Raw genomic sequence first — 57,671 nt, forward strand, 5'->3', positions numbered from 1 at the left:
TGCTGGTATATCGCGTCTATGCTGATAGACAGGAATACCAGCGCCCTGACGCTCCCACCCTCGAATACCGGAACGCTCACGTAGAGGGCCCTCCCCCCGGGGGTGACGGCCGCCCGCGTTTCGGTCTGGCCCTGGAGCGACAGCCCTACCTGTTCATGCTCCATGCGCTGGCCGAGCATCTCTCCATACCCGTCGGCGATCACGGTCCAGCCGGTGTCGATGAACAGCACCCTCGCGTGGAGGTCGTTTGAGAGGCGGGCTGCGAGCTCCCCCAGTTCCCTGGGGCCACCGTTCAGGGAAAGCGCCTCCCGCAACGAATCCGCAGCCAGGTTGGCCGCCAGTATCCCGGCGGCCCGCTTCTCCTCCATGGCCGCCCGTCCCAGGTCCCATAGCGACAGGGTCGCCATCAGGATGCTCACGAGCACTACGGTGACGGATATGCTCAGGAAAAACCGCCATTTGAGGCTATTGAACAAGAATGGTCACACCCTGGGAGAGTAGTAGCCGACGGCCCACTGTGTCAACACGTACTTCGGATTGGCGGGATCGTCTTCGATCTTCTTTCGCAAACGGCCGACGCACACGTCAACGGTCCGTTCATCATAGTAGTCGTCGCCCCAGACGAAGCGCAGGATATCGGAGCGCGCAAACACACGGCCCGGGTTCCTGACCAGCAGCGAGAGGACGTCGAACTCCTTGGGCGTGAGTTCGATTCTCCGCTCTCCAATCCGGGCGAAACGCCCCATCAGATCGAGGCGCAAATCCCCGAGACTCAGGGCTTCCCCGTTGCCGCCGGGTGCTCCCGTGACCCTCCGAAGGACCGCCCTTATCCGCGCGATGAGTTCGCGGGTGTTGAAGGGCTTCACCATGTAGTCATCGGCCCCGATCTCGAGGCCCACAATGCGGTCGACGTCGTCGCCCTTCGCGGTCAGCATGATCACCGGCACGGCACTCCTGCGCCGCACCGAACGGCAGACTTCGAGCCCATCGATCCCGGGGAGCATCAGGTCCAGGACCACGAGATCGTACTGCCCGCCGGCGATCTTCTCGAGTGCGGTCAGGCCGTCCGCGGCGGTATCGACGAGGAACCCCTCCCGCGAAAGGGAATAGGCCAGCCCCTTCACCAGGCCGATTTCGTCGTCAACCAGCAGGAGTCTGTACACGTCCCACCCTCCGCGAGGCCGCTCGCGTGGCTGCCCGAATGCCCCCGAATGGCCGTCCGCGCAGCTGCCGGAACTGCCGCCCGCGCGGCGCACGCCGCGCACCCCGAGTATTCGCCGGGCTGTCGACGCTCACCCTTCCATGTCACACTTTCGTCATACTCTCGGCGGGTGTTTTGTCAATGTTGCCTGGTATATTAGGGCTTGTGGGAGGGAGTTCTCGTGAGGAGAGTTCTGGCGCGAAGGGTCGAAGCGACGCGAAATGTGGCGTGCGGCGTGCCGCCAGCTCCGGCGGTGTCGCGCCCGATGGCGGCGGTTCTGGTGATGGCGATTCTGGCGGCAGTGGTTGCGGGGTGCATGCCCCTCGGCCCGCAGGCAGGACCGGAAGGTACGCCGGTCGATCCGAATCCACCTGAGAAGAGTGTCACTGTCGTGCTGCATTTCCCCGATAAGACCGGCAGGTGGCTCGAGATGGAGTCTCGGCCAGTCAGCGGCAACCAGAGCCCGGAAGTCATCGCGCTAGCCGAATGGGTTAGCGGCCCGAAGAGCCCAACCCTGGGGCAGTTCCTTCCGGCAGGGATGACGGCCGAACTGGTGGAGGTGAAGGACGGCACGGCGTTCGTGTCGCTCAGCCCGCAGATCAGGAACGTTGACCCGAAGCACGCGGCGCTGGTGTTGCAGGCCCTGGTTAACACGATGACGGAGGTCAGCGGGATTTCCCGCGTTCAGGTGCTGGTTGACGGCAAGAAGGAGGAGTCGCTGGCGAGAAACTACGCGGCGGAGCCACTGAAAAGGGACATGAACCCCGTGGCGCGGCAGGGATACCGGCCGATCCCCGACTGGGACGTCGAGGCCGGAGAAATGCTGGTCACCGGCCTGGTCACGGATGTGGACGCGAGTTCGCTGATAATCTCGTTGAGCAGGCTGAGAGTGCCGCCGGAGGTGTACTCCGGCAGCGGTCGCAGGGTGCTCCGCTTCGAAGGCACGGGTGCGCCTACCACAGGAGTGCCTGCGACGGGTGCAACACCCCTGCGGCCTGCCATCATGCTGTCGGAGCCGCCGATACTCCCACCTTCGCGGCAGCAGCCGCGCATAGTCACGCTGGGCGATACCCGCCCTCCTGCTCCCGACCAGGGCGTGATACTGAAGCTGAAAATGCCGCTGAAGGTGGCCGCCGACGCGATCGTCCACAAGGAGGACGAGTCGCTCGCGCAGTGCGAGATAGCATTGAGCGATGTGAAAGCCGGGGACGTCGTCAGGATGATCCTCAACCGGGACCAGAGCGTGAGGGCTATCGTCGTGTGCTACCAGGCGGGGCGGGCTGAGTAGCCCAGCGGACGCCTTGAGTGGGCTCGGCGTTGTAGCAAGGATCGTGGTACTAACCTGCAGCACTTGAAGGGAGCAATCCGACGTGCATACGCTCAAGGTCGTCATGCTGCCAGTCGTCCTGTTCCTGGCTATCGGTTCCGCCGCCGGCACGGCGGGTACGGCGGGGCGGCAACCGGTGGCCGTGACAGAGACCGGTCTGCAGGGAAGTGGTGCGCTGAAGGCTGGTGCGACAGCGATAGGAAGTGGTACAACGGAGCGCGTCCCGGCGGATGGCACTACGGCGGAGAGTGCCGGCAAAACCCGCGAGGATGACTCAGAACTCTGGGTTGAGGTCGATCAATCTCAGCAAAGGGTGTTCGTTCACCAGGGAGGCAAAGTGGTCCAGACATTCGTCGCCTCCACGGGGATCTCCAGCAGCCCCACCTCCAATGGCACGTTCAGGATCGAAAACCGCGGGGATTGGTTCTACAGCCCGAAGTACAAGCAGGGCGGCATGTACTGGGTATCGTTCATGAACCGGGGGGAGTTTCTCTTCCACAGCGTCCCCATGGATGAGAACCGCAAGATCATCGCCCACGAAGCCGCCAAGTTGGGACAGAAGGCGTCCCATGGATGCATCCGGTTGTCGGTGGCTGACGCCAGGTGGTTCTACGAGAACATCCCGGCCAACACCAGAGTCGTCATTCACGATTGAAGCATCGGCACTTGTCCAGCCAACCCCTCGGCGCCAAGTACGAAAACGGTATAGTGCATCGCGACCACCGGAAAGTACTCATGATCGCCCTGCTTCAACGCCAGCATGGTCAGTATCAGGCATCTCGGCAGATCGCCCGGTCCTCGTATTATGACGACGCAATCGGCGGGCTTCAGCTCGCTAGACGTCGCGAACGAGATCTTGATTCCCCGACCACAATACGAAGCTGCAACCCATACATCGCCCCTTTTTCATTGACATAGATCTAGCCAGCATGAACACCAATTCTGTAGGAGTTTTCCCATCGAGCTAGAAACGAACGAACATGAGTGCTTTGCCATTCTCAAGGGCGGTTCAGTGGGGGGCAAAACATGTCCAACGATAGGATACGGGAGTTCTTCGTTGAGTTCAGTGATCTGGCCCGTCAAGCCGCTAATGAAGAGGAACTACGGAGTGCCTTCCGGGCAGCTGCTATAAGCAAACTGGGAATCAGGGATCTAAAGCTCGAACGAGGGCGTCAAGACGTCCGTCGCAACCGGATCATAATCGAGTTCAAGGACAAGGGCCTCTTTAACAAGACGCAGACCAGCGCCAAGTTCCAAGAGTCTCTTCGCCAAATAGTTGATAAATACATCCCAATGCAGGCCGCAATGGACAGCCGCGACAAATCTGACTACATCGGAGTGTGCTTTGACGGGGTGAGCCTCGCGTTCGTATTCATTGAGACAGACGAACGGGTACGGCTGAGTGATCTCCGAGAATTCGATGAGAAGAGTGCGGCCGTTCTTGCTGCGGCTCTGGACAACGACAACCGCCTCGAACTGACCCCAGAGAATTTCATAAACGATTTCGGCCCAGAATCGATAATTGCTCGCGACATGATCAAGGCCCTCTGGGAAGACCTCAATGTATTGCTTGATCGCAAGACTAATCGGGTTCAGATGTTGTTTGAAGAGTGGAATGACCTATTTGCACAGACAACGGGCCTGGGAGACATTGGGAAAGCGAAAATGGATAGGTTCTTGGCTTCCATAGGGTTGCCCTCTGGAGCCGATTTGACTCGGGTACTCTTTGTTCTACATACGTATCATGCCACGGTGTTTAAGATGCTCGCGGCTGAGATGGTCTTGGCGAACAAGGTAATCCCCACACTACCAGCAGAGTACTGCTTTGGCGTTTCCACCCTTGATGACGTGGCATTAGCGCAGACCCTCGAGCGGGACATTGAAGAGTCCGACCTATTTAGGCAAGCGAATATTTTGAACTTCGTTGAAGGCTCCTTCTTTTCATGGTATTTGGTGAACCCGTCCGTCCGACTTATGCAAGCTGTTCGCGCAGCTCTGCAAAGGCTGGTTCTGTATCGCTTGACCGGATTGAAACACAGCCGAACCCGGGACATCATCAAGGAAGTCTATCAGGAGCTGGTACCTCCTGTGCTCCGTCATAACATAGGTGAGTACTTCACCCCTGAATGGCTAGTGGAGTTCACGCTGGACCGTGCCGGGTATTGTGGATCTCAGGTTCTGAGCAAGAAATACCTTGACCCGACGTGCGGCTCCGGCAGTTTCCTCATTCACGCTATCAACCGATACAAAGAGGCCGCGCGCTCGCAAGGGTGGACCGACAGCCAGATTATGCAAGGGATACTCGATCACATCTATGGATTTGACCTAAACCCGCTGGCGGTCCTCACCTCTCGGGTGAACTACCTTCTGGCCCTCTCGGAATTCATGTGCACCGCGTCTGACATAGAGATTCCGGTGTATCAGGCGGATGCGGTCTATTCACCGACAATCAGTACGAAGACACCTGCGGCGAAGAGGACACGGGTCTACCAGATTGGGACTCGAAAGAAGACCGTCACCATTGAGCTGCCCGAAGACCTGATACAGTGTAACCGACTCTTTGCTCGTGTTCTCGAGATAATGGAACGATCGATCCGCTATGGATACAGCAAAGACGCGTTTATGTATGCTATCAGGGCCGAGCTCGACCGCAGTCAAGCGGCCTCCGTCTCACAGTGGGAGCCGTGGTTGCTGAAAATGTATTCAAAGATCGAACAGCTTGAGAAGATGGACTGGAACAGGATTTGGTGTCGCATAGTACGCAATTACTTTGCGTCCGTGGCTGTGGGGCAATGCCAGGTGGTTGCCGGTAACCCCCCGTGGGTACGATGGTCAGAACTCCCAGAACGCTATAGGGAGAGGATTAAGCCGACTTGTGAGAGTTACGACATTTTCTCCAGAGACCGATTCTTTGGGGGAAATGAGCTTGACATCTCAGCCATGATAACCTACACAGTCGCCGATAGATGGCTGGCCGACAAGGGGATTTTAGCGTTTGTCATTACACAGACTCACTTCCAGTCACAATCATCGGGAGGATTCAGGAAGTTCAGTTTTGGCGATACTCAACTGCGCGTATTATCAGTTGACGATTTTGTCCAAGTAAAGCCATGGCCGAGACTCGGCAACAAACCAGCGGTAATCACGCTGCTCAAGGGCAAGGCGACGACATACCCCGTCCCATACCTTGTGTGGCGTAGGCGGACATCCAAGTATCTGTCCGAGGACGATTCATTGGACTCCGTCCGACAGTTCCTTGAGTATCGTTCTATGGAGGCAAATCGCTTGAGCGGTGAAGGGCAACGCTGGAGTATTCTAGATCCTGGACTAATCGAACGCTTGCTGGTATTGGACGGTGAAGACCCCAACATTGTCGGCCGGAAAGGGATCGTTACCGACTTGAACGGCGTCTACTTCGTTGAGCTGCTGGGGCCAGGTAGGCGTCCTGAAACCGTTCGATTTCGGACCAGGCCACAAGAGAGCAGGCAGTCGATTCCTCAACGAACCGACGAGATTGAGTTTGATCTAGTCTATCCGTTGATTAAAGGGGCGAAGAATATATCAGCGTTCCGTGCTACAACGAGCTCACTCTTCGCCATAGTCCCTAATAAGCAGATTACGGTGTCCGGAATACCCGTGGAGAGCGTGTTGGCTCGTGACTACCCGGCCGCCCTGAGCTATCTCAAAGCGATCAATAGTTCGGGGCTCTTGGAGCGACGCTCTACCTGGCGGACGCGGCAAGCCCCAGTGTATAGAAGACTGGTAGCAGAAGGCAAGATCTCTCCATCTGAAGTCCCATTTTATGCCATTTATGATGTTGGACCCTATACATTTGCTCCTTACAAGGTCGTCTGGGCAGAGTTGGCAGGATCTCTACAGGCGGCCGTCATATCTAGCGCCGAAGTTCCTTTCGGAGGGGGCAGGAAGCCCATAGTGCCTGATCACAAGGTGTACTTCGCGGCTTTTTACGATGAGGACCATGCTCATTATGTGTGCGCGTTGCTCAATTCGAAACCAGTACGCACTTTTGTGGATAGCCTGACTATCAAACTCCAAGTTGGAACACTCTTCCGACATGTCCGGTTACCTGCCTATGATGCTGGTTGCCATGAGCATCTTGAACTTGCTGCAGCCTCGAAGGCTGCTCACGAAAGCCTCCGATCGAAGAGTGGGAAAGATTTCCCTTACATCGTGGAGGCAATCGACTGCCTGGCGAACAGGGTACTTGGCACCCGTTGTTGAAGCCGTTGAAGTCCAGCCTTCTATTGGTGAACTCGCCTGCAGGACTATATCTGCTAGATATGGAACAATACGGGAGGAGCACTGATAGGAAACTACAAGAACCGAGGTGTTGAGCATTGAAGCCGACCTCCTCAGAAGAAATTGAGCTCAACATCCAGCCAGATCCATCCGTTCTCTTTAAGCTTGGTCGTTCGAATTTTACGCTGGCGTTTGCGTTAGGTGAATTCATCGACAATGCTTACGACGCACGTGGAACCACCTGCCCCGTCGTCGTGGAGATCACCACTGATGAACAGCATAAGACCATTATCGTTTCTGATAACGCATCGGGAATGGATGCTGAAGAACTCGAGGCTGCCCTGACCGTAGGTCGTACTAAGAAAGACAAGGACCATATTGGAATATTCGGGTTTGGACTGAAGGCAGCAGCAACATATCTTTCCGAACGATTTCGGATTGAAACATGTAAGAAGGGCGGGGCAACCATACTGAAAGTTGACGTTGACAGCAGGACATTTGACAAATGGCAATTAAGGGCTGAGGCCTTCCCAGTCTCATCGAGTACGAGCCATGGCAGTCGGCTTACCCTTAGCGAAGTTAACGTCAGCCTTGGCAATAGTGAAATCGAAAAAGCAAAGCGCGAAATTGCTGAAGTCTATCATCGTCTAATTGTCTCAGGGAGACTAGAGGTCCTGGTTAATGGGGAACCAATTAAGGCTCCGGCGTTTGATTTGATCTCCGGGCTCAAATGGGACATTGATTTTGATGTCAACGGAAAGAGGGTTCACGGATGGGTAGGTGCAGGGCGTCCCGTGAGAATGGGCGGGCAGATGAACTTCACCCCCGGCTTTTACCTCGTCCGTAAGGATAGAGTCGTCAAAAAAGGCGAGTGGATTGGAGTCAAGCCTCATTCTAGACTGAGAACAATGGTTGGCGAGATACAGCTCGACGACTTTGAGGTTAACAACAATAAGACGGATTTCCTTAGAGGGACCCCGGCGTGGGTTGCGCTAGAATCGCAGATGACCCAGACAATAGCCTCCCTGAAACTGAAGAAGACCATATATACAGGGACTACCAAGAAATCCCGATTCAAAGTGTCCAGCGCTGGGGAAGATACAACGCCAGGCCCTTCAAACCAGCAGGCTCCACAAGGCCACCAAACGAAAGGGCCTGCCTCTAGAACGTCGGCGGCGACGCCTCAGCCAAACGCCCCGGCGCCAGCTCCATCTAAGCCTGAACACCCGACCACAGCCGAAGATGGCAACAAGCCGATGGTGTTCGTTGTTCACGGTCTCGATCACGTGGCTCGTGACGAGTGTGTGAAGATGTTGAAAGAACTTGGCCTATACCCCATCATACTGCAGGAAAGCCCAGCCACAGCCTTGATGGCGATTCTTGACAAGTTTGAGCTATATGCTAAGAAGTCTGTTTACGCAGTTGTCATGGGACTGTTGAAAAAGTCGCTGAGTAGTGATGTAGGTTTAGGCTGTTGTCAGATCGGTCCGCAGGGATGAGGCATTCGGCCAGCTCGTAAGGGCTCGGCTGAGGGCTGCCCTCCTGGGGCCCGCCATGTACCGGAGAGCCTTCAGTATGTTGTGAGCCAGGGCTGCCAGATACCCTTCAGATTGGACTGCAGCCAAGCCATATCGGCGCAGCCTTTCCAGGCCCAGAGCGTCTAGGTGCGCAAAGATGCCTTCCACCACTGTCTTTCGGCGCCGCATCATCCTTTGGTAACGAATGGTTGAATTGCGTTCTTCGGCCCTAATGAACTCTTGTTCATATTCCGAAAGCTGGACGAACCGGCGAACCGACCGCGGCGGTAGACAGGTCGTCTTAAGATTGCAGGCTTGACAGTCTCTAACCCGGGCAGCATACAGCCAGCATTCATGCCTCTTATCCCACGTACTGCGCTGCAGTATTCTCCCCGCTGGACATATCAAGTGTTTGGAATCCATGAGGTGAAACTCTTTGCGTTTCTTGCGATGCTCAAGGTGTCGGGTGTGGAGCGGGATGTACGCCTCAATGCCGCGCTGTTCGAGGCATCGACGCAGCCTTCCGAGGCTGTAGCCGGTATCCGCAGTAAGCACTCGTATGTCTGCCGGCGCCTCATCAAGTAATTCAAGCACCACGTCAGGATCTCGGGTCGTGGAATGAGTCATCCGCTGAGCCAGGATGAACCCCCGCTCGTCGACTAAGACGTGATGCTTGTAGCTGAGGACAGCCTTCCTCTTCCCCATGGTCCGCCATCTCGCGTCTGGATCGCGCGGATGCAGCGGCAACCGCCCTTTCCCGTCCTGAAAGTACCGGCGGACGAGCCGACGCTTGGCAACCCGAAAGTCAGCCCACCGCGCCTCACGAACCGCCTCGCAACTGAAGAAGACGTCATTCTCCTTGATGGCTACACGGGCAAACTCCTCCGGCGAGAGGGTTGACGGGGACAACTTCTCGCCTGATACCGCTGCCGGAACAAGGCTCGAATCTACGTATGCCTGCCCAGTGGACAGGCCGGCCTGTGCCAATTGATGGTTCAACCGCGTCAGCAGGGAGCGAAACCCCTTGGGCCCCACACGCTGCATGAATACCGTAATGGTGGAGTGATCAAAAACCTCGTCCTCGAGGCCAAGAAACAGGAACCAGCGAAACGCAAGATTCTCCGATATGGCCTCACAGAGTCGGCGGAACGATGGAATCCGGTAGACATATCCCAGCGTCAATGCGCGAACAAGAACTTCGGGAGGGATGGAAGGGCGTCCCTGGTCCGGGTGATAGTCGAAGGAGAGCGGTTCAGCCAACTTTCTGAAGTCTATGCATGCCTCTACGCGCCTCAGTAGATGGTTTGCTGGAACAAAGGCATCAAGTGGCTTGTTCACGAACTCGAAAGACGATGCCGCTTCGTCTCATCCGGCCCAACGAGCATTACCGCACCCCCGGTGTCTCTCTTACAACCCCCATTTCGCCACCTTCCTTGTCCTTCCTGTGTCCAGCCGACTTTTTCAACAGTCCCGTCATACTGACCCCGGACGATATGGCCTATTGTACGGCAAAGGACGAAGGCCCCGACCATGCCCGCCCTAGAGCACGGCAAAACGTGGTTTTTGAATTCGGCTATTTTGTCAAGTGGAGCCGGAAGAGAACAGTCTGTCTTTATAAGACAGGCTGCAACTTGGATCTGCCCACCGATGTGCAGGGTTTGCATTACCTTGCATTCAAGGACAGTGTTACGGAGGCTCGAGACCTTCTCAAGAAGGAACTGGAAGCGGCGCGCATTTTGGAATCTGAGCCCGGAGCGATGTGCTGAAGATATCTAGGAGCCCGTTAGATGGGCACTGCGGGTTTACGGTAATGTCATGCATAGCGCGTAAGCCCTCTATTATTGCTGTACAATCCCCGATTTCTGACCCAACCCAGAGACGATCATACTTCTCGGCCATACGGTAGGTACTTCCACCACCTCCAAACGGATCGAGTACGATATCGCCGCGGTTCGTTGTGAGCAGGATAGCTCTCTCGGGAATCTTCGGATCCAGCTCGTTGATGCCGAACTCTCTGATCTTCGTGCTACGGTGTCGAACCGGTGTCACATCAACCCACACATCCGAGAGATTAATCCCAAGTGGGTGAACGCGGTCCTTATACCCACCCCAGTCGGGAAGAGGAGTCCCACATCGGCGGCAGGTTGGCATCGGGTATCTCACACTGTCTCGATTAAAGGTAACCGGTTCGCCCTTAGTGAGGTATATAAGGGAATAATGAGCCGGATACAGCAGCTTTTGTCGCGCACCACAGGCCTTTATAGAGATGGCAATCCAATGGCGAAATGTCATCTTCTCCTGTGACATCAAGTAGTGGGCGAGAGATACGTTCCACTTGGGAAGGTTGTATACGAAGAGACTACCCCCGTCCCTGATTACCCGTACGCATTCGTGAAGCCATTCTCTGCACCAATCGAGATAGTCCGAGTGAGCAATGCTATCCGATTTCCCATTCTTATACGACTTCCCCAAATTGAAGGGCGGATCGGCAAATACTGTATTGATAACGCCGGATCTCACTCCCCGTAGCATATCAATGCAGTCTCCCTGAAAAACGATTCCCTTTTGCGTCTGCATGATCACTCTAAGACCAATCATCGCACTGCCTCCATCCGGGGAATGGTTCCTTGGTTTGACACCCGCGTTTCTGGATCCTGCAAAGCTCCAGGAGAATCTGTAATGATCCGCATTGTGGCCTCGATAGCAGCCAATTAGTCCGCAGGAATTCCAGTCACAGAAGGACGGTTTCGCCCTAGCAGCCCGTGTGACTAATGCCAGGGTTTCCGCATGATTTTCGGACTTGGGCGTCGAATATGTAGGGCATGAAGAAGTTCAGGGATTACAGACCCAACCAGACGTACTTGCTGCCGCCGTCCATGAGGGACTGGCTGCCTGACGACCACCCCGTGGACTACATCAGCGAAATGGTCGACAAGATGGACCTGAGCGCGATCTACGGCGAGTACAGGGAGGAACGGGGTTATCCGCCGTACGACCCGCGGATGATGGTCAAGGTGCTGCTGTACGCGTACAGCAAGGGGCTGAGGTCGTCGAGGAAGATCGAGCGGGCGCTGCACGAAGATGTGGGATTCAGGGTGCTGTCGGGAAACCAGCAGCCGGACTTTTGGACGATAGCGGCATTCAGAAGGAGGCACCACAAAGCGCTGGGCGATCTTTTCCTGCAGACGGTGAGGATTGCGGACAGGGCGGGATTGGTGAAGTTGAGGCATGTGGCTGTGGACGGGACGAAGCTGAAGGCGAACGCGTCCAAGCACTCGGCGATGAGTTACGGCAGGATGAAGACGGAAGTGGAGCGGCTGAGGAAAGAAATTGAGGAATACCTGCGCCAGTGTGATGAGGTGGACGCAGCCGAAGACAAGAAGTACGGGAAAGGGAGCGGCTGGAGACTGCCTGAACACCTGAGCACCGCGAAGAAAAGGCTCGAGGCGATAGAGAAGGCGAAGAGGGAACTCGAGGAAGAGGAGCAACGGAAGAGAAACGACAAGGACCAGGGCTCACCGCCTGGGGGAGATAGTCCGGCACCTGTACCGGATGACAAGGCGCAGCGGAACTTCACTGATCCGGAGTCGCGGATCATGTTGAACTCCGAGAAGAGTTTCGTACAAGGGTACAACGCACAGGCGGTAGTTGACGCGGACAGCAAGGTGATCGTGGCGGCCGACCTGACCAACAGGTGCGGTGACGTGCAGCACCTTGAGAGCCTGGTGGCTCAGGTGGAGAGGAACACGGGCCGGAGACCGAAGGAACTATTGGCTGACGCTGGGTACTGGAGCGAGGCCAATGTGAGGGCGCTGGAGGGCCGTGATATCGAGGTCTTCATACCACCGGAGAAAGTGAAGCATTCGGAGTGGCGAATACAGAGGAGCCCAAGGGGAAGGATCCCGTCCGGCCTGAGTGTCAAGGACCTGATGAGACGGAAACTGAGGACGAAGCGCGGGAGAAAGCGCTACAAGTTGCGGCAGACATCGGTGGAACCGGCATTCGGTAATATCAAGGAGCCTCTTGGGATGCGACAGGTCCTGTTGAGAGGGCTGGCGAAGGCGCGATCGGAGTGGCTGATGGTGTGCGCGGTATTCAACATCCTCAAGATGTTCCGCGCGGGAGTGGCTTTGGTGACGGTGAGCTGAAGCCAGAAAAACCAGTCATGGGGCCCCGACCGGACGTAGCTTGCAACCACCAGTGGGCGTCTGCCGGAATCTATAGTTCAATTAGTCACACGGGCTGCTAGGGCTCTCAGCCAGACTCCATCTCACACAGCGCAGAGTGGAGCAGACTGCGAATGTTGCCTATCGGTCGACGCATGACGATATCACATGGGAATACGCCGAAATGTTCGTCTCAATCCACTCCGGAAAACTGCCACCGTCGTTCGCAGCTCCGCCCATTACTGGGCTCTTCTCTCCGAGTAGGATAAGCCCCTTGCCACACGCCACTGCTTCAGCCTCAAGGTTTGAGGGCGAACGGATCACCTCGTCGCGTGCTGCCATGACGTAGTCCACCGACTTGATTGCTCTGGGCATTTCCCAGGGAGGCACAAACGGCCGGAATTCTGCCCGCTCAGTCACTTCATCCCGCAGGCTTTGCCTGAACGGACTGAGGCCGATGCCCTGAGCCACAAACACTAGCTTGTACTCACCAAAAGTACTGTCAACTTGGTTTACCAGTTCCCCGAGGCGTTTGTGATTCCAGTGATAGTTGATTTTGCCGAAGTAGCCGACCACAGGGACTCGCCTGCAAGCGGATACACCCGGGTGAAAGTACCGCGGGTCCGGGATGTAAGCGGATGTAACGAGTAGGCGACTGTTCAACGGTCTGAGGATGTCGGAGTGTTCCTCATCCGTGATAACAAGTGACGCATTGCCGACCACCAGCTCTAGCAGTGACCTGTATTGAGGGTTGTGCAAGAACTTGGCTAGGTCGCTGTCGCCATGCCGCAGGACGTATGGCACCCCGGTAACCCGACTTGCCATGAACGCGACCACGCCATAAGGGACGAGAAAACCGGCATCGACAACTTGAACACCTCGGCTTTCTATTTGGTCGAGGGTAAGCGTCAGCAGTCGCTCGCAATACGTTTGCGATACTGGGATATGCCACGGCACTTCAGAGCCAGTGCTCAGGATCTTGATGTTTGCGAAACTAGCAAGGTGTTCCTCACACCGTGGTATTCGATACTCGGGCTCCACGCTTTCCGAGTTGGTTATTACGGTAATCTCGACCCCGGATTCGGCCAGAGATCGCGCCAGCCAGTAGCTTCTTGCAGCAATACCTCCCTGGATCGGGGGGAACTTGGTGACCATGCAGACCTTCATCACTGCCTCCCCTCCAGCAGCCAGCGCAACAATAAAATGCTGCTCAGTACTCCACCGGGCGACACCTGCGTTCGCGGCAGTATTCGTCCAGGTCTAATCCCTCCGGCAGACTGCCTCGTTGCTCAATGAATATCCAGTGAAACAAGTCAAACATCATGGCCTCAAGTGGTGTCCCGCAATACTTGCCGAACGGTCCGTCAAACACCCGGTTGGCCGGAAAGGTGCGCACTACATACTCCTCGACTTGCTTGGCCACGTCGCGGATTGCCGCAGGCATCCCCCACTTCTGGCGCAAGACGACATCCCCAATTCCGTATTTCTCGAGTACCCTCCTGGCTGCACCCCTCAGGACCCTTTTCGTCTCGCCATTCATCACCTTGAGCTCGATGGGAAGGGATAGGGCGAAGTCCGCAACGCTTTCCCCAAGATACGCAGGCCGGATTTCGAACCCGAACGCTGCACTCGACCTGTCGACGCTCCACAAGTGATAGTTCGTGAGACCGGCTTCCACCAGCAGGTCAAACACGTTGCGCTGGTAGACTCTCTCATCCTCAGGCTGAGGGAAGACTCGCTCGACGAGCCTCGTGACTTCCGGCGATGGCTCACCTATTCGGCCGAGGCGTTCTCGAATTCGGTCGGACAGGCCGAGCGGATGGCAGTAGCTCCAGTAATAACCCCCGAACAGCTCGTCTGCCCCTTCTCCCGAAAAAGCTACCCTTACGTGGTCCGCAATTCTTCTCGACAATAGGTGAAACGCGACTCCCCCGTGGATATCGAACACTCCGCCAGATACGGGGTTCTCGTAATGATAGACGTAGTGCGGTAGTTCTTTCAGGTACTCTTCGGCACCCACCCGAAACTCAGTGTGTATCGAGCCGATGGCGGACGCGACCGCCCTTGCTGGTGAGAGATCGGGTGATTTGAGCGACTCATACAGGGTGAATGTCTGGACCGGCCGTCCAATGACCTCAGACGCCAGCGCCACTAACAGGGACGAATCGATACCGCCTGACAGGTAAAAGCCCTTTTCGTCATTCCCATGCGTCATCATCTGTTTGAGAGTAGAAGACAGCGCGTTGAGCAGCCTCTTGGATTCGCTGTCTACGTAATAGGGGCCGTCCGCGAAGCAGGCAGGAGTAGGCTGATAGTATTGCTCGACCTTGACAGACCCCTCCGTTATAATCACCACTGAGCCCGGTGGAACCTGGAGTATTCCCTCGAAAGCAGTAAGGTCCGGCGAACAAATGAATCCGAATACTGCTGCCTCTTCAAGTGCCTGCCGGTTCACGGCTGGCACAACTGAGGGATGCTTGAGAAGCGCCTTGATCTCCGAGGCGAACAAGAGAGCCCCGCCGGACCGGGTATAGAACAATGGCTTGATCCCAAATCGATCCCTGGCCAGGATCACGCGGTCGCTGTCAATGATCGCGAGTGCAAACATGCCCCGGAGCTTCTGAATGGCTGCCGCACCGTATCGCTCATAAAGCCTGGCAACTGTCTCTACCTCGCTTACCTCGCTTGGTGGGCAATCAAGCAGCGACTGCAGCTGGCGGTAGTTGTAGATCTCCCCGTTGAGCAGAACCGCGAGCCTCTTGTCACCGGATATCAGTGGTTGCCTGCCGCGGTCGTTCCCGACGAGGGAAAGCCGGGCGACGCCGACAGAATACCTGGGGGTTACGACAACCTCGGAGTCATCGGGGCCGCGGTGTGCAACGGCCTGAAGCATGTCGTCTATAACTTGCGGATTCGACTCACCGTAGATCCCGCAGATCCCGCACACTAGCCGGCTCTCCCCCGGAAGTATTCGAGGGCCTTCGATAGCCCCCAGTACGCATATGCGGAGCCTTCATCGATGAAGTGGTAGGGCCAGAGGCCCGACTCGAGCTGAGTCCGGCACAACCAGTCCGCAGCGCGTTCGATGACCTCCGGGTCTGCCTTGTCCGGCCATGATGTCAGACCGACCAGTACTATTCCCGTGCTCCAGGGGTCACTGCCGATGGGGTGGCCCTTCCAAGGGCCGAATCCGCCGTCGTCATTCTGTTCTCCGTGGAGGTAATGCACTGTACTGGTTACCAGATTGCCATCCGGACACTCGGCGCCACAAGCCGACAGAGCTGTCAGGGCAAAACCACCCTTGTAGGTCAGCCTGACCGATTCATCCAAGTCCTTCTTCCAAGCGTACGACAGCCACTCAACCGCCTTCCGGTCCCGAAACACGGGGAGCATGGTCGCAATGAGGCTGGTCGTTATTATCCTGGGGCCGTCTCTATTCGAGAGTCCCCATCCTCCCGCTTCGTTTCTCATTGTCCGAAGCCAGTTAATAGCACGCTGCACCTGGACCTCGAATCCTCCCGCCGTCAGCAAAGCCCGAGTGCACCAAACGGTTTCGTCTACGTCTGCCCACCCGCCGTCAGGTTGCTGGCATTCAGATATCCAATTCGCAAGTTGCGTCTCTGACCCAACAAGAGAAAGGAGCCTAGCCACCCGTACGGGCGGCACTCTGGGAGCGAAGTCGCGCAGGTTGCCCATCAAAGCCACATAAGTCCGACCAATAACCTGCCGGAGATTCTCTACTTCTATCATGCTTTTTGCTCCGCCATCGCACCCACCTTGCGCCGTATCTGGTCGTCAGTCAGCGCCCTGCAAGTGTTGCATATGTAATAGATGCGCTCGGTGGGTCCAAATGTCACATAATGGAAAGTGCTAGTCCATGAATAAAACTGCCCACAACAAGAACACTTGATCAAGCGCTGTACTGGGTCAACGATCAAGCCCGTGTCGCCGGGCACGACCCTATTCCGCTTTGCGTGGCCATTCAAGTATTCTTCCAACTGTGTTGCCAGGTGGATCCGGAGCCCTCCAGCCATTTCTTCGCCGAATTCCGAGAGAACAATGAGGGGCGCGCGCGTCCCGGACCTAGCCATTAGATCTGTCGCCAGCCATAGGATTCCCGGAAAATACAAGTGTTGCTTCCCATGAAGTACGTGGTGCCGAGTACAGTTCTCATCAAAATAGGACATCATGGGAAACCTTTCAGGTGCGATGCAGCCAACATGCGCGCACACCAAGCCAGAATCCGAATACTCGTTGAAGATGTCTGGAGTCCACTTAGTATCACAGGGTAATCCGATTGTCCCAACGAGCTCATTCCTGGCTACTAGCCTGAGTTTGAACCCGATGCTATCGCACTTGGAGCTGTCCTCGTGTATGGCCTTGGTCGGTATGACCTCAACATAGTCGCTGCAGCCCTCGGTCACCCTGACTTGCAGTTGTTTGGCGCCCGGATCGTTCGCGTTCGCGTCCTCAGTGCTCGCTGGTTCCAGAACCTGCGTATGCTTGAACACGTATCTTGCGCTATCAATTGTGGGTTCAAGCCGTTTCAAGACGCCGGGCGAAAGGCCAAGAATTACTGGTGCAAAGACCTTACTGTGCTGCTTCCCGATGCTCTTGCTCCGGTTCCTTTCCAATTCGATTAGAAGGTTGGTGATTCTTCCAAAGTCTTCAATGTGGTCAGGATGATTGTGGGACACGAGGATCGCAGTGATATCACTTATGCGAAATCCCTCGAATATGAAATTCTTTACAAAATCATAGCCAGGGTCAATTGCAATACCGAGGTCGATCATCCCACTCTCGTTGGTGTGAAACAGAAAGTAGCCCCCGCCTTCAGAAAAAGTGAGCGCGGGCGTGAATGAATTCCACCTCTTGAGTACCACAAAGCCCCAACCAGATGGCGTTTTCCAGGTATTGTCCTGTTCATAAAGGAGACGCTGAATGCGCTTGCGATTGGCCGTCAGCACTCCGTCGTAATAGTGCCTCATGTCAGCAATCTTGGTGTCTATGCCGTTAGGAAGAATGGAGTCCTTGTCGCGCTCATGGTACGTACAGTTAGGGCCAAACCGGTCGATTGCACGGGCACAGCCCTCGAGGCACTTCAGACTGCATGAGTGCAAGTGTCCCGTCGTCTGGCATTCCGGATTGTCGCTGGGGAAGAACCTCTTCGCCATGATCTTGCGGATTTCGCGGTGCCTATTGGCCTTTGGCCTCCTGAGACCGAGATCGTGAGCCCATTCCTTGAGTTCCGTGCGCTCAAACACAGTGAGTGGGGGTTTACGCTCGCCCCGAAGCAACTTCTGCACCAGATCTTTACAGTATTCTCTCCAGTCGCTTTGCATCTGTATTACCTTCGAGCTTACTGTGGGGCTCTGTGAACTCTTCTCGAGTTGTCTCATTAGCCGTCTCGAATTCTCGGTGAGGCTCGCCCGAAGCTCCTCCGCCAACGGTTGGTACTTATCCTTTGCCACGGCTACCAAGACCTCATCTTTCACAGGTCCGTCACAACAGAGGTCCAGGTAGTCTTGAACAGCTTGCAGAAGCACGTCGCCCGGCTGATGCAGGCTATCAATCACGCGGATAGTCATCTCGCACAGGGGTAGACCCTTGACCCACAAGGACAAGGCCTCTGTCACTTCGGGTTTGTCCTTTTCGTTTTCCCCGATCTGAGCTTTGATTAGGTCGGCGATGGTCTTGAGAGATTTTCCTCCGTCATCGAGTCCTTTGTTGCCAGCCTCCTCCGATGTCGACTTGACGGTGTTGAGCCACCACTTGTATTCCTGTTGTTTCCACTCGATCACAGAAGCACGTTGCTGTGATCGAAGAATCAGGCATTCTGTCTTTGGCTCCAAGAGGTCGCTCACAGTCTTTTCGAAATCGGGGGCCACAGACGAGTTGACTTCGCCCAAGTCGGATTTAGCCCGCCAAGTGAGTGCCATACGCCTTTCTTTCCAATAGCTAGCGTCGGGTTTCTCCAAGCTGTCATGCGAGAACACCCTGCTGCGGAGTGACTCCAAGACCCTTAGGGCTTCTTCGGTTCTTTGCATGTTAGTAAGGACATCAGCAGTCTCCACTGCCGCAGGAATCATTACATAGTAATCGAACAGGCTCTTATCCGAGTCGCCCCACTGCCACCACGAACCGATCCCGTCCCTCCCGAAGTAGTTGTTGTCTCGTATGGCTTCATGAATCTTGTCAAACTCCCTGAGCGCCTTGTCATGATCACGAACGTGAAAACATGCTTGAGCCTTGTTGTATAGCGCTACCAGCTCGTAGGGGCTCTCACCACCGCGCTTGCGGTTGTTGCTGCTCTTTAGTGCGGCGTTGAGCAGGTTGAGACTCTGATCTGCATACCCGACTGAAAGGAAGCCCGTGTAACACTGCGACACCTCATTCAGGTATAGCAGCCTCAAAAGGAACCTCTCACAGTCCCCTCTATTATCGCAGCCTTCCTTACCATCCCACACCCTCGAGACCGGCATCTTAGTCGGAGCCTGAGGCAGGTGAGCAAGAAGGTAGAGAGATAGACCGTCAAGTTTCTCAAGGAGATCGGAATCATGGCTCCCCTGAATCACCGCGCGGGCTCTCTTCGCCGTAATCAGCCTCAGGCAGTCCGGTGACCATTGCTTTGCCTCACCCAGATGATCGGCCACTTCGCCAATCTTGTCTTCCAGGTCGATGGTAGAATGTGGGCCCAATTGGGCAAGATGCAAAGGATCAAACGGCCAATCGCGGTCATCTGACGAGAAGTGCCAACCGAGATCATATCGTTCCGTATCGATGGCTGAGTCGTACCTGATGCAGAACCGTTCGAATTCGCGGAAGTCCTCTTGCCTCAAGACTTTCACTCCCGTCTATCTGCATCCGTGACAAGACGAGCACTGCCTGCACGCAACCTTCGGCCTGCTAACCTCAATCAGTTCCTGCGGGAACTTCATTGTCTCTTCTTTCTTCACTGTGGGCTTCTGGTAAGGTCGCTTCTGGGTGACAGTCTTCACGGCTTATCCCTCCTCAGCGCTATGCCCTCATTCACCAAGTCAGCCAACAACTGCTCCACGTCTTTTTGGGCTACCTCGGCAGTGACTTCGTACTCCTCGGCCAGCAACTCCGCAAGCGTCTCAACGTCGGCCACGCCTTCCGCGGCGATCGACTTGATAACTTGGTAGGCTTCCCGGTTTACCGAGTAGTGCCTTCCGTCCCTTGTGTTGAACACCCAGTATCTCCCGGCGTCCTCGACCTGACGAAGGGCAACGCCCTCTTTCAGTTCGTAGACATGTCCGCGTGCTTCCAGCAATGCGGGTCCTCCTCCAGGTAGTCGCCGGTGATGCAGTATGCCATTGCCCTGCATCCCCGGCACAGCGGGGCAAGTTCACACGCACCGCACTTCCCTTTGAGATTCGACGGATTCCTCACCGACCACAAAACATCAGAATCATACCATGCCTTAAAGACGCCGTCCGTCAATACGTTGCCGATCGGGATTGGCAACCGCCTGCAAGGATAGAGCGTCCCATCATGCATGATGGTCAGCGCATTGGTGCCCACGGAACACATCGCGCCAACAGTGCTGTCCTCCGCATCAATCAGGCAGAAGAGGGGTCGGTGCATCAGCACTCGAATGCGCCTGGTCCCAGTGCCAAACGCATGGACCGTCTTGAAAAGAGCCGCTGCGTCGTCTCTCGAAAGCACCAGTTCTCGCACCTCTGCACCCGAGCCCTCCGGCACAAACCTCTCCACAGCGAAGGCATCGACTCCTTCGTCCTCCAAGAAGCGAATCATCTCCGGGACGTGGTCGTTGTTCAGCTTCGACGCCGTCATCATGACACTCACCTGAAAGCCGTGGCCTTTCAGCTCCCTTATGGCTGACACCGTCGTATCGAACGACCCAGTCCCGCGTATGACATCGTTGACTTCACGGTAGGGCGATTCTAGTGACAGTTGCACCCTTCGGAGTTTCGACAGGCGATCCAGTCTCTGGAGGTCGCCGCCAGAAAGCAAGGAGCCATTGGTCAAGACATCGTAGTACGTAAACCAGTCGCTCCGATCCATGAGCTCCGCCAACCGGAAGAGGTCTTCGCGCCTGATGAAGGGCTCCCCGCCAGTCAACGAAGCAGAGCCCGGGCGCTGCCACTGGCGCAGTGCTCCTTCAAGCCGGTGGAAGACCAGAGTCAGCTGATCAGGTGTGAGTTCGTTTGCGCCGTCGTAAGAATCGTGGTAGCAATGTCTGCAGCGAAGGTTGCACCTCTGGGTGATGTGCCACTGGAAGTAGAATTCGCCCAGGGAGTTTCCGGTCATCTTGCCCCTTCCGGGCCGTGACATGTGGCCCTGCTTGCCGCGAGATTACGCCGCCGTTTCGCACTATAATCTATGCAAGAAGGCTGCTTGCCGAGAAGAATTCGGCGCAATATCGCCAGGGATTATGGGAGATTTCTCCTTGAGCATCGCGGACTCCTTCATTCGCTAACCGTGTCGATCCCGGGCTCGGCTCTCGGCGAGCGGCTGCCCGCTCCCCGATCAAAGCAGACTCCAGCGGTAGGTAACCCCGCCCCCGCGTCGTACTATCCCTGTAGGCCAACGATCCCGGGGGCGCCAACATGGACGAGAGAACCCTGTACGTCTACGAAACCAACGCTGAGGTCTTCAGCAAGCAGTACCGCTCGGCCGAGCCGATGCAGCTATATCACCTGATCACGGCCTTCTTCCACCCGGGCGAACCGACGGTCGACATCGGCTCCGGCAGCGGCCGCGATGTCGCCTGGCTCAGCGCGAACGGTTTCCCGGCGGTGGGATACGATGCCCTGCCCAGGATGGTCGCCGAGGCGCGGGCATCGTACCCCGGCATCGACACCCGCCAGGACAGCCTGCCCGATCTGAAGACCATCCCCGACAATGCGTACTCCAACGTGTTGTGTTCGGCAACCATAATGCACCTGCCAAGGCAGGACCTCATAACAGCGGCCTTCAACCTCGCCAGGATACTGAAGCCGGGCGGCCGGCTGATACTCACCTACCGGCCGAGCCAGGCGGATGGAGAACGCGAGGCCGACGGGCGGCTTTACACCAGCATTCCACCGGGAAAGCTGGTGCTGCTCCTGGAGTCGACGGGACTGAAGAACCTCGCCGTCGTCAAACAGCGCGACGCCTGGAGACCCGAGATAGCCTGGCACGTCATCGTGTCGGAGAAGGGCGCCGACTCACCGGCCCACGGGCTGAACCGGATACAGGGCGTCCTGGTCCAGGACCGGAAAGTCGCCACGTACAAGTTCGCCCTGATCCGCGCGCTCTGCCACGTGAGCCGCTACGAGCCGCACGTGGCCAGGTGGGGCCGGGACGACGTGTACGTCCCCCTCGCCTCGCTGGCCGTGAGGTGGCTAATATACTACTGGCCGGTCGTCAACGCCCCCGACTTCATCTCGCAGATGCATGGCGAGAAGCCGGGCGGCAAGAACCTCATCTCTTTCCGCCGGACGGTACAGGACCTCGCCGGTTTCTTCGGACTGGACGGCCTGTATGCGGTGCTCAACCACATCGACGAGGAGCCCGGCCTGTACGTCGCCAGCCTGAAGCGGATCGCCGACGCCATACGATGGGGACCTGTCACCTACGCTGGCACGAAGGGCCCCCGCCTGTTCCGGTTCGTACGCCGCCTCCCCGCCCAGCCCGGCGACCACCCAGGCGACAGCGGTCCCGATGACCCCTTTGGATGGGTAGTCGTCCCGCAGCCTATCTGGATGGACATCTCCCGCTTCGACCACTGGATCGAGGACAGCATCGTTGTCCGGTGGGCGCAGCTCACCGTGGAAATGAACCCCGGCATCACCATGAGCGAAGTACTGCCCCTCCTGCTGGCGAGCCCTGGAGCCAGACGCGGCACGGACGAAGTCCGCCAAATCCTGCGAGCGGCGGACACGGGTCTCGAGTGCGTCTGGAGCGGGCAGCCCCTCAAGGACGACTACAACGTCGACCACGTGATCCCGTACTCCGTGTGGGGCAACAGCGACCTGTGGAACATGCTCCCCTGCCTGCCGCGCCTGAACAACGAGAAACGGGACTGCCTGCCCACGCAAAGGCTGCTCGACCAGCGTGAGGATGCCATCGATTACTACTGGCGGCTCTACCGGTCGCACCTGCCGAAGCGGTTCGATACCCAGGTGCGGCGCGCCCTGGGGTCGACAACGACGTCCGCGAGCTGGGAGAGGCTCGCGCTGTCCGGTCTCAAGGAGACGGTGGAGAAACTGGCGTCGACGCGGGGACTACTGCGCTGGGAGCCACGAGGGTAGAGTCGCCTCACCCGGCTCGTCTTCGAGGCGCTGGTTGATGAGGAGATTGCGACGTCGAGGGCAGCCGAGATCGCTACGCCTTGACGCCGTTCTCTCCGTCCGCACGTCCGCCCTGGTCCGGCGAAGAAGCAGCGTAGCGCCCTGAGCGCTCGCGGACCCTGTCACAGAGTACCTTCGCTATCCGCTGAACACGGCCTAGACTCGCCGAAGCGTACTCCGTCGCCTCATACCTCTGGATCTGCTGTTCCTTCAGATTCAGCAGTTCAGCCAGCTCCCTCTGGGTCAGGCCGGCAGCGATACGCGCGTTGATCAGGGCCTGAGGCAGATCCTCCAGTTCCTCGAGACCAAGCAACCTTGGCTCTTGCAGCCGCAGTGCTTCGTACTGCCTCATTTCCTCACGAAGGTCCTCCAGTTGACTTCGAAGGGCATCCTCGTAGGACTTCCGCAGCAATGGATCCAAGTCAGCCGGAGGCTGGCGGACCCAATTCGTAAGAGCTTCCTCAACCTTTCCCGCCTGAGCTCTGGTAATCCGGTATTGCCGCTCGTTGTTTATCATGATAACCTCCGCAGGTCAAACGCGATTACGCCCCCCCACTTTTAAGGTCTCAAGCGCAGATCGAGGCCTCCGAGCATATCGACTCTCTGGGACGAGACTCCGAACCGCTCGACGAACTCGTCCCAGGTAGGCCAGTATGTTCCTGGTCGCAGGTTACCATGGGCGTCGAATCCTGGAATCATTAACACAATGATATCGTTGTGTCGCCGCCCAGTCAAGCGGAGTGAAGCCCGGCGATGCTAGCCGCGCCCCCGCACGGTTCAGGGCCCACCTGCGACCGTTCGCCGGGAGAACTGTCTTCCAGTACTCACCCCCTGTCCAACTTGTCTGACGCACGTGGCGCCTCCCCAGACGAGGATTAAGCGCGTCGTCACGATAGCTGTCGACGATTCCATCATTCAGGGGCAGGAGCGAGAGTCCGGTAGGCCAAGTGCATGAAGACAGGGCGAAACGCACTGTGGGAGAAAACGTGATCATATCCGCATAATCGGAATCATTGCGCAGGGTATGATCTCATTAAACGTGCACGCTCGTGCCTGCATCCACCCACCCGCTCGCAGCCTAGCGGCTCGTCTGGGTCACCGCAGAGTGCGGGCTGCGCCGGCATCGGCCGTCACTAGCTAGATGCCCTCAGAGCCGGCAAGGTTCACCGGCTCCGGTAGATACCTCTCCACGACGGCCACGACCAAGGGCGCCAAGTCACCGCGGTGGTCCTTGATGAAATGCAGCAGTTCGCGTTATTCAACGCAGTCATACAGGTGAATGAGGCTAGCAGAAGTGCTGGCGAAGTTGGCAGAATGGACCGAGGGCGAGCACCCATGATTCCCCTGGCAGACGCCATGGTGCTCATCGATCTCGAACACGTCGACGGGCTGAATTTGCTGCCTCAGATAGTGCTGGAACAAGACCCTCATAAGAGTCGTCAGGGAGCCTGAATGGTCCTGAAGTAGGTGTGGGGATGAGGAAGTTAGTTTTTCCCTGGATTGCATTTTCCGCAGCGCTGGCGTTATCCGCGGCGCTATTAGTGGCTGGGTGCGGTCCCGGCCAGGTCAAGCCTCCTGCCCGCAGGCTTGAGGACGCCAGCCTGGATCCGCAGGCAGTGCTCTCATCTATTCACATGGTCAGCGAATCCACCGGATGGGCGTTGAGCGGGAATTCGCTTCTATGGACTGTGGATGGCGGACGATGCTGGGAGGATGTTACTCCACCCGGGGCCCAAAGCGCGGATCGCGGCATCGAGGCAAGATTCCTCGATCCCATGACAGGATGGGTTGTGGCAGTCAGGGACGGCGAACCGATGGTGACTGTCTTCACCACCGCGGACGGGGGACTGACGTGGCGGGGCGTGGAGGTCGTGAAGAAAACCGGGGGCGGGCTGATCTACGGGGCGTCATTGGCCTTCGTCGATCTGAAGCACGGCTGGTTGATGATCGAACCCGAGCACGGCATGAGTTCCCGTCCGGGCGAACTGTATGCCACCAGCGATGGCGGGGAGCACTGGTCACTGGTATCGTCTACGTCAGCGACCAGGGACAAGAATGGAGATGAGAAAGGCCGTCTGCCATTCGGCGGCCCATTTGGTTTTCGCGACGTCTCGGCCGGCTGGCTTGCGGGCCGCCTGGGAGCTGGGTTTACGCCCGACCACCCGCTTTACATCAGCCTGGACGGCGGTCGCACCTGGCAGCCGCAAGACCTGGCTCTTCCATCCGGGTATTCTGACGGGAGGCTCGACGTTGTGTCTGCACCGGTGTTTTTTCCGCCTCAGCACCTGGACGGCCTCCTGACGGCTACCCTGGTTCCAGCAAGCCACAAAGCTACCGAGTACGCCACGGTCATCTACGTGACGCGCGACGGGGGACGGACGTGGCAGAGCCTGCCACCCATACGACCCGAGGCGATCGTGGAGTTTATCGACGCACGCAACGGGTGGACCTGGAGACAGGAACCCCGCGATAGCGGTTCAACCGCCCCGGTCAAAGGGTGCCTCTATCGTACCGTCGACGGCGGGAGGTCCTGGGCGGAAATAGCTCCCGACGAGGCGCTGGGGAAGTTGCTGCAAGACGGCTATGCGGTGGAGCAGGTTGACTTCGTCACAGAGAAGGCCGGTTGGATCCTGCTCAGCGTACCCCGGTTGCTGCCGAAATCCCCCGAGCACCCCAACCCTCGCGCAACGGTGCTGCTCAGGACGGTTAATGGGGGATACACCTGGTCCCCTATCGAGCCCCAGCTGGTCAGGAAACCATAGAAGATACGGAGCAGCACTCCCGCGAAACAATAGGAAGTGACTGGAATGCCGGAGAATACACCGACGTGATCGAGTAGAACACTGCAGGAGAACGCCGACCGGCCGAGGCGATGCAGGAGGCGATAGTGCGGCGAGAGTGGCGTGCACAGGGGGAATGGTCTTGAACTCGTTTGATCCCGGCTTCATTCAGAGGCAGCTGTGGGAGAAAACGTGATCATATCCGCATAATCGTGATCATTGCACAGGCTATGATCCCATTCACGTGCACGCTCTCGCCTGTATCCGCCCACGTGCACTCCCTCCGCCGGGGCATACTCCGTAACGGAGGTGCATGCCGCTGGATCAGCCCGGGTCAACCGGCCGCCTCTTCGTGCCGACCGAGGTGTACGTCGAGAGGGGAGCGCAGGACTACCCGCTGGGGCGGGCGCTTGTCGAACGCTACGCGGGGCAGGGCATTCCCATAATCGAGGTGGAGGCGCACCACCGCATCGAGCGCCTGCGAGAGGTTCCTGACAGGATGCTGCCCAGATTGAAAAGGGTCCTGTAGGCGTCGCGGCTGGCTGACCCCGCCGTGTTCGAGATCGGCTCCAACAGCGACCTCGTGCTGGAACAAAGGGCCCCCGTCTCTTCCGGTCCTCGCGTAAGCTCCCCGGCCAACTCAGCGACAGCTGGATCAAAGACAGCATGCCTCAACTAGATCTGAAGAGCGTATTCGGAGGCATTTATAGGAACGTCTATAACGACGGGCACGCTGCCGTGAATGCTGTCGCGAACGGCACGCTTGAGCTGGTCAATCGACGCTACCCGGATGCCCTTGGCTCCGAACGACTCGGCAACCATTGCCCAATTGACCCCACCCAAATCCATACCGTACCGTTCGAACTTGCGACGCGACTGAAGGACCTGTATCAGCGTGAGGCTTTCGTCGTTGAAAACGACATAGACGACGCTCTGCTTTCCCCTGACGGCTGTCTCAATATCGTGAACCATCATGGCAAATCCGCCGTCACCCACGACGGCCACCACCGGTCGGCTGCCGGCACACCGCTTCGCCGCAATCACCCCGGGTACGCCGTATCCCATTGACGATAAGCCATTCGACATGAAGAATGTGAGAGGCCGGTCTGCCGACCAGGCCTGTCCACCAAGAAGCTTGTGTGCACCAACGTCAAAGACAAACACGCCGTCTGCGGGAAGCTCCTCGCGTATGGCGGCCAACGCCTTCGCAGGTGAGACGCCTGGACCCGCAAGGTTCTTCGGCGCCACTATCGCGCGGGCTACGGATATTTCCTCAGCCGTCCACTCGTGCCTACCCCGGTAGCCAGCCGTGAGGGCAGACAGAGTGGCGGGGACCGACCCCACGAGGTAGTCTCCCGGCCATCCGGCGCGGTCACGCGGAGCATCTTCAAGCCAGATTACCGGCGAGGTCGCCGGCCACGTCTTGTCGGCTTCGCTCGCGTCAAACCCTACTCCAATTATGAGATCGCACTTTCCAATGAACTCGAGTGCGCGGTCGTCGGCGGCCATCCCCGTAGCGACCCCAACAAATAGTGGGTGATCGTGCGGGAATATCCCTTTGGCCTTGGGAGAAACCAGAACCGGTATTTCGGATCGTTCCGCCAGGACCCTTAACGGTCCGGCCGTAGACAGGGGTTCCACGTTGATGCCGACCACGAGGGCAGGCCGAGCGGATCGCTCCAGCCGCCCGAGTACTTCATCAAGGCTGATCGTGCTCGGCTGCTCGTCTTTCGGCGGTTGCTCCCCCTCACCGAGCGAACCCGGCAGAATGGCTTCCGAGCGGGATATGGTGCTGGCGAGCTCCAGGTGAACCGGGCCCCGCGGCCTGCGCAGGGCTACGTCAATCGCGGCGGAGATCGCCGCGCCCGCGTTCTGCCTGGTGACCCTGACAGACCACTTCGTAACCGGCCGGTACAGGGAGCACAGGTCTATCCGCTGGTGTGGCATATTCCCGTTACACCTCGGGCGCCATCTGTCCGGTAATCGCGATCACTGGGGAGCGATCCAGTTAGGCGTTTGCGACACCTGTAATCATGTTTGTGGCGCCGGGGCCGAGAGTCGACAGGCACACACCCGGTCTCCCGGTTATCTGTCCGGTGACATCGGCGGCGAAAGAAGCCGCTGATTCATGCCGCATAAGTATGAATGGCAGGCCGGCACAGCGGCCTGCTTCAACGAAATCGAGCACCTCCCCGCCCGGTAGCCCGAATACCTCCTGCACTCCTGTATAAGCAGAGCCTTGACAATCACTTCAGCAACGAGCAATTCACGTCCCCTCCCCAATGCGAGTTTTCGGCCGCCGCAACCGCGACGATTTCAACAGGAGCGCCCATGGCTTGAATGGTGTTGGCATGATTGAGATAGCAAATGATTGTCGCAGCGCAGGACGCTTCGAAGAAGGAGTCCGGGAGACTCCGCATAAGGTTTCCGCCGGTTGATGGGCGGAAGTGGGTGAAGAGCGCGGGCGGAGGGTGCGCCGGCAATTTACATGGGCATGGAGCTCGAAGTTGGTGTTTGGTCGGCCCCTCCCGCGTACCGCCCATATGAGTCCGGCTTAGATAGCCGGAGAACCCGTACAGGTGTATGCATCGCTGAACCCGTAAGTCAGAGGGCCCGCCGCGCTCGAAAGAAGTCTTATTGCAGGAGGCTATTGTCATGCCGCGCTACTTCGGACTCGATCTGCACAAAGACTACGTGCACGGTTGCGAATGGATTACCGGAGTTGAAAAGGGAAGGCATTTCCGATTCCCCAACACCCCGGAGGCCCGGCAACGATTTGTTTCTGTCGACATCGACCAGGCTAGCAGGGTGGCCATTGAGGTAACCGGGAATGCCTTTCAAATTCATGATCTTCTTTCTCCGGTCGCAGGTCAAGTGGTAATGGCTAATCCGGTGGAAATGAAACGCCTGGGTAGTGGGCGCCATACTGACCGTGTAGATGCGGAACGGCTGGCGAAGATGCTCGCTCTCGGCACAGTGCCGGCTGTCTGGGTGCCACCGCACGAGATCCGCGAAATGAGGGATCTGGTTTGCCTTAGAGAGCAACTCGTGAGGCAACGAATACGCAGCCAGAATGAGGCCAAGGGGGTGTTGGGGCGTAACGGCTACTCACTGGCTAGGAACAGCGACATCCGCAAGTGGTTAGCATCGCATAGTCGCGACATTCGGATTGGAGAAGCGGACTTGGCAATAGCGGTGAGCATTGTTCGCATGCTCAATTGCATTGATGAGGAAATCAGGGCCACGGAGTCCGAGATCGCCCGGCGTGCAATGTCCAACCCGAAGATCCATCTACTTATGAGCATCACCGGTGTAGGGCTTATCGCTGCAAGCCTGATCTGGGCTCGCCTTGGAGACGCTTCTCGTTTTCGTAGTCCAAAGGCAGTAGTCCGGTATGCTGGGCTCGACCCATCAGTACTGCAGTCAGGGGAAGAAGACCGACGTGGACACATCAGCAAGAATGGGGCTTCTGACCTGCGCCGTGTGCTGGTACAAGCCTTCTATCAGGTAGCGCTTCACGACTCGGAGACACTGGGGAAGTTCTTCCACCGTAAAGAGAAGCACCTGGGACGCAAACGGGCGGTGATTGCGACAGCACGCATACTCCTCATCGTCGCCTGGGCGATGCTTCTGACCGGCGAGCCGTACCGTAGTCTCAAATCCACGAGGTACACCCAGAAACTCAAGGCCGTGAGACAACAAGCTGGAGAGCTCCACAAGCCCCATGTCGCACTGGACAAGGCTCTGTGCGAGTCGTGCAGCCTGCTGACGCGCAGCAGAACCGACCATTCGATTCAAGCAGAGGCCGCCGCATAGAGAGGAACATCGATATCGGGGCCTATTGACATTCATCACAGGTGTAAATCAATCCAGCATGCCGCGTAACCCGTGCCCGAGGTCCAGCGACAATCGTTGCGCCGCTCTCGTTACCTCGGAAGACAGGCTCCCAAGCCTCTGCAGGATGCGGCCCGCCGGACCCGACACACTGAGGGCTGCACACACCGAGCCAGAGGCATCCCTCACGGGGGCGGCTACGCAGGCGACTCCTTCCTCCCGTTCCTCCCGGTCGACGCTCCATCCCTGTTCCCTGATCCTCTGGAGCTCCTGCCGGAGGGACTGCCATTCTGTGATGGTCGTGTTCGTAAACCGTGTGTACCCAGATGCCGACGCGAGGACCATCGCTTCCTCCTCGGGTCTAAACGCAAGGAACACCTTGCCGACTCCCGTGCAGTGAACGGGAGCCCTCGCCCCTATCCTGGTGAACATCCGTATGGGGGCCGGACTCGAGGCCTGCCCGACATAGACGACTTCCCCACCATCAAGCACAGCGATGTTCGCGCTTTCCCTTACCCGCAACGCTAGCTCTCGCAATACCGGGCGGGCCCTCTCAGGGAGTTCAAGTAGATCTTCGGCCGCAAGGGCCAGCTGTAGCGCTCTCGGACCGAGCCGGTATCTCCGGCTGGCGGCGTCCTGCTCGAGATATCCACACTCCCGCAATGTGGCAACGAGGTGATGAGTGGTGGAGAAATTGAGGCCAGTCTCCCTGCTAATCGCCGTGGCACTCAAGGGCTGGCGTGTGCTGACGAACAGGTCTAGAATCGAAAGGGCTTTGACGACCGACTTGATCATCAGCCCACTGTTACTCTTTGCCGCAATCATGACACTCACCCCCAAGTCTCCACGCCGGCACACAATGGTATTCACATTATGAATGTGGTATTTATGATGTAGACATTCTACAGGGGATTAATTGAACCCTGCCGAATGCGTAGGGTGAGATGGAGACGGCTGGCTGAACGGTCCGGCCGGGCGGGGAGGGTAAACCTGGTGGGACCACTTGCGGCTCTGAAGCACAGAGACTTCCGCCTATTCTGGTTGGGGCAGGCGGTCTCACTGATCGGCACGTGGACCCAGACGGTTGCCCAATCCTGGCTTGTCCTGGACATGACCAAATCCCCGTTTCTCCTGGGCTGCCAGACGATGGCTCAGTACGGGCCGGTCTTCGGGTTGTCACTTTTCGCGGGATGCCTGGCGGACAGGTTCCCGAAAAGGAGACTCCTGATAGTCGTGCAGTCCACCATGTGCGTTCTCGCGTTCGCACTGGGCATCCTCACTCTCGTCGGCCAGGTGTCTTACCTGCATATCATCATTTTCTCCTTACTCCTGGGTATCGCAACGGCCTTTGACACACCCGCAAGGCATTCGCTCGTGACGGAAATGGTGGGTAAGGAGGACGTGGTGGGAGCGGTATCGCTCAACACCAGCATACTCAACCTGGCCAGGATCGTTGGGCCCGCGGTGGCCGGGCTGGTGATAGGGGCATTCGGCCCGGGAGTGGCGTTCCTGTTGAACGGTGCAAGCTACATACCCGTGATAGTGGCGCTGACACTGATGGGGGACCATGGCCCCAAGACTCAGCACCCACCCTACCCAATGATGAGCCGGATGATTAGTGAGATTAGAGAAGGGTTCGCGTACGTTGATAAAAAGCCCGCAATGTCGCTGGCAGTGGTATCCGCGACCACGACATCCGTGTTTCTGTTCAACTACCACGTCCTGATCCCAGTGCTCGCGAGGGAAGTGCTGGGGGGATCGGCAACAGCAACCGGCTTCCTGATGAGCTCCATGGGCCTGGGCGCATTGTGTGGCGCGTTTTTTGGCTCGTACGTGAACCGGAACGGGCCGAGCCTGAGGGTAATTGCTTTGGGGATCCTCGGGTTATCGCTTGCCTCGGTGGTTACGGCTGTACTGACCTACCCCTCCGCATTATCCACTATTGCCATGGGAGCGTACGGGGCGTCGGGTATAATCGTCATGAACACCGTGAACAGCCTCCTTCAGATCAATTCACCGGATTACCTGCGGGGGAGGGTGATGGGGATCTACTCCTTGATAACCAGGGGGTCCCCGTTCCTCGGAGGCCTGTTCGCGGGTGCGATATGCGACGCCCTTGGGGCAAGGTGGGGCTTCGCGATCAGTGGCATGATAGGCTTTGTCTACTCCGTGGCACTTGCCGGCTGGGCCGGTCTCCGGGCACACGCCGTCCGCCGCGCGGCCTGACGAAGATAGGAGACCCGGCGCCGGTGGGTATGCACCGGGTCACAATCCCTCGAATGCCTTGACTGTTACTTCGCCCCGAAGGATTTGAAATCACGGACGAAGCCGCGGGCGCTCTTTGTGAAGAACCCCATTCCACTTCCAATGATTATTGTGTACCCCTGTTCGAGATATTGCTTTGGGTTCTCGTCGCCCCTGACCACGGCCCCGTATGGTTTACCCACGGCTCTGGCCCTCGAAACAACGTGCTCCACTGCCTTGTTAACCTCGGGGCTGTTCCGCTGACCGGCTACACCGAAGGAGTTGGACAGGTCGGTTGTCCCGATTATGACTCCGTCCACCAGTTCACAGTCAAGGATCTCGTCTATGTTCTCCACGGCTCGCTTTGACTCTACCATGCAGATCACAACGGATTCTGCGTTGGAAGCCGCGGTATAATCCCCCAGCGACCCTCCCAGGCTGTATCGCGCCGAGCGGACGGACGACAACCCTCTCTCACCCAGCGGGACATATTTCACGGCCTTGACGGCGCGGGAAGCGTCCTCCGCAGTCTCGACATCCGGGACTATTATGCCGGACGCGCCTATGTCCATTAGCTTGAGGATCTGCCTTGGGTTGTTGTCCGGCGTCCTGATGAGGCTAGCCATACTCACGACATCGGCCGCCATCACGAGCGTTTGGCACTCCCTCTCGTTGAAAGGCGCGTGTTCCGCATCAATGAATGCGAAATCAAACCCCACTAACCCACAGGCTTCGACTATTTCCGGGGAATTGATGGATACAGTACAGCCGACGACCGCCCTTCCTTCACGAAGAGCCTGCTTGAACTTGGCCGACAGCACAGGATCACTCCTCCCGTTGAATGGACGCGTAGGGATGCCTACACCGAAATGCGATCGATAACCATCCTGACAAAGCCGGAGGTGGTAACGCCGGCAGGTAGCACTGGAGACCCCCCGATTTTAGTCTCATCACAGGCGCCCCGGAGGGCCGCGTCGAGCGCGCTGGCGCCTTCCGGCATATCCAGCCAGTTCATCATCATACAGACGGCTCGCAGCATGGCCAGAGGGTTGACGTTGTTGCGGCCCGCCTGACCCGCTGGTGCCCCGTGGCTGGGGTAGAACACCGCGGACCGGTCCCCCACATTCTGAATCGCAACGATGCTACCGACCTGGCTGGCAACTACCTCCGAGAGAATGTCCCCGAACATATTGGTTGCGGCAATCACGTCGTACGCCTGCGGGTTCAGCGCGAGATCGCCCGCGAGCTCGTCTATCAACTTCTCGTCCAGGACTACTCCAGGATGGCGCTTCGATTCTTCCGTGAGACACTCCCTGAACATGCCGCATCCAAGCGGGAATACCACGCTCTTGTGCGCCACGGTAATCCGTTTGCGGCCGTGCTCGAGGGCGTACCGGAACGCAAATCCCGCTATGCGCTCGCACTTGAGCCGGGTGGTGACGCGCAACGAAATCACGGTGTCGGGCGTGGGCATGAACTCGCCGTTTCCTTGGAACATGTTCCTGTCGGAGAGGAAACCCTCGCTGCATTCCCGGATAATGACGATGTCGATTCCGTCTCTCGGAGATCCGGGAATCGAGACGCAATGCCGGATGTCGCCCCAGAGCCCCAGGGACTTCCGGATCTGCCCCATCGGGCTCGGTGGAGGACAGAGCTTCCCGGTTATCGCGCCTATCAACGTTGCCCGGGAGTTAATCATCGCCGACACGGTGTTGTCAGGCAATGCGGTGCCCGATTCGAGGTAACACCCATACCCCGCCTTATGGGGGACCAGCTCCACCGCGGTCCCCATCCTGGCGTTGAGCGCCTCCACGCAAAGGCGTGCCGCTTCCGCCAGCTCAGGGCCCACACCGTCGCCAGGGATCACGGGAACAACCACTTTCTCAACGGCCATGCTCAAGGCCTCCCTGGATAACGATGGATTAAGTATCTTGTCTGCCCGATGCCAGTTTAGCCCTCATGTACTCGAGCAGCCCCCCGGAGCCAACGAGGTCCAGGACGAAGTCGGTCAACGGCGTCCCCTCGATCGAGGCGCCTGTTGAGAGGTTCCTGATCTTCCCGCTCAGGAGGTCGGCCTCTATCTGCTGGCCTGTCTCGAACACCTCTGTGATGCCCTTGCACTGTATGGCCGGAAGCCCGAGGTTTATGGCATTCCGGAACGTGTACCTGGCAAAAGACTCAGCGATAACGAGTGTCACTCCGGCGCCCTTCAAAGCGACTATGGGATGCTCGATGCTCTTACCGCCGCCCCCGAAGTCCGTTCCGGCGATTACGATCTCGTATCCCAGATTCTTGAACCCGAACGGAACGTTCCTGACCGCCGGCAGCGCACCTTCGAGTGCCCATTTGCCCAGCTCCGCCGGGTCCATCTTATCCATGGTCCAGCGGTCCTTGCCGATGATATCGTAGGCTGAGACGCCGTCTCCGCACTTCCAGACCACTCCCCTGACGATGCTCTCCACGAACACACCCCCTCAGAACGCTCTAGGGTCTTCGATAACGCCGGCAACAGCCGAGGCGGCCACCGTGTACGCCGATGCCAGGTACACGCTGGACTTCGGGCTTCCCATCCTGCCCTCGAAGTTGCGGTTTGTGGTGCTTATGCACGCCTCGCCCGACGCGATGACGCCGGGGCCGGACCCGGCGCATGACGCGCAACTTGGGGTCATTATCGCAGCGCCGGCATCGAGGAATACCTCGATCAACCCCATGCGAGTCGCCTCGAGGAATACCCTCTGGCTCGCCGGGACGACCAGCAACCTCACGTTCGGATGGACCTTCTTGCCCTTCAGAATCTCGGCGGCCTCGATCAGGTCCTCCAGGCGCCCGTTGGTGCACGAACCGAGGAACGCCTGCTGTATCGGGGTGCCCTTTACTTCGCCGATATCCTTCACGTTGTCCACACTGTGGGGGCACGCGACTTTCGGTGCCATTTCGCTGACAACGATCTCGAAACTGCTCTCAAACGCCGCATCGGGGTCAGAAGTCACCATCGAAGCGGAGTCCGCAGGCATGTTCAGGTATTCAAAGGTCTTCTCATCAGCCGGGATGATGCCGTTCTTGGCCCCCATCTCGGCGACCATATTGCATATAACGAGTCGCCCGGCCACGCTCATGTTCTTGATGCAATCGCCGCCTATCTCTATTGCCTTGTAGATGAACTCCTCCGCCGGAGCGGCGGAGACGATCGTCAGGGCGAGGTCCTTGGCTGTGACCATGCGCGGTAAGGCACCCGATACTGAGAACCTTACGGACGGAGGTACCTGGAGCCATATCTTCCCCGTGGCCAGGATTACGGCCGCGTCTGAAGACGTGACTCCGCAGGCGAGAGCGCCCAGGCCACCGTACATCGTGGCATGAGAGTCGGTTCCGAGGGAAACCTCCCCGGGTAGTGTGAAATCCTCGACCATGAGCTGGTGCCCTATCCCGTGGCGGCCGATCTCGGCGAACCTGATACCATACTTCTTGCAGTACTCACGGCATTTCTTCTGCTGTTCGGCCCATTTCACTTCGGCCGGCGGGACCCTGTGGTCGGCGGCAACCAGTACCCGGTCCGGATCCCACACGGTTCTGGCCCCGAGGGACTCGAATTGGCTGAAGGTTATGACGCCCAGCAGGTCGTTGATAAGCAGCCTGTCAACCCGCGGCATGACGATCTCCCCGGGTTTCACGGCGGGTTTTCCGGCGGCCCGGGCGAGGATCTTCTCTGTGGCAGTCAGACCCACACAACTCACCTCCGATGAATCCGGCCGGTTGGACTCAACCGCCAAAAGCCCTCAACAATACGCCTGATGGGAAGCGGACATTCAAGACAACCACAAATACAACGTATACAGCCAGCAACATGCAGGCCGTGGCCATTACCGCACTCAACAGGCGTACCCTGGAAAGCACGATGAGGAACGCGGACAGCCAGAGCACCAGCGTAGGCAGGAACCCTATGAGGAACACCAGTACCGGAAACGCTGCCAGCGCGCCGAGATAGATCAAGGCCCTGTAATCGCCCTTCTGGTGCTCAGCAGGGGCGGCGGGCTTGTTGTCCCGGGGTTTCCCGCTTTGCACCCATTCACCGCTGGGGTCCAGGAACCTCATTCGCGGTGAGATGAACGTCAGCAGTTTCATCACGAGGGCCAGGGCGCAGCACCCCATCACCACGTACGGAAAAGCAACCGAGGCGGGGTGCAGGTTCAGGCCGGAAACGACGAGAACCGCCATGTAAGCCACGACCCCCGCGAGGAACACGCGCTCGTTGATGCCCTGTGCACTAAGGCCTTTCACAACCATTCAACCTCCTCGAGGCTGGTGTTAAACCGGCGGTTTTTCGCGGGTCATTTCAGCCCTTTTTCGTATCCGTGCTTCAGGTCCACCTCCAGCGGGTCTCTGCCGGCTCTTATCTCCCTGATCATGGCCTCCTCGTGCGCCCATATCCTCTCGGCTATGGCGAGCACTTCCAGCACCCTGCCTCCTGGAACGAATACTATGCCGTTCCTATCGGCAAACACGAGGTCCCCCGGGTTTACCTGGACACCGCAGAACCTCACAGTTGTGTTGATCGCATCCTGGACCATTCTCTTCCTTGCCGTTCGTGGGACTGTGCCCTTCGCGTATACCGGGTATTCAGCCTCCTCGAAATCCTGGACATCGCGCACCGCCCCGTCCACGACCGTCCCCTGTGCACCTGCCATTTTTGAAGCCCAGGCCACGATGCCGCCCCAGCCATTGTTTTGCAGGTCACCGGCGTTGTCGATCACTATTACATCGCCCGGTTTGGCGGTATGGGCCGTGACGAACCCGCCGTGGTGAACCTGCTTCTTGGTGCCCGCGGGTATGTTCCGCACAGTGAGGGCGGGGCCGCATATCGGCGGGCAATTCCACACGGGACGAACGCCGATCGCAACCTGGTTTGTCAGGCCCACCTCGTCCAGGGCATCGGATACATTGGTCGTAGCCATCTTCATAAAGCGCGGGCGCACTTCATTGAGGTCCCAATCACTCACAACAACTCCACCTTCCTGGTGTTGGTATGAATCAGGCGATATCTACCGGCGGTTCATTCTCGGGATGGACGACCATGTTCTTGAAGAACTTCGTCGCGCCCCCGCCCTCCACGATCTTGACCGCGATCCCCGATATAGGCTGGCCGCGCACCTGTATACCGGTAGACTTGTTCGTGATAACACCGGATACCGGGTCAACGTCCAGTATCGCGCCGTCTTCACATTCAAATGGTAGGTCGCCTATTATGATCGGCCTGAGCGCGTTGTTTATCGCATTCCTGTAAAACGCGCGTGCAAATGAGCGCGCGACTATCACTTCTATCCCCAACGCCTTTATACCGAGGACGGCGGTCTCACGGTGAGAGCCGCACCCGAAATTGTGGCCCGCCACGACTACATCTCCGGGCTTCGCGTTCTTCGCAAACTCCGGCCGGAAATCGAAGAAAACGTGCTTTGCCATGTCCTCGAGTGTGGGATCGCCGCCGAACCTGGTGGGGAATATGTTGTCCGTGTCCACGTTATCCCCGAAAACCCAAGCCCTGCCTTCCACTCAGATCACCCCAATATCAAACGAACTCGCGCGGGTCCACTATGCATCCCGCTATCGCAGACGCGGTGGTAGTCTCAGGCGACGCCAGATAGATGTCAGCCCTGGTACTGCCCATCCTGCCCACGTAGTTCCGGTTACTCGTGGCTATGCAGACTTCACCGTCCGCAAGCAAGCCCATGTGTCCGCCTATGCACGCGCCACAAGTCGGGTTGGTTACCAGCGCCCCGGCCTCGATGAAGGTCCGGATCAATCCCTCGTCCATCGCCTGCAGGTAGGTCTCCTGGGAGGCCGGAGTGACGATGAGCCGCACATCTGGATGGACTCTGTGTCCCTTCAGCATGCGGGCGGCCGCTCTGAGGTCCGAGATCCGGCCGTTCGTGCAAGAACCAAGGAACGCCTGGTCTATCCTGGTCCCGGCCACTTCAGACACGGGACTGGCATTCGACGGCCGGCTGGGCTTGGCCACCGTCGGGGGGATCTCACTCACGTCCACCTCGTGTACCTGTTCGTATTCCGCGTCTTCATCGGACCATACGACCTTGAACGGCTTGCAGCTCCGCCCGGACACGTATTCGATACAGCGCCTGTCCGGTTTCATTACCACGGCCTTGACGCCCATTTCAGCACACATGTTGCACACCGTCATCCGGCCGTCGAGCGACATGTTCCCAACGGCAGGGCCCGCGATTTCGAGGGACTTGTACGCCAGAGACGCTTCCCCGAAGATCCCCATCAAGGTCAGGGCCACGTCCTTCGCGGAGACCCCCGCCTGGAGCTCGCCCTTCAGAATCACCTTCACGCTTTCCGGGACTATTGCCCAGGTCCTTCCCGTCCCCAGGGCGATCGCGATGTCTGTGACTCCCCCACCCAGCCCGTAGGCACCGAGGGCTCCGTACGTGGTAACGTGAGCGTCGGGTGCAACGACGAGTTCACCCGGCCTGATGTGACCCTTCTCGGGCAGAACCTGATGGCATATGCCACCCCGTCCCGCCTCGTACCAGGTGGACACACCCATCCTCTTTGCGAACTCGCGTGTGACCTTGTGCCTGGTCGCCGCCGACGTGTTGGGGGCAGGCACGTAGTGGTCCAGCAACACCACAACTTCAAGATTGTCGGCCAGCCTTGCCGCCCCAAGTTCCTTTAGCGGCCTCTGGACGAGGAAGGTCCCGCCCTCATGCAACATCACCGTGTCGACCTTCGCGAACACCGTATCCCCGGGTCGCACCTCATTGCGTCCGCTGGCACGTGCGAAAATCTTCTGCGCGAATGTCTGGCCCATCACAGGATTCCCTCCCAACCCTCAGGCGTCCTGTTGCAGGTCCTGGGCTGCAAGGTACTCTTCCTGACTGCGCGGTTCGAGGGTAATCGCGTGCTTCGGGCACACCTGGCTGCAGAGAGTGCAACCGACGCACCTCGCCCTGTTTATCTTCGCCACGCCGCGCCCAGCCTTGTGGAAAACCTCGACGGCGCGGAACGCGCACACGTCATAGCAGCGGCCACAGCCCTTGCACTGGATTCCGTTTATCTGAGCGAACACCGGGGTGACTTTGTCTTTTATCTGGGACGGCTTCAGCGTGTTCTTCAAGGCCTGCCCCCGGAGGCTGGCGATGTCGGGGTACCCCTTGCGATCCATGTACTTGCCGATTTCCTCCAGCATCTCCTGTCCGTAACCGAGGCCGTACACGATTATTGAAGTGCAAACCTCAGCAACCGAGGCCCCCGTCATCAACAACTCCACTACCTCGTCCCAGGTGCGGACGCCGCGGCCCGCCATTATGGCGACGCCGGGATTGGCCATAACCAGTTGAGAGACATCGTACAGCGTCTCGGCCAGGTGGCCATGGCTGTTAACTGTGCCGCACCCGAAACCAACGGGGGTTGCGCTCTCTATGTCAATCCTCATTCCCTTGTTGTTAGCGTACATCTCGACACCGTCAGCCCCTGCGTCACGCAGGCCCGCGACGATCTCCTTTATCTCCAGCCTGCGGCTTGGCGGGAGCTTGCACACGATAGGGATGTCTACCGCGGAGCGAACCTTCTTGACCACGTTGTACGCGTCCTCGGGGTTCTGAAGGATGTTACCGAAATGGGCTGCGGCCGAGTCACTCTTCTTGATGACGTCCGCTAGTGTCGACGGACCCGGACAACAGAAATTCAGCTCGAGCATGCCCGCGCCTGCCTCGCAATAGGCTACGCCACGCTTCTCCCACTCTTCCATGGTGGCAGCCGCATACGTCCCAATCAGCAGGCAGTTGTGGTCCCTGGCATAGCCGGATACTTCCGCGATTACCTCCACGAATTTCTCGGGTCCAACGGGGGCATTGTGGTCGTTGTGAAACCACACCCAGTCGTGAGAAGCCCTTCCCCTCGAGCCGTACTCATAGCCGACCAGATGGTACCTGGTATAGGGGAACTTGTGGTAATACTCGAACTGCGAGGCCGTCTTCGTACAGACTGCCCCGAATCCGGCATCTATACATTTCCTGATCAGGGCAGCCCCCCGCGACAGTGGACCAGCGCCCAGGACCAGGGGGTTTTTCATCTTTACCCCGCAGAATTCGGTCGTGAGATCTGCCAACTCCTCATCCTCCCTGCGATATCGGAATGGGGCGGCCCCGTACAGCCGTGACCGGGGCCGCCTCTCACGTACTACTTCCTGAACATGGCCTTCAGGCTCTCGGTGAGTTGCTTATCCTCGATGGCCGCCTTTACCTTGGCTTCCATTACTTTCTGGTAGTCCTCGCCCTTCATGGGGTTGTTCTCGCCCTTTGCCTTCTTGACTTCGGCCTGGTACTCCGGATCCTGGAACGTCTCCCACATGGCCTTCCTGAGTATCGCAACGATCGCGGGATCGATCCCTGGAGGCGCAGCCAACACACGGTTCACGCCGAAGAACGGGGAGTTCGTCAGCTTATCGAACTGCGCACGCGGCATGCCCGCTTCGATGGCCGTCGGGGTGTCCGGTGAGCCCGGATGCCGCTTCGTGTCAAACACGCAGAAGTTCCGGCCCAGTCCCGCCTCAACCAGTTCCATGATAGTGCCGACCTGCGCGACGGTTGTATCTATTTCACCGCGTCCCATCGCCGGGTTGACTCCGGCGCTGCCCTCGTAGTGGATGTACTCGAAATCCACCTCGCTGGCAGCGTCAATGATAAACGGGTCTATGTGCTGTGAAGATCCAGCCCCGCCGGTGCCGCAGCGCAATGGCTTCTTCTTGCTCAAGGCAATGAGCTCGTCCCATGTTTTCGCCTGGACGTTCTTGGAAACACCGAGAGCCCTGACATCGTCCTGCCACATCCCGAGGTACAGGAACTTGGATACGTCAAACTGCACCGGTTCCGGACGACCGTACTGAGACATGACCGCACCGATGGCGTTGAATGCCCCCAGCGTATACCCGTCGGGCTTAGCCGCGTATACGGCATGGACTCCGATCATCTGCCCGGCGCCCGGCATGTTCTGTACAACGACGTCTACCTGTTTGGGCAGGTGTTTGGGCAGGAACCTCGCGACGGCCCTCGCTCCGAGGTCGTAGCCTCCGCCCGCGGCGGTAGGTACAATTATCGTGATGGGTTTATTGGGATAGTCGATTTTCTGGCCACCACCCTGTTGGCCGCATCCCGCCACGGAACACGAGACGACAAGCGTAAGGACTGCCAGGGTTATCACCGAATGACGCCTTCTCACAACGATCCCCTCCTTGTTCGTTTGTCGGTTTGAGGACAACTGTGACTGAATACCCCAACTGAACCCGTCTGGCACGTGGCTCTAACCATCCCCTCCCTCATCACATGAGCTAGGCTGTGGTGCCCTGCCCCTTCCTCCTCGCCATGAGGAAGCCGGGCAGCACCAGCGACAACGGTATCATCAGCATGAAGAACACCGAATACGGCCTCGTGAAGAATATCGCAGGAGAACCGTTCGAAAGCTGCATGGATATCTGGTAGGAGCGCTCCACCAGCGGGCCGAGGATCAAGCCGAGCAGTACGGGAACCCGCGGTATGTTGGATCTTCTCATCGCGTATCCCAACACCGCGAACACCACGGCGATCACCAGGTCCTCAGCCCTCTGCCTGGTCGCATAGCACCCCACCAGGCACACGATCGTCAGTAGAGGCGCCAGGAGCCTCGTCGGCACCACCGTTATCCTCGCAGCATACTTCGCAAGCCACAGTCCAATCGTGCACGCCACGAAGGCCCCCAACAGGTGCGCCCACAGCAGGGCGAAGACGGTCGGGAGCTGCTGGGTAATCAGCTTCTGCCCGGGAACAAGACCGTGCGTGATGAACGCACCCAGTAACACCGCCGTACTCGGACTGCCCGGTATCCCGAGCGATAACAGCGGCATGAGCGCCCCTCCCTCGGTCGCGTCGTTCGCCGCCTCCGGGGCGATAACACCCTCAATGCATCCCTTCCCGAATTGCTCGGGGTGCTTCGATAGGCTCTTTGCCTGCGAATACGCGATCCACGTCGAGACGTTACCGCCAACTCCAGGGATCGCCCCTATCAGCGTCCCTATCGTACCGCACAGCGCCACGAGCGGCAGGTTCCTCAGGGTTGCCCGTACACCCTTCCACGTCCCACCGCCGGACAGCTTCCCCGTGGCCGAAATCGTAGTGTGTTCGCTGAAGATCAGTACCAGCTCGGGCAGGGCGAGCATGCCAACCAGCACTGGAACAAGCGGTAGCCCATCCCATAAAGACATCAGCCCGAAAGTATACCTGGGGCTTCCTACCACGGGGTTGACCCCGTGCGTGCTGAGGAGCAGCCCAAGGCACGCGGCCACAAGACCGTTGAGAAGGGATTTCCCACTTACGCTGGCTACAAGGCTCAAACCCCCGATCCCCAGCGCGAACCACTCAGGGGGCCCGAACGACAACACAATCCGCATCATGAGAGGCATCACAGCGATGACCGCCAGGATCCCGAACGCGTGGCCCAGGAAGCTCGCGGATGCCGAAGCCCCCAGAGCCTCGCTTGCCCGGCCCTCTTTGGACATCGGGTAACCGTCGAGGGTTGTAGCGGCATTCGAACCGGTGCCGGGCGTGTTGAGGAGTATGGCGGAAATGGAGCCTCCAAAACACACCCCTCCCAGTACCCCGGCGCACATCATGATCGCGAAGTCCGGCTCCATCCCGTACGTCAGCGGTAGAAGCACACTCAACGCAACACTCGCAGTGAGGCCCGGCAAGAACCCAAAAATGTATCCGACCGCCGCCCCAACGAGTACGTACAAGACTCCCGGAAACGACAGGACTCTAACCGCGCCTAGCAGCGCAGCACTGGCCACCGGTTATTCCTCCCTGGTTACAATCACCACGCCTCGCTCGGCATCCACCTCAACCCAATCACCTGTGCGGATGTTTTCCACCGGATCCTTATCGCATCTGTGAACCAGGACGATTTTCCCCATTATGCAGCCGGTCACGATGACCGGGTCGCCCCTCGAATTGATGATGGCAGCCGGGGCGAGCCCCCTATCCGCAAGGTCGTACAACACGTACGAACCCCCTGTTGATCCTTTGCCAACCGGAAACACCAGGACCCTACCCGTTATCTTCTGGCCATAAAGCTCGTGCCCAACCTCTATTACGCACCCGGTAGTGGGCTCCACCCCGTTGTTGAAACTGATGGGCTCCCTGGTCACCAGGGCTACCCCCTTGGAAACGCCTTTCCCTACCACTCGTCCCTTCAGAACCACCGGTTCCATACTCACACCTCCCACTTCCCGCTCACGGCAGAGTCAATGCACGCAGCAGTAGTCCCATAGTGGGTCTTGAGCCCCCATGACGGCAGGTAGTGCGCGAGTTTAGCGGAATCGGTGCCTCCAGACCTGAAGCCCTTGGAGGCCAGCACCTCTTTGAATATGGTTATGTTGGGGCAGGTGTCCGAGATCAATTGCGCCCCCGCCTCGGTGAGTACCCGCGTCAAACCCGACCTCTCGCAACTCTGCCACGTGCTGTTCGCGGCAAATAACCACAACGCTACCCGGGAACTCACCTTCCGCCCGGCCAGTAACCCGCTAATCCGTATGATCTCTTCATAGTCCAGGTGCGGGCACCCCAGAAATACGCAGTCCACGTCTTCCTGGTCGTTCCTGTCCAAGAACCTCCTCGTCTCCTCAAGCTCCTTCTTTCCCGCTACAATCTTCTCCAACTTCCCGCCCCTCGTCGCCGCCTCGAGCACCGGCGCCTCCGGAGTCAAACCTACAGCGTGAAACATCGAAACAGAACCCGACGACGCCAGCGCCGCCCCTATCGCCTTTAACCCGTACTGAGGTATCCTCGCAGGTAACCCCGTGAATACCGGTACCGCATCCGGATACCGCTTCGCTACAAAATACCCAACACTCCCGTATTCACACGTGTCACCTACGTCCTCGGTCACTTCTACCTGCACCGTCGCTATCCGGTTCTCATCCAGGTGTAAACCATACTCCACCGTGTACCCCGTAAGCGCACTAGCTAAAGCCGCCGGACCCCCCTCCCGGTTCGTCCGCGCCCCAAGTACCGAGTTCGCAAACACCACCGCCGACGATTCACCCCACGCCACGTGCTCCCCAAACCTCGGCAGGTTCCCCACCAGGTACGGCGTGCACGTGTGGCACTTGATCCCTCCCATCCGACTGTACGACTCCGTTATCTCCATCTGCTGCGCCATCGTCTCCCGCGTAACCCCTATGTCTATCCCAGTCAAATCCGCAGCCCCAGGATTCAACGTCGTCGTCGTGACAAACCTCGCACCCATGTCGGCACACCACTTGATGTACTTCCTCCCAGCACGCCTCGCCGTCTTCGCCGACGCACCGGGCATGTGTACCTTCCGTATCGGTATTAAACGCTCAGCTCCCCAAAAATCCGCAAGCTCCATCAATATCCCCATAGCCTGCTCTACCGGTTCCCCAAATTCCCCCTCGCGCGCCCGCCTCTGCCATTCATTGAGCGTGAACGCCAATCGAAACCACCCCTCTTCTTCCTCCCAAACTGTGCGTAAAGCCCGTCCCTACTCAAACCCCCAATCCCTGTCGCACGGAGGCCCGCACCAGGGCCGCCGCCCTGGCGTACGATCCTTATCATAATGTGATTATTCCTTATCGCCTACTGTGCAATAAAAAACGCCGTCCTGACCCGGACCGTGCAGTAATCTCAACGGAGCGGGTTGGAGCATGTAGGACCGTGAGAACATCCGCGCAAGCCCTCCGGTGCAGGCGTTTTACGGAATACCAGGCACTTCCCGGGTGTGCCCCGCGCATGCCTCGTTCCGCCGTCTGCCGCCAATCGGGCCTCCTGGCTCAACATACTACCCACCCGAGGCTTCCCATCCATATTCACGATGTGATACCATGTTATCGTGATTTGCTTGTAGTGTTCGAGGCCGGCATACGTAATCCTTCCGGCTCCAGATAAAGTTAAGTGGGGGTGTGCTCGATGTCGGAAGTCCAGGTTATCGACAGGGCTTTTGCCCTCATTGAACTCCTGTTGGATGACAACCGCCCGGTACACCGGGGCATGTCGGAGTTGGCCAGACAGTCCGGGATGCATGTTGCCACGGTCAGGCGCCTTCTCTCGAGCTTGAAAGCCCACGGTGTTGTCTCTCAGGATCCGGTCACCCGGAAATATACCCTCGGCCTCACGATGATCCGATACGGAGTGGCCGTCTGGCAGGCGGTACCAATTCGCGAGTATGCTCGCGCTCCCATGGAGAGGCTCTGGAAGAACACGGGAGAGACCGTCTACCTCGTGGTTCGAGAGGGCGATTGTGGCGTACTCGTTGACAAGATAGACACCCCTGACCCGGTAAAGCTTGTCGAACCCCTTGGAAAGCGCGCACCCTTATACGCCGGAGCAGCCAAGAAAGCCATCCTCGCCTTCTTGCCGGAGCATACGCGGGAGGACCTCATCAAATCCTACGTGTACGAAAAGCACGGACCCCGTACTCCGGAGAATGCCCGCCAGCTACGGTTTCAACTGGAACAAGTACAGAAGGACGGCTACGCCGTCAGCCACGAGGAGGTCACCCGAGGCACGACCGCAATAGCCGCACCCATCTTTAACGCCCGTGGTCAACCCGTAGCCGCCTTGAGCGTGGATGGTCCATCATATCGTTTTCACCCAAACCGCGTGGACCAGCTAATTGAAAAGGTCAGGTCCGCAGCCCAGGAGGTCTCTACCGCTCTGAGATTAACAGGCTATGGGCTCCTCGATAGCCCTTAGCGGTTGTGACGTTCAGGGCCTCCACTTCCCCGAGACTGCAGCTTCGAGACACGCGATCGTCGGCCCAAAATGAGTCGGCATCCCCCAGACTGGGAGGTAATGGGCCAGCTTTCCCGAGTTAGTCGCGGCCGATTTGAAGCCCTTGGAGGCCATTATTTCCTTGAACATCGTTATACTGGGGCAGGTGTCCGAGATCAATTGCGCTCCCGCCTCGGTGAGTACCCGCGTCAAACCCGACCTCTCGCAACTCTGCCACGTGCTGTTCGCGGCAAATAACCACAACGCTACCCGGGAACTCACCTTCCGCCCGGCCAGTAACCCGCTAATCCGTATGATCTCTTCATAGTCCAGGTGCGGGCACCCCAGAAATACGCAGTCCACGTCTTCCTGGTCGTTCCTGTCCAAGAACCTCCTCGTCTCCTCAAGCTCCTTCTTTCCCGCTACAATCTTCTCCAACTTCCCGCCCCTCGTCGCCGCCTCGAGCACCGGCGCCTCCGGAGTCAAACCTACAGCGTGAAACATCGAAACAGAACCCGACGACGCCAGCGCCGCCCCTATCGCCTTTAACCCGTACTGAGGTATCCTCGCAGGTAACCCCGTGAATACCGGTACCGCATCCGGATACCGCTTCGCTACAAAATACCCAACACTCCCGTATTCACACGTGTCACCTACGTCCTCGGTCACTTCTACCTGCACCGTCGCTATCCGGTTCTCATCCAGGTGTAAACCATACTCCACCGTGTACCCCGTAAGCGCACTAGCTAAAGCCGCCGGACCCCCCTCCCGGTTCGTCCGCGCCCCAAGTACCGAGTTCGCAAACACCACCGCCGACGATTCACCCCACGCCACGTGCTCCCCAAACCTCGGCAGGTTCCCCACCAGGTACGGCGTGCACGTGTGGCACTTGATCCCTCCCATCCGACTGTACGACTCCGTTATCTCCATCTGCTGCGCCATCGTCTCCCGCGTAACCCCTATGTCTATCCCAGTCAAATCCGCAGCCCCAGGATTCAACGTCGTCGTCGTGACAAACCTCGCACCCATGTCGGCACACCACTTGATGTACTTCCTCCCAGCACGCCTCGCCGTCTTCGCCGACGCACCGGGCATGTGTACCTTCCGTATCGGTATTAAACGCTCAGCTCCCCAAAAATCCGCAAGCTCCATCAATATCCCCATAGCCTGCTCTACCGGTTCCCCAAATTCCCCCTCGCGCGCCCGCCTCTGCCATTCATTGAGCGTGAACGCCAATCGAAACCACCCCTCTACTGTCCCACGTTCGCCGGCCTTTTCCTCCTGGCAAGCAGGAAGCCGGGCAGCACCAGCGACAACGGTATCATCAGCATGAAGAACACCGAATACGGCCTCGTGAAGAATATCGCAGGAGAACCGTTCGAAAGCTGCATGGATATCTGGTAGGAGCGCTCCACCGCGGGCCGAGGATCAAGCCGAGCAGTACGGGAACCCGCGGTATGTTGGATCTTCTCATCGCGTATCCCAACACCGCGAACACCACGGCGATCACCAGGTCCTCAGCCCTCTGCCTGGTCGCATAGCACCCCACCAGGCACACGATCGTCAGTAGAGGCGCCAGGAGCCTCGTCGGCACCACCGTTATCCTCGCAGCATACTTCGCAAGCCACAGTCCAATCGTGCACGCCACGAAGGCCCCCAACAGGTGCGCCCACAGCAGGGCGAAGACGGTCGGGAGCTGCTGGGTAATCAGCTTCTGCCCGGGAACAAGACCGTGCGTGATGAACGCACCCAGTAACACCGCCGTACTCGGACTGCCCGGTATCCCGAGCGATAACAGCGGCATGAGCGCCCCTCCCTCGGTCGCGTCGTTCGCCGCCTCCGGGGCGATAACACCCTCAATGCATCCCTTCCCGAATTGCTCGGGGTGCTTCGATAGGCTCTTTGCCTGCGAATACGCGATCCACGTCGAGACGTTACCGCCAACTCCAGGGATCGCCCCTATCAGCGTCCCTATCGTACCGCACAGCGCCACGAGCGGCAGGTTCCTCAGGGTTGCCCGTACACCCTTCCACGTCCCACCGCCGGACAGCTTCCCCGTGGCCGAAATCGTAGTGTGTTCGCTGAAGATCAGTACCAGCTCGGGCAGGGCGAGCATGCCAACCAGCACTGGAACAAGCGGTAGCCCATCCCATAAAGACATCAGCCCGAAAGTATACCTGGGGCTTCCTACCACGGGGTTGACCCCGTGCGTGCTGAGGAGCAGCCCAAGGCACGCGGCCACAAGACCGTTGAGAAGGGATTTCCCACTTACGCTGGCTACAAGGCTCAAACCCCCGATCCCCAGCGCGAACCACTCAGGGGGCCCGAACGACAACACAATCCGCATCATGAGAGGCATCACAGCGATGATCGCCAGGATCCCGAACGCGTGGCCCAGGAAGCTCGCGGACGCCGAAGCCCCCAGAGCCTCGCTTGCCCGGCCCTCTTTGGACATCGGGTAACCGTCGAGGGTTGTAGCGGCATTCGAACCGGTGCCGGGCGTGTTGAGGACTATAGCGGATACAGAACCCCCGAAACACACTCCGCCCAGTACCCCGGCGCACATCATGATCGCGAAGTCCGCTTCCATCCCGTACGTCAGCGGCAGAAGCACACTCAAGGCGACACTCGCAGTAAGACCCGGCAAGAACCCAAAAATGTATCCGACTGCCGCACCTCCGAGCGCATACAGGATCCCCGGAAAGGAGAGGACCCGAATCACGCCTGACACCGCCGCATCGGTCAATGTACTCCCCCCTTCTCATAGTTCAATCTCTCGCTGTTATCGCATGTTGTACCGCCTCCTGATGATGTTGCTACCGCCTGATGATGTTGCTGACCGCAGTCAGGACCAGCACCACTGGCACCACTTTTTCGAAAACCGGCTGAGACACCCGGCTGAACACCCGGTCCCCGGCAATGTTCCCCAGGATGGCCACCGGAACGAGGGATGCCGCAAAAGCGAGCACCTGGACAGTCATGACGCCGGATAACGCAAGAACCAGGATGCTGATCGTATACACGACAGCGAAATAGATGGATGACGTCGCGCGGAACTCCTGCTTGGGGGCTCCCGCATGGCTCAGGCAGAGTATCACGGGCGGTCCAGGCATACTCACGCTGGTTGTCAACAGACCCGAGATGCCACCGGCCAGCAGGTACCACCGCGACCCCAGTGGTACCGGTTCCCTGGAGGATAATACCTGGTTACGACGGGCAGGTAGTGCTCTTGCGAGGAAAACGCATCCGATTACAAGGGTAGTAACACTCGCAAGAGTCTTGATAATCGCGACGTCACAACGAGTAATTATGTAGGTCCCGGCAGGAATCCCCGCAAGGCTTCCGACCACGAGCCACTTCAGAATCGTCCGGTTGGCGTGTTCCCTGGTCCGCCAGGACAAGACGAGTAGAGAACACAATGAGACAGCCATGTTAGTGCAGACTGCAACGCGCGGCGGCAGGATCATCAGTAGCAGGGGGACTGCTATCAGTGCGAAGCCGAATCCAGTAATCGCCTGGAGTGTAGCCGAAACGTACACCACAATTGAGGTCATGAGCCACTGGCCGGTAAACATGGCGCCCCTCCTTCTACGTGCGGTCTCTATGGCGATCGGCGATGCAGGCGACCATCTCGTCAATCGAGTCGAATACCCGGGCTCCGGCTTCCTTCAATGTAGCCTTCTTTGAAGCAGCGGAGTCGCGGGTATCCCGGAGAATAGCGCCTGCGTGTCCCATCTTCTTCCCCGGAGGTGCGGATGTACCAGCCACGAAGGCATATACGGGTTTCTTGTACCCCGCGGCAATCAGTCTCGCCGCATCTTCGGCCCCGGTTCCACCGATCTCGTCAACGAGCACGATTCCACCGGTCTCATCGTCGGTCTCAAACATCCGCAGTGAATCCACGAACCCAAGCCCCCGGACGAGGTCTCCCCCTATGCCTATGCACGTGGACTGCCCCACGCCGTTCTTTGCGAGGTTGGACGCTATCTCGTGACACAGAGTGCCACTCCGTGACACGATTGCGATATCGCCGGGCCGGTACATCGACCCGGGCATGATCCCCACCTTGCTGCGCCCGGGAGATATGACTCCAATGGTGTTGGGACCGACCAGTGTCACGCCCACGCTTCGTGCCAGCGATTTCAGGCGCATGGTGTCGTGGATGGGGACGTGCTCCGTTATGATGACGACCACCCTGATGCCGTTCGCTATGGCCTCCTGTCCGGCCGCAAACACCTGGGGCGGAGGGACGAGAATGAGACTTGCGTCGATATGGTGGGATTCTCTGGCAAGGCTTACGAGGTCGTAGACCGGGACACCGTGAACGGTCTGCCCCCCCTTGCCTGGAGTCACGCCCGCCACGAGATTGGCGCCGTAGTTGATGGTCTGAAGCGCGTGGTAACTGCCTTGCTTGCCGGTTATCCCCTGTATGATGATGCTCGTGTCCCTGTCAATCAGCACTCCCATAATCAGCCTCTCCTCTTGAAATAAGGCCGAACAATCCCCTGATGGCTTCTTCAGTGCTACCGTGTTTGACAAGCAAGACTCCGCGCTCCTCAAGGAGGGCCCATCCCTCATCCTGAGAATGCCCGCGCATCTTAACCACGATTGGAATTCTCACCCCATCATCCAGTACAGCCGAAACCCCCTTGCTCATCTCGAGACAGTTGTTGATTCCCCCAAAAACGTTTATGAGGACTCCCTTGAGGTGGGGGTTTCGCAGGACCAGTCTCAGGGCCAGGGACATCCTCGCGGCAGTGACCCCTCCGCCGGTGTCCAGGAAGTTGGCCGGTTTACCGCCGAGAAGAGAGACCAGGTCGACGGTGGCCATGGCGAGGCCGGCCCCTCCGGCTATCACGCCGATCTCGCCCCGTTCGTCTATCTGAACATACTGCAGCCCGGCTTCCCGGGCTTCTTCCTCCAGGGGATGCCGCTGCTCGCAACCGGGAGAAATGGCTATCGCACGCCTGAACGAAGCGGAATCATCCAGCACGATCTTGGCATCGAGGGCGTAAACCTCATTCCCGGCAACGACAGCAAGCGGGTTGATCTCCGCGGTGATCGCCTCGACACTGAAGAACAATCTCACCAGGGCCTCCAGTACTGCAGCAGACTTCAAGAGGACCTCCCCCCGTCCGCCCATCCCGTACGCGCACCGGAGCAGCTCGTGCCACGCCACCGGGTTGAGTGGGTCAAGGGGTATCGTTACGGGCCTCGTGGCCCTCGATTCGTCTTCAACGCCAGTCCCACCCTGGGCCAGGCATATCAGCACGGGCACCCCCAGTGCATCGTCAATCGTGATACCAGCGTACGATTCCGTGGCGACGCGCAGCCGTTCTTCCACAAGCACTTCCCCGACCCGTTCTCCATTGACGAGACTCCCGAGTAGCGACCGTGCCGCCCCTAGGGCCTCACCAGGCGTGTTTGCGAACAGCACGCCTCCGGCCTTGTGCCTGTGTCCCGATCGTGTCTGGGCTTTAACTACCACGGGACCCCCTATCTCGACCGCAATTTTCTGGGCCTCTTCAGCACTGGCTGCAGTCTTTCCCACGGGGGTCTTAACGCCAAAACTCCCGAGGAGCCTTTTCCCCTGGACTTCTGTGAGATCCATCAGCAAATGCCCCCTGCGCCCTCCGGCCGGGCGAGCGAGATTCCCATTTCAAACACGCCAAGGTTCGCTTGCGCCAGTACCCCGGAAAATGTGTTTCGCAACGATTGCTCGATCCAGTCTCGTCTTACCAGCTCGTATAAGACAGTCAGCGCTCCAAGCATGACCATGTTTGCCGCCACGCGGTGCCCTATTCCCTCGGCTGAGGCGGTTGCCGGTATCATGTTCAGCCTCCTGACACTGGACAAAGCGGGGGGCACGGAAACCAGCGTGCTATCAATCAGGACCAGCGAATCCGGGCCGGCCAGAGGCGCATATTTCGCGAAGGCCTCATCGGACATGATCAAGAGTGCGTTAGCCCTGGTAATCCTCGTGTAGTGAATCGGCCGGTCAGAGACGATTACCTCAGTCCTGCACATTCCGCCACGGGCCTCCGGCCCGTACGAACTGACCTGGGTGACTTCCATACTTCCGTGAAGCCCGAGCGCATCGGCCAGCACCCGACCAGCCATGATTATCCCTTGACCGCCGTAACCTGCCATCAGTATCTCTGAGCGCACTCACCAGGCCTCCTGCCAGCAGAATTCAACGAGGCTGCCCGCCCGTGACATCAAGGCACATGTCCGGACAGATCAACTCGCACTCCATGCACCCCGTACATCTGTCGGGATGCGTGACTCGCGCCGTGGTAAAGCCCCGTGCGCCCCTCTCGGAAGACAGTTCCAGAACGCCCCGCCTGCAGGCATCAATGCACAGGCCGCACCCTCTACAGACCATGTTGTCAATGGAGACGACCATAACCTACTCCTTCTCATGTTTAATCACTAACCCGGCAAACTCGGGGACGTCCTTCCGGTGAAGAATGGTCCCAAGCGGCACCTTCGTCTCGTCCGGATAGTCACGCAACTGCTCCACCTTCGCCGTTCTCTCCCTGATAATGCGGAGGAGGACCGGTGGAGAGTCCTCACCCTCCAGGTATCGTCCGGCCTGCGTGGGGCATTGTGAGAGTATCTCAACGTACGAGAACCCATCGTGTTCCACCGCTTCCACCAGGCACCGGGAAATCTGCCGAGGGTGAGCCGTCGTCCAGCGCGCAACATACGTTGCTCCCGCCGAGATTGCCAGACCACACCCATCAAGTGGCCGTTCCAGGTTACCCCTGGCTGTAGTTTTCGTCTTGCCACCCAGTCGCGTGGTCGGTGCTGCCTGGCCGCCCGTCATGGCGTAGACCCCGTTGTTGATCATGACAACCGTCAGATCGATGTTGCGTCTTGCTGCGTGGATGAGATGGTTGGTGCCTATTGCCAGGCAATCGCCGTCGCCGGTAAACACAATGACCTTCAATGAGGGATTGGCCAGTTTAAGTCCTGTCGCGACGGGGATTGCCCGCCCGTGGGCCGTGTGGATGACGTCTTTGCGTATGTACGTGGGGAGCCAGCCGGAGCAACCGATTCCTCCAACCAGGCATAGCGAAAAACGGTCATCGAGATTCCTGAGCGACCTGAGAGTCGCGTTGAGTACGGTGCCGGTGCCACAGCCCCTGCAGAATATTGTGGGGAATGCCTCACGCCTGATCAGACTCTCCAATTCAGCCAGCATGTGACGAGGCTCCTTTATCAATTTCGGCGAGGATCTCGCGCGGTGTGTGCAGCTCGCCCCCGATCTTCGGCAGGGATACGACCTTTGCCGTTCCAGCCACTACGCGTGAGACCTCGCGGCAAATCCTTCCCGAATTCATCTCGGGGACGATAATCAGCCTGGCGTCTTTCAACAGCCTTTTCAGCGTCAAATCGGGAAATGGCCACAGGCTGACGATTTTGATGCACCCCACGTCGACCCCGTTGGTCTGAGCCATCTCAACAGCTTCCAGGGATGGCCGGACGCTACTGCCGTAGCTCAACACGACGACGCTCGAGCCTTCCGTGTGAAACGGCTGAACGTCCTCAAATTCGTGAGCGTTATCCAGGATCTTACGAGTCAAGCGGTGTATGAACGCGGCGCTTGCATCATGCAAGTGTCCTGCCCTGACCCCGGCTTCGTCGTGCAATTGGCCTTCCACGAGGAGGTTCTTACCTTCTCCAAAGACGGCGGAAGGGGGCACACCCCTGTCATCAGGGCTGAAAAGCCTGAAGACTTCCCCGGCCGGGTTTCCCGGGGGGCCAGGTTGACGTGGCGTCTTCTCAACCCATACCTGATCGGGGATCCTCACCTTCTCCCTCGTCCGCGCGATCGTGGCATCGGTGAGAATAACCACGGGGGTCCGGTACTGGATGGCGGTATTGAACGCTCTCACGGTAACATCAAACGTCTCCTGAGTAGTTGAAGGGGCGAAAACGGGTATCTCGTAGTCCCCATGGCTGCCATACCTAGCCTGCATGACATCTTGTTGAGACGCGGACGTGGGTTGACCGGTGGCGGGTCCGCCTCTCTGGACGTTCACGATCACGCACGGCGTTTCGGTTACGGCGGCGTACCCAATCCCTTCTTGCATCAGGCTGAAACCGGGGCCGGAAGTAGCGGTCATTGCTATCGCGCCGCCCCACGCTGCCCCGATAGTCGCGTTGATGGAGGCCAACTCGTCCTCCATTTGGATGAACGCACCGCCGCTATCAGGTAGCCGATACGACATCATTTCCAGAATCTCCGACGCGGGGGTGATCGGGTATCCTGCAAAGAAGGAGCACCCGGCGCTGAGCGCACCTTCCACACACGCCTGGTTGCCGTCCAGTATCCACGTCCCGGGCCTCGGGGGGGTCACAGATATGCGCATATCGGACTTCACTTCCATATCACTATATGATACGATATTATCGCCTTATGTAGTACGTATTCGTGTTTGGTGGTCCAGATCCTCTCGTGATCTGCACGAGTTTTCGGGGCATATTGAGCCGCCTGGAAACCCGGGACTACAGACCACTTGACCACAATCAGAAAGGCGGTGTATGTCGTGGAGGGAGTTCGCATCGTGATTCCGGACGATTTTCCGGTGGCAATAACCGGCACTCCGGCATTCGACCGGCTGAAGGCTGTGGGGGCCGTTGCGGCATATAACAGCAAGGCATCATCGCAGCAAGAACTCCTGGAAAGGCTGAAGGAAGCACATACCGTGGTGAACATCCGCGCCTACACGAAGTTCACCTCACAGGTCCTGGAAAGCCTGAAGTGCACTCTCAGGCACATCGCCATCTGGGGCGTTGGAACCGACCACATTGACCTGGACGCCGCAAAGCGCCTCGGGATAACCGTGAGCAGTACCCCTGACACGGCCTCCGAATCGGTGGCAGAGCACTGCCTGGCCCTGATGCTGGCACTCGCCAGGCGGATTGTCGAAAACGATTCCGCCATCAGACAGGGGGGATGGCGCGGGCCCATGCTGGTCGAGTGCAGGGGCAAAACCCTGGGGGTAATTGGGACCGGCTACATAGGAACCGCTTTCGCCCGGCTTGGCATGGGCACCGGCATGAAAGTCATCGCTTGGGACCCATTCGGACCCGATCAGCAGAAGGCCGAGCGCGAAGGCTTCAAGTACGTTGACGCGCTCGACGAGTTGCTGGCGGAGTCAGACGTCGTGGCCATTCACGTGAGGAGTGGCGATCTGACGCGCGGAATGATTGGCGCCAGCCAGTTCGCTCGAATGAAGGACGGCGCGATATTCCTGAATACCGCGCGAGGTGATCTCGTCGACGAAAAGGCACTGGTCGAAGCGCTACGCAGTGGTAAGCTGCTCGGGGCGGGACTCGATGCCTTTGTGCAGGAACCACTGCCCAAGGATAGCCCACTCCTCGAGCTGTCCAATGTCGTCCTATCGCCCCATACTGCGGGGATTACCGCTGAAGCAGTATCCAGTGGGCTCATGCGGTGCGTTGACAATGTAGCTGACTTCCTGGCAACAGGTAGTGTCAAGCACAGAGTCGTCTAGTTGGAAGTTCGCGCGAGGGAAAGGCAGAAACGGCCGGTGTAAAGCGGTTTTCTCTGCATCGGTCTTTTGATTTTTCGTGGCTACGTCGGTGAGCGAACACCTAACAGATGGCATATCTGCTGTTGCCTCTCGGTTGGTTCGGTCAGTCTGGTGACGGTCTGGCCGGGGAGTGTGACCACGAGGGTGAACCGGTCCCACAAACCGGTCCCGCAGGCCAGCGGTGACGTAAACCCGTGGTGCGGCCGGCGCGATGAGGATGTGATACATGGCATCGCGAGGAAGTACGGGATCGCCCTGATCTACATCTTCGGCTCCCAGGTCCGAGCCGGCATGGACATGCTTAACGGAATTCTGCCGGAACGAGCCGACCCGATGGCAGACCTCGATATCGGAGTCGTGTTTGACCGGGATCCATTTGTGGGCAGTGTGTGTACTCTTCCAGTCCCGGATTCAAGGAGAGTTACGAGGAAAACGTCCTGTGCCGCGCAGCGGACTTCAGTCCCTTCCTGGAAAGGTACCTGGATGAAGTGCTGGAGGAGGCGCAAAGATGCCGGGAACGGGCTGGTCCACCTTTACCACCAGGTTTCCGATGAGGAGTTGTACGAGGTAATCAAGACGAGCCTCAACGACATAAGGCAGTTCGAACAGGCGATCCTCGACTATATCTCCAGAAAGCGCAGTACTTCAGGGCACGATTAGCGTTGATTCGTGAGCCGCCTGCGGCGCGCTTCGGCCACTGCGCTCTTGCTCCAGTCTCTTCAGCTCGTCTGCCCGTGCATACTTCCCGGTAACTCCCTCCCCCGGGGCATACTCCGTACCGGAGGTGCATGCCGCTGGATCAGCCTGGGTCAACCGGCCGCCTCTTCGTGCCGGCCGAGGTGTACGTCGAGAGGGGATCGCAGGACTACCCGCTGGGACGGGCGCTTGTCGAACGCTACGCGGGCCAGGGCATTCCCATAATCGAGGTGGAGGCGCACCACCGCATCGAGCGCCTGCGAGAGGTTCCTGACAGGATGCTGCCCAGGTTGAAAAGGGTCCTGGTGATCGGGGTCCGCAAATCACTCCGGATTCTGCCGAACAACAGGTCCGCAGACTACATAGTCCCGTTCACATCCTCCGGCTGCTCGGCCTCCTGTCTCTACTGCTACCTCCTGTGCACCTTCTTCAGCAGTTCGTACCTGCGCGTCTTCGTAAACAGAGAGGAAATCTGGGCGGCCGTGGAACGGAAGTCGTCGCGGCTGGCGGACCCTGCCGTGTTCGAGATCGGCTCCAACAGCGACCTCGTGCTCGAGGACTCCGTCACGGGGAGCCTCCAGTGGGCGATCGAACGGTTCGCCGGCCTCGAAAGGGGGAGCGCAACGCTCGCGACCAAGTTCGGCGCGATAGATGGACTGCTCTCCCTGAACCACAGGGGGAAAACCACGATCAGGGTCAGTGTCAACCCCGAGGAGATCATCAGGCGCATAGAGATGGGGACCTCGCCACTGGGGGCGCGCATCACCGCAGCGAACGCCCTCGCAGCGGCCGGCTACCCGGTGGCACTGAACCTCGCCCCCGTGATCATGCTTACCGGGTGGAGGGAGATGTACGGGCGCCTGCTCCAACGCCTCGAAGCGGAGCTGAGCGCAGGGGTCAAGCGCAGGCTGTTCTTCGAGATTATCTTCATGACGTACGGGCTGGCGAACGAGCAGATCAACCGCGAGGCCTTCCCGAACGCGGAGAACCTCCTGGATAGGCGTTGCATGAGGCCCAAGGGGAGGGGCAAGTACTGTTACAGCCCCCGCATCAGAACGGAGGCGGAGGAATTCCTGGTCAACGAGATCGGCTCGCTCTTCCCCGGGGCGCCGGTCAGGTACATAGTCTAGAGGGGAACGGTGGTCGCGCCCGGCTCCTGGCTCGCGCTCCTGAACACCGCGACGGGCTGCTCTTCGCCAAGGCCGAGCGTCCACGCCCCCTCGACGCCGCTTGCCAGCGCGGCCACCTCGAAATGGAGCATGGCGATACCGCAGTCGAGTCGTTTATGATCCCTGAGCCCGATGGGCCTGAAATCAGCGCCTACTGCCGCGAACAGCGCCACAGTGCCATCATCTCTCGATTCGAATACCCACGGTTGACGGTTGCGCGCGGACGGCGCGAGCCTTGCGGCCTCGAGCGCGCTGTGGAGCCAAACCGGTATCCCCTCCCTGCCGCCCTCGTGTATGCGGAGCGTGGATCCCCTGACGATGGCAGACAGCGGCTTCCTGCCCCCCTGCAACGGCTGGATCATCTTCATCGACGCGTCGTGAATCCTGCCGATGCCCGGCGCAGGGTACCCGAGCGGGCTGACGGCTATCACTTCCTCGTTGTCGCCGAGCGCAACCGCTTGACGAGCAACATCGCGTTTGAAAAAGCCCGACACCCAGCACGTTGAAACTCCGAGGGATGTTGCTTCCAGGATGACCTGCTCGCCGTAGTATCCTACCGCTTCCAGGTGCCCCGGTCTTGAGGTGTCCGCCACCAACACCATCGCCGCCGGGCATCCCGTGACCTTGCCGTACGCGCCGGCTATGCCCCTGAATAATCCGCCCGCCGCGGCCGCTCCCTGGACGAGCTCAACTCTGGCGTGTACACCGTCGACCGGCTCGACCTCAAGGGCGACCTGCGCCAATCTATCCATGACAGCGGGATCGATGGGCGGTCCACCATATTTCCGCGTCGAGTGCCTGGTTGCTATGACCG

53 protein-coding genes (2 of these 53 only partly in view) are annotated in these 57,671 nt (G+C 58.6%); 15 read left to right on the plus strand and 38 right to left on the minus strand.

The window, feature by feature from the left end; translation table 11 throughout:
- Together HPY55_04330 and HPY55_04335 are read right to left on the minus strand one after the other, a co-directional pair.
- Positions 1-476, minus strand: the start of a protein-coding gene (locus HPY55_04330) for a HAMP domain-containing protein (GenBank protein NPV69864.1). It extends 1,018 nt beyond the left edge of the window; only the first 476 of its 1,494 coding nucleotides appear in the window; the start codon lies at positions 474-476; its stop codon lies off the left edge, out of view.
- Positions 477-482: 6 nt separating this feature from the next.
- A complete protein-coding gene (locus HPY55_04335) occupies positions 483-1,163 on the minus strand; it encodes a response regulator transcription factor (GenBank protein NPV69865.1) in 681 nt (226 codons plus the stop codon).
- Positions 1,164-1,382: 219 nt separating this feature from the next.
- On the opposite strand from HPY55_04335, the gene HPY55_04340 reads away from it, so the two are divergent.
- From HPY55_04340 to HPY55_04355, 4 genes are all read left to right on the plus strand, one after another.
- The gene (locus tag HPY55_04340; GenBank protein NPV69866.1) at positions 1,383-2,489 is read left to right on the plus strand and encodes a GerMN domain-containing protein; all 1,107 of its coding nucleotides are present in this window, start codon (positions 1,383-1,385) and stop codon (positions 2,487-2,489) included.
- A gap of 103 nt (positions 2,490-2,592) precedes the next feature.
- Positions 2,593-3,183, plus strand: coding sequence for a L,D-transpeptidase (locus HPY55_04345; GenBank protein NPV69867.1), 591 nt, complete (start codon positions 2,593-2,595; stop codon positions 3,181-3,183).
- 371 nt (positions 3,184-3,554) lie between these two features.
- The gene (locus HPY55_04350) at positions 3,555-6,770 is read left to right on the plus strand and encodes an N-6 DNA methylase (GenBank protein NPV69868.1); all 3,216 of its coding nucleotides are present in this window, start codon (positions 3,555-3,557) and stop codon (positions 6,768-6,770) included.
- Between the two features lie 116 nt (positions 6,771-6,886).
- A complete protein-coding gene (locus HPY55_04355; protein ID NPV69869.1) occupies positions 6,887-8,287 on the plus strand; it encodes a hypothetical protein in 1,401 nt (466 codons plus the stop codon).
- Here HPY55_04355 and HPY55_04360 read toward each other — a convergent pair.
- Positions 8,255-9,643, minus strand: coding sequence for a transposase (locus HPY55_04360; GenBank protein NPV69870.1), 1,389 nt, complete (start codon positions 9,641-9,643; stop codon positions 8,255-8,257). The genes HPY55_04355 and HPY55_04360 overlap by 33 nt on opposite strands.
- Positions 9,644-9,657: 14 nt before the next feature.
- Here HPY55_04360 and HPY55_04365 point away from each other — a divergent pair, with 14 nt between their 5' ends.
- A complete protein-coding gene (locus HPY55_04365; GenBank protein ID NPV69871.1) occupies positions 9,658-10,071 on the plus strand; it encodes a hypothetical protein in 414 nt (137 codons plus the stop codon).
- Here the strand turns inward: HPY55_04365 and HPY55_04370 are convergent.
- Positions 10,013-10,903, minus strand: coding sequence for a site-specific DNA-methyltransferase (locus HPY55_04370; protein NPV69872.1), 891 nt, complete (start codon positions 10,901-10,903; stop codon positions 10,013-10,015). The two genes, HPY55_04365 and HPY55_04370, sit on opposite strands and share 59 nt — an antisense overlap.
- A 224-nt stretch (positions 10,904-11,127) precedes the next feature.
- Here HPY55_04370 and HPY55_04375 point away from each other — a divergent pair, with 224 nt between their 5' ends.
- Positions 11,128-12,453 (plus strand): IS1182 family transposase, encoded by a 1,326-nt coding sequence (locus tag HPY55_04375; protein ID NPV69873.1) that lies wholly within the window; start codon positions 11,128-11,130, stop codon positions 12,451-12,453.
- A 159-nt stretch (positions 12,454-12,612) separates the two neighbouring features.
- On the opposite strand, the gene HPY55_04380 is transcribed toward HPY55_04375, so the two are convergent.
- From HPY55_04380 to HPY55_04410, 7 genes are read right to left on the minus strand one after another with little or no spacing between them, the layout of a single operon-like run.
- Positions 12,613-13,641 carry a hypothetical protein gene (locus HPY55_04380; protein NPV69874.1) on the minus strand — a complete coding sequence of 343 codons (1,029 nt, stop codon included), beginning with the start codon at positions 13,639-13,641 and terminating at the stop codon, positions 12,613-12,615.
- A 40-nt stretch (positions 13,642-13,681) separates the two neighbouring features.
- Positions 13,682-15,418 carry an asparagine synthase (glutamine-hydrolyzing) gene (gene asnB / locus HPY55_04385; protein NPV69875.1) on the minus strand — a complete coding sequence of 579 codons (1,737 nt, stop codon included), beginning with the start codon at positions 15,416-15,418 and terminating at the stop codon, positions 13,682-13,684.
- Complete coding sequence (locus HPY55_04390; GenBank protein NPV69876.1) at positions 15,418-16,221, minus strand: terpene cyclase/mutase family protein; 804 nt, start codon at positions 16,219-16,221, stop codon at positions 15,418-15,420. The genes asnB and HPY55_04390 overlap by 1 nt, the downstream gene beginning before the upstream one ends.
- Positions 16,218-19,310: a hypothetical protein gene (locus HPY55_04395; GenBank protein ID NPV69877.1), complete on the minus strand. Its 3,093-nt coding sequence runs from the start codon at positions 19,308-19,310 to the stop codon at positions 16,218-16,220. Before HPY55_04395 ends, HPY55_04390 begins: the two co-directional genes overlap by 4 nt.
- A 15-nt stretch (positions 19,311-19,325) precedes the next feature.
- Complete coding sequence (locus tag HPY55_04400; protein NPV69878.1) at positions 19,326-19,469, minus strand: hypothetical protein; 144 nt, start codon at positions 19,467-19,469, stop codon at positions 19,326-19,328.
- Positions 19,466-19,765: a PqqD family protein gene (locus HPY55_04405; GenBank protein ID NPV69879.1), complete on the minus strand. Its 300-nt coding sequence runs from the start codon at positions 19,763-19,765 to the stop codon at positions 19,466-19,468. Before HPY55_04405 ends, HPY55_04400 begins: the two co-directional genes overlap by 4 nt.
- On the minus strand, positions 19,732-20,766 hold the full coding sequence (locus HPY55_04410; protein NPV69880.1) for a radical SAM protein: 1,035 nt from the start codon (positions 20,764-20,766) through the stop codon (positions 19,732-19,734). Before HPY55_04410 ends, HPY55_04405 begins: the two co-directional genes overlap by 34 nt.
- Before the next feature lie 299 nt (positions 20,767-21,065).
- Here HPY55_04410 and HPY55_04415 point away from each other — a divergent pair, with 299 nt between their 5' ends.
- Positions 21,066-22,751, plus strand: a complete 1,686-nt coding sequence (locus HPY55_04415) for a methyltransferase domain-containing protein (GenBank protein NPV69881.1) — start codon at positions 21,066-21,068, stop codon at positions 22,749-22,751.
- A gap of 73 nt (positions 22,752-22,824) precedes the next feature.
- Here the strand turns inward: HPY55_04415 and HPY55_04420 are convergent, their stop codons facing one another.
- Positions 22,825-23,307, minus strand: coding sequence for a helix-turn-helix transcriptional regulator (locus HPY55_04420; protein NPV69882.1), 483 nt, complete (start codon positions 23,305-23,307; stop codon positions 22,825-22,827).
- A gap of 958 nt (positions 23,308-24,265) precedes the next feature.
- Between HPY55_04420 and HPY55_04425 the strand changes: the two genes are divergently transcribed.
- Together HPY55_04425 and HPY55_04430 are read left to right on the plus strand one after the other, a co-directional pair.
- A complete protein-coding gene (locus tag HPY55_04425) occupies positions 24,266-25,552 on the plus strand; it encodes a hypothetical protein (GenBank protein ID NPV69883.1) in 1,287 nt (428 codons plus the stop codon).
- A gap of 331 nt (positions 25,553-25,883) precedes the next feature.
- On the plus strand, positions 25,884-26,099 hold the full coding sequence (locus HPY55_04430) for a hypothetical protein (GenBank protein NPV69884.1): 216 nt from the start codon (positions 25,884-25,886) through the stop codon (positions 26,097-26,099).
- A 146-nt stretch (positions 26,100-26,245) separates the two neighbouring features.
- On the opposite strand, the gene HPY55_04435 is transcribed toward HPY55_04430, so the two are convergent.
- Complete coding sequence (locus HPY55_04435; protein NPV69885.1) at positions 26,246-27,517, minus strand: thiamine pyrophosphate-binding protein; 1,272 nt, start codon at positions 27,515-27,517, stop codon at positions 26,246-26,248.
- A 61-nt stretch (positions 27,518-27,578) separates the two neighbouring features.
- Complete coding sequence (locus HPY55_04440) at positions 27,579-27,791, minus strand: hypothetical protein (GenBank protein NPV69886.1); 213 nt, start codon at positions 27,789-27,791, stop codon at positions 27,579-27,581.
- 434 nt (positions 27,792-28,225) lie between these two features.
- On the opposite strand from HPY55_04440, the gene HPY55_04445 reads away from it, so the two are divergent.
- Positions 28,226-29,386 carry an IS110 family transposase gene (locus HPY55_04445; protein NPV69887.1) on the plus strand — a complete coding sequence of 387 codons (1,161 nt, stop codon included), beginning with the start codon at positions 28,226-28,228 and terminating at the stop codon, positions 29,384-29,386.
- A 48-nt stretch (positions 29,387-29,434) separates the two neighbouring features.
- On the opposite strand, the gene HPY55_04450 is transcribed toward HPY55_04445, so the two are convergent.
- Entirely contained in the window at positions 29,435-30,238 is an 804-nt protein-coding gene (locus HPY55_04450; GenBank protein NPV69888.1) for an IclR family transcriptional regulator, read from the minus strand.
- 159 nt (positions 30,239-30,397) lie between these two features.
- Here HPY55_04450 and HPY55_04455 point away from each other — a divergent pair, with 159 nt between their 5' ends.
- Positions 30,398-31,630 (plus strand): MFS transporter, encoded by a 1,233-nt coding sequence (locus tag HPY55_04455; protein ID NPV69889.1) that lies wholly within the window; start codon positions 30,398-30,400, stop codon positions 31,628-31,630.
- A 65-nt stretch (positions 31,631-31,695) separates the two neighbouring features.
- Here the strand turns inward: HPY55_04455 and HPY55_04460 are convergent, their stop codons facing one another.
- The 13 genes from HPY55_04460 to HPY55_04520 all read right to left on the minus strand — a co-directional run bounded on the left by HPY55_04460 (position 31,696) and on the right by HPY55_04520 (position 44,149).
- Entirely contained in the window at positions 31,696-32,469 is a 774-nt protein-coding gene (locus HPY55_04460) for a hypothetical protein (GenBank protein NPV69890.1), read from the minus strand.
- A 38-nt stretch (positions 32,470-32,507) separates the two neighbouring features.
- Positions 32,508-33,542, minus strand: coding sequence for a hypothetical protein (locus HPY55_04465; GenBank protein NPV69891.1), 1,035 nt, complete (start codon positions 33,540-33,542; stop codon positions 32,508-32,510).
- Between the two features lie 28 nt (positions 33,543-33,570).
- Positions 33,571-34,110, minus strand: coding sequence for a 3-isopropylmalate dehydratase (locus tag HPY55_04470; protein ID NPV69892.1), 540 nt, complete (start codon positions 34,108-34,110; stop codon positions 33,571-33,573).
- Between the two features lie 12 nt (positions 34,111-34,122).
- Positions 34,123-35,373, minus strand: coding sequence for a 3-isopropylmalate dehydratase large subunit (locus HPY55_04475; protein NPV69893.1), 1,251 nt, complete (start codon positions 35,371-35,373; stop codon positions 34,123-34,125).
- Between the two features lie 34 nt (positions 35,374-35,407).
- Positions 35,408-35,926, minus strand: coding sequence for a hypothetical protein (locus HPY55_04480; protein NPV69894.1), 519 nt, complete (start codon positions 35,924-35,926; stop codon positions 35,408-35,410).
- A 50-nt stretch (positions 35,927-35,976) separates the two neighbouring features.
- The gene (locus HPY55_04485) at positions 35,977-36,645 is read right to left on the minus strand and encodes an RraA family protein (protein ID NPV69895.1); all 669 of its coding nucleotides are present in this window, start codon (positions 36,643-36,645) and stop codon (positions 35,977-35,979) included.
- 31 nt (positions 36,646-36,676) lie between these two features.
- Entirely contained in the window at positions 36,677-37,195 is a 519-nt protein-coding gene (locus HPY55_04490; protein ID NPV69896.1) for a 3-isopropylmalate dehydratase, read from the minus strand.
- A 16-nt stretch (positions 37,196-37,211) separates the two neighbouring features.
- The gene (locus HPY55_04495; GenBank protein ID NPV69897.1) at positions 37,212-38,477 is read right to left on the minus strand and encodes a 3-isopropylmalate dehydratase large subunit; all 1,266 of its coding nucleotides are present in this window, start codon (positions 38,475-38,477) and stop codon (positions 37,212-37,214) included.
- A gap of 18 nt (positions 38,478-38,495) precedes the next feature.
- The gene (locus tag HPY55_04500) at positions 38,496-39,773 is read right to left on the minus strand and encodes a 4Fe-4S dicluster domain-containing protein (protein NPV69898.1); all 1,278 of its coding nucleotides are present in this window, start codon (positions 39,771-39,773) and stop codon (positions 38,496-38,498) included.
- Positions 39,774-39,844: 71 nt separating this feature from the next.
- A complete protein-coding gene (locus tag HPY55_04505; protein ID NPV69899.1) occupies positions 39,845-40,882 on the minus strand; it encodes a tripartite tricarboxylate transporter substrate binding protein in 1,038 nt (345 codons plus the stop codon).
- Positions 40,883-40,991: 109 nt separating this feature from the next.
- Positions 40,992-42,485, minus strand: coding sequence for a tricarboxylic transporter (locus HPY55_04510; GenBank protein NPV69900.1), 1,494 nt, complete (start codon positions 42,483-42,485; stop codon positions 40,992-40,994).
- A gap of 3 nt (positions 42,486-42,488) precedes the next feature.
- On the minus strand, positions 42,489-42,896 hold the full coding sequence (locus HPY55_04515) for a DUF126 domain-containing protein (protein ID NPV69901.1): 408 nt from the start codon (positions 42,894-42,896) through the stop codon (positions 42,489-42,491).
- Between the two features lie 11 nt (positions 42,897-42,907).
- Positions 42,908-44,149, minus strand: a complete 1,242-nt coding sequence (locus tag HPY55_04520; GenBank protein NPV69902.1) for a DUF521 domain-containing protein — start codon at positions 44,147-44,149, stop codon at positions 42,908-42,910.
- Between the two features lie 473 nt (positions 44,150-44,622).
- On the opposite strand from HPY55_04520, the gene HPY55_04525 reads away from it, so the two are divergent.
- Positions 44,623-45,408 (plus strand): IclR family transcriptional regulator, encoded by a 786-nt coding sequence (locus HPY55_04525; protein ID NPV69903.1) that lies wholly within the window; start codon positions 44,623-44,625, stop codon positions 45,406-45,408.
- 12 nt (positions 45,409-45,420) lie between these two features.
- Here HPY55_04525 and HPY55_04530 read toward each other — a convergent pair whose 3' ends face one another.
- The 9 genes from HPY55_04530 to HPY55_04570 form a co-directional block, all read right to left on the minus strand.
- Positions 45,421-46,662 (minus strand): DUF521 domain-containing protein, encoded by a 1,242-nt coding sequence (locus HPY55_04530; GenBank protein ID NPV69904.1) that lies wholly within the window; start codon positions 46,660-46,662, stop codon positions 45,421-45,423.
- An 88-nt stretch (positions 46,663-46,750) separates the two neighbouring features.
- Positions 46,751-48,172 (minus strand): tripartite tricarboxylate transporter permease, encoded by a 1,422-nt coding sequence (locus HPY55_04535; GenBank protein NPV69905.1) that lies wholly within the window; start codon positions 48,170-48,172, stop codon positions 46,751-46,753.
- Between the two features lie 70 nt (positions 48,173-48,242).
- A complete protein-coding gene (locus HPY55_04540; protein NPV69906.1) occupies positions 48,243-49,001 on the minus strand; it encodes a sulfite exporter TauE/SafE family protein in 759 nt (252 codons plus the stop codon).
- A 13-nt stretch (positions 49,002-49,014) separates the two neighbouring features.
- Entirely contained in the window at positions 49,015-49,893 is an 879-nt protein-coding gene (sucD, locus tag HPY55_04545) for a succinate--CoA ligase subunit alpha (protein NPV69907.1), read from the minus strand.
- Positions 49,877-51,037, minus strand: coding sequence for a succinate--CoA ligase (locus HPY55_04550; protein ID NPV69908.1), 1,161 nt, complete (start codon positions 51,035-51,037; stop codon positions 49,877-49,879). The genes sucD and HPY55_04550 overlap by 17 nt, the downstream gene beginning before the upstream one ends.
- Positions 51,037-51,594 (minus strand): hypothetical protein, encoded by a 558-nt coding sequence (locus HPY55_04555; protein NPV69909.1) that lies wholly within the window; start codon positions 51,592-51,594, stop codon positions 51,037-51,039. The genes HPY55_04550 and HPY55_04555 overlap by 1 nt, the downstream gene beginning before the upstream one ends.
- A gap of 25 nt (positions 51,595-51,619) precedes the next feature.
- Positions 51,620-51,832, minus strand: coding sequence for a 4Fe-4S binding protein (locus HPY55_04560; protein ID NPV69910.1), 213 nt, complete (start codon positions 51,830-51,832; stop codon positions 51,620-51,622).
- 3 nt (positions 51,833-51,835) lie between these two features.
- Positions 51,836-52,633, minus strand: coding sequence for a 2-oxoacid:ferredoxin oxidoreductase subunit beta (locus HPY55_04565; GenBank protein NPV69911.1), 798 nt, complete (start codon positions 52,631-52,633; stop codon positions 51,836-51,838).
- Entirely contained in the window at positions 52,623-53,804 is a 1,182-nt protein-coding gene (locus HPY55_04570; protein ID NPV69912.1) for a 2-oxoacid:acceptor oxidoreductase subunit alpha, read from the minus strand. The genes HPY55_04565 and HPY55_04570 overlap by 11 nt, the downstream gene beginning before the upstream one ends.
- A gap of 147 nt (positions 53,805-53,951) precedes the next feature.
- Here HPY55_04570 and HPY55_04575 point away from each other — a divergent pair, with 147 nt between their 5' ends.
- The 3 genes from HPY55_04575 (at position 53,952) to HPY55_04585 (ending at position 56,818) form a co-directional block, all read left to right on the plus strand.
- The gene (locus HPY55_04575) at positions 53,952-54,953 is read left to right on the plus strand and encodes a phosphoglycerate dehydrogenase (GenBank protein ID NPV69913.1); all 1,002 of its coding nucleotides are present in this window, start codon (positions 53,952-53,954) and stop codon (positions 54,951-54,953) included.
- 171 nt (positions 54,954-55,124) lie between these two features.
- Complete coding sequence (locus HPY55_04580) at positions 55,125-55,652, plus strand: DUF86 domain-containing protein (GenBank protein NPV69914.1); 528 nt, start codon at positions 55,125-55,127, stop codon at positions 55,650-55,652.
- 167 nt (positions 55,653-55,819) lie between these two features.
- The gene (locus HPY55_04585) at positions 55,820-56,818 is read left to right on the plus strand and encodes a spore photoproduct lyase (protein NPV69915.1); all 999 of its coding nucleotides are present in this window, start codon (positions 55,820-55,822) and stop codon (positions 56,816-56,818) included.
- Here the strand turns inward: HPY55_04585 and HPY55_04590 are convergent.
- A protein-coding gene (locus tag HPY55_04590) for a hypothetical protein (GenBank protein NPV69916.1) crosses the window boundary here: on the minus strand, positions 56,815-57,671 show its 3' portion. The gene runs 31 nt beyond the window's last position; 857 of the gene's 888 nt are visible here — the last part of the coding sequence; the start codon falls outside the window, past its right edge — the gene reads right to left on this strand; its stop codon occupies positions 56,815-56,817. The two genes, HPY55_04585 and HPY55_04590, sit on opposite strands and share 4 nt — an antisense overlap.

The organism is Bacillota bacterium (assembly GCA_013178305.1).
Taxonomy (GTDB): Bacteria; Bacillota; Sulfobacillia; order JABLXB01; family JABLXB01; genus JABLXB01.

Excerpts from the sequence above, each read along its gene's own strand:
- HPY55_04390 (NPV69876.1), bottom strand. The coding sequence starts at position 16,221 with ATGATAGAAGTAGAGAATCTCCGGCAGGTTATTGGTCGGACTTATGTG.
- HPY55_04375 (NPV69873.1), top strand. The coding sequence starts at position 11,128 with ATGAAGAAGTTCAGGGATTACAGACCCAACCAGACGTACTTGCTGCCG.
- HPY55_04525 (NPV69903.1), top strand. The coding sequence starts at position 44,623 with ATGTCGGAAGTCCAGGTTATCGACAGGGCTTTTGCCCTCATTGAACTC.
- HPY55_04465 (NPV69891.1), bottom strand. The coding sequence starts at position 33,542 with ATGGCCGTTGAGAAAGTGGTTGTTCCCGTGATCCCTGGCGACGGTGTG.
- sucD (NPV69907.1), bottom strand. The coding sequence starts at position 49,893 with ATGGGAGTGCTGATTGACAGGGACACGAGCATCATCATACAGGGGATA.
- HPY55_04550 (NPV69908.1), bottom strand. The coding sequence starts at position 51,037 with ATGGATCTCACAGAAGTCCAGGGGAAAAGGCTCCTCGGGAGTTTTGGC.
- HPY55_04350 (NPV69868.1), top strand. The coding sequence starts at position 3,555 with ATGTCCAACGATAGGATACGGGAGTTCTTCGTTGAGTTCAGTGATCTG.
- HPY55_04410 (NPV69880.1), bottom strand. The coding sequence starts at position 20,766 with ATGACCGGAAACTCCCTGGGCGAATTCTACTTCCAGTGGCACATCACC.
- HPY55_04445 (NPV69887.1), top strand. The coding sequence starts at position 28,226 with ATGCCGCGCTACTTCGGACTCGATCTGCACAAAGACTACGTGCACGGT.
- HPY55_04560 (NPV69910.1), bottom strand. The coding sequence starts at position 51,832 with ATGGTCGTCTCCATTGACAACATGGTCTGTAGAGGGTGCGGCCTGTGC.
- HPY55_04420 (NPV69882.1), bottom strand. The coding sequence starts at position 23,307 with ATGATAAACAACGAGCGGCAATACCGGATTACCAGAGCTCAGGCGGGA.
- HPY55_04430 (NPV69884.1), top strand. The coding sequence starts at position 25,884 with ATGCCGCTGGATCAGCCCGGGTCAACCGGCCGCCTCTTCGTGCCGACC.
- HPY55_04425 (NPV69883.1), top strand. The coding sequence starts at position 24,266 with ATGAGGAAGTTAGTTTTTCCCTGGATTGCATTTTCCGCAGCGCTGGCG.
- HPY55_04370 (NPV69872.1), bottom strand. The coding sequence starts at position 10,903 with ATGATTGGTCTTAGAGTGATCATGCAGACGCAAAAGGGAATCGTTTTT.
- HPY55_04570 (NPV69912.1), bottom strand. The coding sequence starts at position 53,804 with ATGCGCATATCTGTGACCCCCCCGAGGCCCGGGACGTGGATACTGGAC.
- HPY55_04565 (NPV69911.1), bottom strand. The coding sequence starts at position 52,633 with ATGCTGGCTGAATTGGAGAGTCTGATCAGGCGTGAGGCATTCCCCACA.
- HPY55_04345 (NPV69867.1), top strand. The coding sequence starts at position 2,593 with ATGCTGCCAGTCGTCCTGTTCCTGGCTATCGGTTCCGCCGCCGGCACG.
- HPY55_04435 (NPV69885.1), bottom strand. The coding sequence starts at position 27,517 with ATGCCACACCAGCGGATAGACCTGTGCTCCCTGTACCGGCCGGTTACG.
- HPY55_04365 (NPV69871.1), top strand. The coding sequence starts at position 9,658 with ATGCCGCTTCGTCTCATCCGGCCCAACGAGCATTACCGCACCCCCGGT.
- HPY55_04415 (NPV69881.1), top strand. The coding sequence starts at position 21,066 with ATGGACGAGAGAACCCTGTACGTCTACGAAACCAACGCTGAGGTCTTC.
- HPY55_04540 (NPV69906.1), bottom strand. The coding sequence starts at position 49,001 with ATGTTTACCGGCCAGTGGCTCATGACCTCAATTGTGGTGTACGTTTCG.